Annotated in this window: 40 protein-coding genes; 22 read left to right on the forward strand and 18 right to left on the reverse strand. The window is 71.9% G+C overall.

From position 1 onward, the window contains the following. Positions 1-273 precede the first annotated feature (273 nt). Both FRCN3DRAFT_RS0205670 and FRCN3DRAFT_RS0205675 read right to left on the reverse strand, forming a co-directional pair. Positions 274-1,278: a metal ABC transporter substrate-binding protein gene (locus FRCN3DRAFT_RS0205670; protein WP_007516166.1), complete on the reverse strand. Its 1,005-nt coding sequence runs from the start codon at positions 1,276-1,278 to the stop codon at positions 274-276. 123 nt (positions 1,279-1,401) lie between these two features. Then, entirely contained in the window at positions 1,402-2,436 is a 1,035-nt protein-coding gene (locus tag FRCN3DRAFT_RS0205675) for a hypothetical protein (protein ID WP_007516167.1), read from the reverse strand. A 396-nt stretch (positions 2,437-2,832) separates the two neighbouring features. Here FRCN3DRAFT_RS0205675 and FRCN3DRAFT_RS0205680 point away from each other — a divergent pair, with 396 nt between their 5' ends. Beyond that, on the forward strand, positions 2,833-3,126 hold the full coding sequence (locus FRCN3DRAFT_RS0205680; RefSeq protein WP_007516168.1) for a type II toxin-antitoxin system VapB family antitoxin: 294 nt from the start codon (positions 2,833-2,835) through the stop codon (positions 3,124-3,126). A gap of 612 nt (positions 3,127-3,738) precedes the next feature. On the opposite strand, the gene FRCN3DRAFT_RS0205685 is transcribed toward FRCN3DRAFT_RS0205680, so the two are convergent. From FRCN3DRAFT_RS0205685 to FRCN3DRAFT_RS49200, 4 genes are all read right to left on the reverse strand, one after another. Beyond that, positions 3,739-4,098: a hypothetical protein gene (locus FRCN3DRAFT_RS0205685; protein ID WP_007516169.1), complete on the reverse strand. Its 360-nt coding sequence runs from the start codon at positions 4,096-4,098 to the stop codon at positions 3,739-3,741. Between the two features lie 80 nt (positions 4,099-4,178). Continuing rightward, positions 4,179-6,176: a hypothetical protein gene (locus tag FRCN3DRAFT_RS0205690; protein WP_232793931.1), complete on the reverse strand. Its 1,998-nt coding sequence runs from the start codon at positions 6,174-6,176 to the stop codon at positions 4,179-4,181. Between the two features lie 117 nt (positions 6,177-6,293). Next, a complete protein-coding gene (locus tag FRCN3DRAFT_RS0205695; protein WP_007516171.1) occupies positions 6,294-7,508 on the reverse strand; it encodes a pyridoxal phosphate-dependent aminotransferase in 1,215 nt (404 codons plus the stop codon). 242 nt (positions 7,509-7,750) lie between these two features. Beyond that, entirely contained in the window at positions 7,751-8,581 is an 831-nt protein-coding gene (locus tag FRCN3DRAFT_RS49200; RefSeq protein WP_007516172.1) for a hypothetical protein, read from the reverse strand. A gap of 518 nt (positions 8,582-9,099) precedes the next feature. Here FRCN3DRAFT_RS49200 and FRCN3DRAFT_RS0205705 point away from each other — a divergent pair. Next, positions 9,100-9,612 carry a Fur family transcriptional regulator gene (locus FRCN3DRAFT_RS0205705; protein ID WP_007516173.1) on the forward strand — a complete coding sequence of 171 codons (513 nt, stop codon included), beginning with the start codon at positions 9,100-9,102 and terminating at the stop codon, positions 9,610-9,612. A gap of 23 nt (positions 9,613-9,635) precedes the next feature. Here FRCN3DRAFT_RS0205705 and FRCN3DRAFT_RS42850 read toward each other — a convergent pair whose 3' ends face one another. Both FRCN3DRAFT_RS42850 and FRCN3DRAFT_RS0205715 read right to left on the reverse strand, forming a co-directional pair. Further along, positions 9,636-10,889, reverse strand: coding sequence for a CapA family protein (locus FRCN3DRAFT_RS42850; protein WP_007516174.1), 1,254 nt, complete (start codon positions 10,887-10,889; stop codon positions 9,636-9,638). Positions 10,890-11,328: 439 nt separating this feature from the next. Next, complete coding sequence (locus FRCN3DRAFT_RS0205715) at positions 11,329-12,351, reverse strand: LLM class F420-dependent oxidoreductase (RefSeq protein ID WP_007516175.1); 1,023 nt, start codon at positions 12,349-12,351, stop codon at positions 11,329-11,331. Between the two features lie 218 nt (positions 12,352-12,569). Here FRCN3DRAFT_RS0205715 and pdhA point away from each other — a divergent pair, with 218 nt between their 5' ends. The 4 genes from pdhA (at position 12,570) to FRCN3DRAFT_RS0205735 (ending at position 17,065) form a co-directional block, all read left to right on the forward strand. Then, complete coding sequence (gene pdhA / locus FRCN3DRAFT_RS42855) at positions 12,570-13,922, forward strand: pyruvate dehydrogenase (acetyl-transferring) E1 component subunit alpha (RefSeq protein WP_084174218.1); 1,353 nt, start codon at positions 12,570-12,572, stop codon at positions 13,920-13,922. Continuing rightward, a complete protein-coding gene (locus FRCN3DRAFT_RS0205725) occupies positions 13,910-14,941 on the forward strand; it encodes an alpha-ketoacid dehydrogenase subunit beta (protein WP_007516177.1) in 1,032 nt (343 codons plus the stop codon). Before pdhA ends, FRCN3DRAFT_RS0205725 begins: the two co-directional genes overlap by 13 nt. 52 nt (positions 14,942-14,993) lie before the next feature. Beyond that, on the forward strand, positions 14,994-16,577 hold the full coding sequence (locus FRCN3DRAFT_RS0205730) for a dihydrolipoamide acetyltransferase family protein (protein ID WP_007516178.1): 1,584 nt from the start codon (positions 14,994-14,996) through the stop codon (positions 16,575-16,577). Positions 16,578-16,816: 239 nt separating this feature from the next. Next, positions 16,817-17,065, forward strand: coding sequence for a hypothetical protein (locus FRCN3DRAFT_RS0205735; RefSeq protein ID WP_007516179.1), 249 nt, complete (start codon positions 16,817-16,819; stop codon positions 17,063-17,065). 147 nt (positions 17,066-17,212) lie between these two features. Here the strand turns inward: FRCN3DRAFT_RS0205735 and FRCN3DRAFT_RS0205740 are convergent, their stop codons facing one another. Together FRCN3DRAFT_RS0205740 and FRCN3DRAFT_RS0205745 are read right to left on the reverse strand one after the other, a co-directional pair. Beyond that, positions 17,213-17,509, reverse strand: a complete 297-nt coding sequence (locus FRCN3DRAFT_RS0205740; RefSeq protein WP_007516180.1) for a hypothetical protein — start codon at positions 17,507-17,509, stop codon at positions 17,213-17,215. 475 nt (positions 17,510-17,984) lie between these two features. Next, the gene (locus tag FRCN3DRAFT_RS0205745) at positions 17,985-19,856 is read right to left on the reverse strand and encodes an acyl-CoA dehydrogenase (protein WP_007516181.1); all 1,872 of its coding nucleotides are present in this window, start codon (positions 19,854-19,856) and stop codon (positions 17,985-17,987) included. 578 nt (positions 19,857-20,434) lie between these two features. On the opposite strand from FRCN3DRAFT_RS0205745, the gene FRCN3DRAFT_RS42860 reads away from it, so the two are divergent. The 4 genes from FRCN3DRAFT_RS42860 to FRCN3DRAFT_RS42865 all read left to right on the forward strand — a co-directional run bounded on the left by FRCN3DRAFT_RS42860 (position 20,435) and on the right by FRCN3DRAFT_RS42865 (position 26,545). Next, positions 20,435-21,043 (forward strand): hypothetical protein, encoded by a 609-nt coding sequence (locus FRCN3DRAFT_RS42860; protein WP_007516182.1) that lies wholly within the window; start codon positions 20,435-20,437, stop codon positions 21,041-21,043. Positions 21,044-21,351: 308 nt separating this feature from the next. Then, the gene (locus FRCN3DRAFT_RS0205755) at positions 21,352-22,287 is read left to right on the forward strand and encodes an ATP-binding cassette domain-containing protein (RefSeq protein WP_232793932.1); all 936 of its coding nucleotides are present in this window, start codon (positions 21,352-21,354) and stop codon (positions 22,285-22,287) included. Between the two features lie 152 nt (positions 22,288-22,439). Next, positions 22,440-23,126, forward strand: a complete 687-nt coding sequence (locus FRCN3DRAFT_RS0205760) for a hypothetical protein (RefSeq protein ID WP_035926496.1) — start codon at positions 22,440-22,442, stop codon at positions 23,124-23,126. A 191-nt stretch (positions 23,127-23,317) separates the two neighbouring features. Next, positions 23,318-26,545 carry an ATP-binding protein gene (locus FRCN3DRAFT_RS42865; protein WP_035924376.1) on the forward strand — a complete coding sequence of 1,076 codons (3,228 nt, stop codon included), beginning with the start codon at positions 23,318-23,320 and terminating at the stop codon, positions 26,543-26,545. 293 nt (positions 26,546-26,838) lie between these two features. Here FRCN3DRAFT_RS42865 and FRCN3DRAFT_RS0205770 read toward each other — a convergent pair whose 3' ends face one another. Both FRCN3DRAFT_RS0205770 and FRCN3DRAFT_RS0205775 read right to left on the reverse strand, forming a co-directional pair. After that, entirely contained in the window at positions 26,839-27,798 is a 960-nt protein-coding gene (locus tag FRCN3DRAFT_RS0205770) for a polysaccharide lyase (protein WP_232793933.1), read from the reverse strand. 23 nt (positions 27,799-27,821) lie between these two features. After that, positions 27,822-29,147, reverse strand: a complete 1,326-nt coding sequence (locus tag FRCN3DRAFT_RS0205775; RefSeq protein ID WP_027140295.1) for a UDP-glucose dehydrogenase family protein — start codon at positions 29,145-29,147, stop codon at positions 27,822-27,824. Between the two features lie 495 nt (positions 29,148-29,642). Between FRCN3DRAFT_RS0205775 and FRCN3DRAFT_RS0205785 the strand changes: the two genes are divergently transcribed. The 3 genes from FRCN3DRAFT_RS0205785 (at position 29,643) to FRCN3DRAFT_RS0205795 (ending at position 34,184) form a co-directional block, all read left to right on the forward strand. Beyond that, positions 29,643-30,899, forward strand: a complete 1,257-nt coding sequence (locus FRCN3DRAFT_RS0205785) for a glycosyltransferase family 2 protein (RefSeq protein WP_007516189.1) — start codon at positions 29,643-29,645, stop codon at positions 30,897-30,899. Between the two features lie 41 nt (positions 30,900-30,940). Beyond that, a complete protein-coding gene (locus FRCN3DRAFT_RS42870) occupies positions 30,941-32,956 on the forward strand; it encodes a right-handed parallel beta-helix repeat-containing protein (protein ID WP_232793935.1) in 2,016 nt (671 codons plus the stop codon). Positions 32,957-33,083: 127 nt separating this feature from the next. Then, the gene (locus FRCN3DRAFT_RS0205795; protein ID WP_035926502.1) at positions 33,084-34,184 is read left to right on the forward strand and encodes a right-handed parallel beta-helix repeat-containing protein; all 1,101 of its coding nucleotides are present in this window, start codon (positions 33,084-33,086) and stop codon (positions 34,182-34,184) included. Positions 34,185-34,305: 121 nt separating this feature from the next. Here FRCN3DRAFT_RS0205795 and FRCN3DRAFT_RS55930 read toward each other — a convergent pair whose 3' ends face one another. Continuing rightward, positions 34,306-35,826, reverse strand: a complete 1,521-nt coding sequence (locus FRCN3DRAFT_RS55930; protein ID WP_007516192.1) for a hypothetical protein — start codon at positions 35,824-35,826, stop codon at positions 34,306-34,308. 679 nt (positions 35,827-36,505) lie between these two features. Between FRCN3DRAFT_RS55930 and FRCN3DRAFT_RS0205805 the strand changes: the two genes are divergently transcribed. Further along, positions 36,506-36,931 carry a hypothetical protein gene (locus FRCN3DRAFT_RS0205805; protein ID WP_131803420.1) on the forward strand — a complete coding sequence of 142 codons (426 nt, stop codon included), beginning with the start codon at positions 36,506-36,508 and terminating at the stop codon, positions 36,929-36,931. Between the two features lie 58 nt (positions 36,932-36,989). Here the strand turns inward: FRCN3DRAFT_RS0205805 and FRCN3DRAFT_RS0205810 are convergent, their stop codons facing one another. Both FRCN3DRAFT_RS0205810 and pgi read right to left on the reverse strand, forming a co-directional pair. Next, on the reverse strand, positions 36,990-37,373 hold the full coding sequence (locus FRCN3DRAFT_RS0205810; RefSeq protein ID WP_007516194.1) for an STAS domain-containing protein: 384 nt from the start codon (positions 37,371-37,373) through the stop codon (positions 36,990-36,992). 137 nt (positions 37,374-37,510) lie between these two features. Continuing rightward, positions 37,511-39,214 carry a glucose-6-phosphate isomerase gene (gene pgi / locus FRCN3DRAFT_RS0205815; RefSeq protein WP_007516195.1) on the reverse strand — a complete coding sequence of 568 codons (1,704 nt, stop codon included), beginning with the start codon at positions 39,212-39,214 and terminating at the stop codon, positions 37,511-37,513. Between the two features lie 398 nt (positions 39,215-39,612). Between pgi and FRCN3DRAFT_RS0205820 the strand changes: the two genes are divergently transcribed. From FRCN3DRAFT_RS0205820 to FRCN3DRAFT_RS54850, 4 genes are all read left to right on the forward strand, one after another. Further along, on the forward strand, positions 39,613-42,165 hold the full coding sequence (locus tag FRCN3DRAFT_RS0205820; protein WP_106410146.1) for a protein kinase domain-containing protein: 2,553 nt from the start codon (positions 39,613-39,615) through the stop codon (positions 42,163-42,165). A 190-nt stretch (positions 42,166-42,355) separates the two neighbouring features. Further along, positions 42,356-44,857, forward strand: a complete 2,502-nt coding sequence (locus FRCN3DRAFT_RS0205825; protein WP_232793936.1) for a serine/threonine-protein kinase — start codon at positions 42,356-42,358, stop codon at positions 44,855-44,857. Between the two features lie 211 nt (positions 44,858-45,068). Beyond that, the gene (locus FRCN3DRAFT_RS0205830) at positions 45,069-46,679 is read left to right on the forward strand and encodes an FAD-binding oxidoreductase (protein WP_007516198.1); all 1,611 of its coding nucleotides are present in this window, start codon (positions 45,069-45,071) and stop codon (positions 46,677-46,679) included. A 343-nt stretch (positions 46,680-47,022) separates the two neighbouring features. Then, entirely contained in the window at positions 47,023-47,181 is a 159-nt protein-coding gene (locus FRCN3DRAFT_RS54850; RefSeq protein ID WP_007516199.1) for a hypothetical protein, read from the forward strand. Between the two features lie 14 nt (positions 47,182-47,195). Here FRCN3DRAFT_RS54850 and FRCN3DRAFT_RS0205840 read toward each other — a convergent pair whose 3' ends face one another. The 3 genes from FRCN3DRAFT_RS0205840 to FRCN3DRAFT_RS51070 form a co-directional block, all read right to left on the reverse strand. Beyond that, entirely contained in the window at positions 47,196-48,188 is a 993-nt protein-coding gene (locus FRCN3DRAFT_RS0205840) for a bifunctional lytic transglycosylase/C40 family peptidase (protein WP_007516200.1), read from the reverse strand. A 150-nt stretch (positions 48,189-48,338) separates the two neighbouring features. Then, a complete protein-coding gene (locus tag FRCN3DRAFT_RS0205845) occupies positions 48,339-48,983 on the reverse strand; it encodes a hypothetical protein (RefSeq protein WP_232793937.1) in 645 nt (214 codons plus the stop codon). A 251-nt stretch (positions 48,984-49,234) separates the two neighbouring features. Further along, positions 49,235-49,477: a helix-turn-helix domain-containing protein gene (locus FRCN3DRAFT_RS51070; protein ID WP_007516202.1), complete on the reverse strand. Its 243-nt coding sequence runs from the start codon at positions 49,475-49,477 to the stop codon at positions 49,235-49,237. Positions 49,478-50,822: 1,345 nt separating this feature from the next. Here FRCN3DRAFT_RS51070 and FRCN3DRAFT_RS0205860 point away from each other — a divergent pair. The 4 genes from FRCN3DRAFT_RS0205860 to FRCN3DRAFT_RS42880 all read left to right on the forward strand — a co-directional run. Beyond that, positions 50,823-51,854, forward strand: coding sequence for a MinD/ParA family ATP-binding protein (locus tag FRCN3DRAFT_RS0205860; RefSeq protein ID WP_007516203.1), 1,032 nt, complete (start codon positions 50,823-50,825; stop codon positions 51,852-51,854). A gap of 52 nt (positions 51,855-51,906) precedes the next feature. Then, on the forward strand, positions 51,907-52,329 hold the full coding sequence (locus FRCN3DRAFT_RS0205865; RefSeq protein ID WP_027140300.1) for a DUF6112 family protein: 423 nt from the start codon (positions 51,907-51,909) through the stop codon (positions 52,327-52,329). 69 nt (positions 52,330-52,398) lie between these two features. Then, the gene (locus FRCN3DRAFT_RS51075; RefSeq protein WP_106410147.1) at positions 52,399-53,187 is read left to right on the forward strand and encodes a DUF8175 domain-containg protein; all 789 of its coding nucleotides are present in this window, start codon (positions 52,399-52,401) and stop codon (positions 53,185-53,187) included. A 2-nt stretch (positions 53,188-53,189) separates the two neighbouring features. After that, positions 53,190-54,234: TrbL/VirB6 family protein (locus FRCN3DRAFT_RS42880; RefSeq protein WP_425343318.1), on the forward strand; the 1,045-nt coding region annotated here is incomplete at its 3' end.

A 54,234-nucleotide genomic window follows, 5' to 3' on the forward strand; every position in this document is an offset into this window, starting at 1 on the left:
CCACGACGGCCGGCTCAGCGACGGCCGGCCGCGCCCCGCGGTCGGCGAGCGCGGCCAGCCCGAACCGCGGCGTCACGAGCGACGGGCCCGACGGAGCTACCGAGGCGGGCCGGGCGTCGGAACTCATGGCGGCCACGGTATGCGGTGGGCAGCCGGCCGACAGTGGGCGGTCGGTCCGAAGGCCACGGTCGGTCCGCGTCGCGACCGACCGCGCGAGGTGGGCGAAGCCGCGCGCGGCCGCCGCGGCGGCCACCGGTCGTGGCGACGGCCGCCTCACCGCAGCGCTCCGACGATCACGTCGGTGTTGTGCTGCTCGGCCTTCAGGTAGGTCTCGCCGGCCGACCCGGCGGGGCCGAGCGAGTCGGCGTACAGCGAGTCCTCGCCAGCGACCACCGTGACACCGGCCTCATGCCCGATCGTCTCGGCGGTCTTCGGTGGCAGAGATGACTCCGAGAACACCGCCTTGACCCCGGTCGCCCGGATCTTCGCGACGATCTCCTGGATGGCTCGGCCGGAAAGCTCGGCCGAGGTGTCGAAGCTCGGGATGATCGAGCCGACGTAGGTGATTCCGTAGCGGGCCGCGTAGTAGCCGAACGCGTCGTGGTTGGTGACCAGCAGCCGACGGTCGGGTGGGACCGTCGCGAACGCGGCGGCCTGGCGGCGGTCGAGCCCGTCGAGCGCCGCCGAATAGGTGGCCAGATTCGCCTGGTAGGTCCCGGTGTGCGTCGGGTCGGCCCGCGCCAGGCCCCGCTCGACGCCGGTCACCATGATCTTGGCGTTGCGCGGGTCGTGCCAGATGTGCGGGTCGTGCTCGCCGCCCTCGTCACTGGTGCCGGTGCGCAGGGTGACGCCGTCGGCCATCACCACCCGGGTGCCCTCGAACCCGGCGGCCGAGACCGCGTCGTCCAGCCAGGACTCCAGGCCGACGCCGTTGGTGACCAGGACGTCGGCCGTGGCGATGGCATCCAGGTCGGCCGGCGACGGTTCGTAGTCGTGCGGGTCGACGTTCGGCTTGACCAGCTGGGTGACCTTGACGAGGTCGCCACCGATCGCCCGGCTGAAGTCGCCGGCCTGGGTGGTCGTGGCCACGACCCGCAGCTTCCCGCCCTGGGCGTCGCCGCCGGCGGTGCCGTCCCCGCCGGTCCCCGAGCCGCAGCCAGCGAGCAGCGTCGACGTGGCGAGCGCGAGCAGCGCACCAGCCGCCGCCAGGGCCCTGGGGCGGCGCTTCCGGGGCGCGGCGAACCGACGGACAGGCGTCCGGACCTCTGAAGGGCGCATGCCCGTAATGAAAACCGTTTCGGATACGGCTGTCAAACCGAGCCCGCGGACGCCGGGTACTCGGGCTGGTGCCCGGACGGCCAGAACCCGTCGGTAGGCGGACCCCGCTAGTCGGCGGACCCGCTAGTCGGCGGAAAGCAGGCGGCGAAGTTCCAGGCCCAGCGAGCGCGGCTCGGTCAGTGGCTGGCGGAAGGTCACCCGCAGCTCGTCCGCGCCCTCCGGGCCGACCTGCCACAGCGTCAGGCCGGTGCGATCGAGATCGCCGACCGCGACCGCGGCGACGGCGGCCAGGTCCATGGGGTCCGCGAGCCGCCTGGACCACGCCGGCCCGGCCTCGCCGCCTCCGCCGCCCCCGTTGGCGAGACCTCCCAGGCCGACGGCGCCGGCCGCACCCGCACCCGCGGCCGAACCGAGGCCTTCCGTCACCGCCGCCGTGCCGCCGAGCGCGCCGGCCGTCCGGGACGGACTGGCCACCGGCCGGGCGACCAGCTGGCCGTGCGCGGCGATCCGGCGCAGCTGGTCGGCGTGCGCGGTGTTCAGATGCTCCACGAGGTCGGGCGCATAGGCGGCGATCAGGTCCGGCTCGGCGAGCGCGTAGGCGGCCAGATCGATCCGCTGACCGTTCGCCGTCGATGGCCACCGCGGCTCGGCGCCCTGGCCGAGCGCCTTGCTCTCCGCGCCGCTCACGGCACCCCCGGCCGCCCAGTGGACGCGGTGCAGCCATCCCCGGCGCATTCCCGGCTCGGCCGCGCTGGGCAGGCACAGCAGGACCTCGTCGACCGACAGCGCCACCGCCGCGAGCTCGTTGTCGCCGCACGGCGGCACCTCGACCGTCAGGCCGGGCCCGGCGATCCGGCGGGCCACCTGCTCGGCGCTGCCCGGCACCGCCCGCAGCTGCCCGGCCAGCACGAGCCGCTCGCCCGTGGCACCCGGGATGTCGAGGCGGCAGCGGCGCGACGAGGCGGCAGCGGCGGCACGCGCGGGCGGGCTGTCTGCGCCGACCAGCAGAACCGGCTCGCCGCCGTCGTCGATCAGGCCGGTCCAGCCCCGCACCCGCGGTCCCAGCAGGGTCAGCAGCGCGTGCCGGGCGCCGGCCAGCACGGTGCGCGCGCGGACCGCGTCTCGGACCGTCGCCTCGTCCGGTTCCTCCGCTGGCATCGAGTTCCTCCTGTCATCAGGTAAGGCTTACTTAAGTAGCCGCCGCTCCTCCCGTCAAGCAAAGGCCTTTCCTCGGCGTGCGGACGGGAGTGCCGAGGCCCCAACCAGCCCAATCGGCGACACAGGGGGTGACTGGCGTCTCGGGAGGATCGCCGCCGCGACGGCGGGGCGCGTTGACAACTACCCGACGCCAACAAGGCCCGCGTGTCTCAATGTCCGAGCAACTACGGGCCGGACACTGGTAGTGCCCCGGGGCGCGGACGGAGGATTCTAGGCTGGACTGGCCGGCCGGCCCGGGGGCTGGCAAGCGGCCACGCGGCCCGGCGCCGTCCGGGTGGCGAGGTGTTGACAGTTGGTCCGTGGCGTGAAGGTTGACGGCACGGCGAGGAGGTTCAGGTGATCTTCAAGCTGGTCGGGGACAGTCGCCCGTACCCCGACCACGGGCTCGGCCAGCGCGACTGGGCGAAGATCCCGCCCCGCCAGGTCCGGCTCGACCAACTGGTGACCACGAAGCGAGTTCTCGCGCTGGATCTGCTGCTCGACGAGGACTCGACCTTCTACGGCGACCTGTTCCCACATGTCGTCGAGTGGGAGGGGGTCCTCTATCTCGAGGACGGGCTGCACCGCGCGGTACGAGCCGCGCTGCAGCAGCGCACGTCCATCCACGCCCGCGTCTACACCGCGCTGTGACATTGGTTCGCTCCGTGCGGGCGGCGCGCTCCGGCCCCGTACTCGCTTCGCTCCCACGGGACCTCCGCGCGCCGTCCTCCTCCGCTCACGGGTCCTCCGGCGACCTCCGCTGCTGCCCAACCCACATCGCTTCGCTCGTGGGCCGGGCCTCCGCGGGGGCGCGCCTCCGCGCCAGCGCGGTCACCTTGCGCTCAGACAGCGCGAGACCACAAAACCGGGCCCGGGGCCACTTCGCTGCGCTCGTGGAGCGGAATTCGCTCCCGACCGGCCGGTACGGCAGCGCTCTAGCCGTCACCAGTCCAGACACCCACGAGCGAAGCGAAGTGGCCCTACAGATGGGCCTGCTGCGGGTTGGTGACGTTCAGCGGCGGGTGACCGTGCGGGCGCGGAGGCGCGCCTCGCGGAGGCCCGGCCCCGGAGCGACGCGAACGGGGTCGGGCCGCAGCGAGGTCGCCGGAGCGCCCGTGAGCGGAGGAGGACGGCGCGCGGAGGTCCCGTGGGAGCGAAGCGAGTACGGGGCCGGAGCGCCGTGCCCGGACGGAGCGAACCAGCAACAACCTTCGGCCCCAACCCCGGTCCCGAAGCAGGCCTGCGCGTTCAGCGGCCAGGCGGCTACTTGCTGGGGAAGGTGTAGACGACGAAGCGGTCGTCGTCGACCTTGGCGAAGACGTAGCGCGGGCAGGCCTTCGCGGGACGGTAGGCGGCGACGGGGCGCAGCACCGGTGAACGCATGATCTGCTTCACTCGGCCGCCCGCGAGCCTGTTCATCTCGGCCGTGGAGACGTCCGGTGGATTCTCCCGTTGCTCGTAGTACGAGCCGCAGTACCTGATCTCCGGAGGCCGGGACGTCCAGGCCGGGGTGTGGAAGAACCACAGCAGGTAGAGCTCCCGAAAAATGATCACCATCAGCCCGATGATCAGCAAAGACCGGACGAAGTTCCCGGCTCGGGACGAGGCGAGGACGGGGCTCACAAGACCGGGAGCCTACGGGCATCGCTGCAGATTTTGGGGCATGCCCCCTCGGTGCGGCGAGGCGCGGGGGGCCTTCGCCGCTACGGGCAGCGCGTCAGGACGTGCAGGGTTCCCGTGTTCGGGAAGTCGAAGGCGCTCGACGGGCACCAGCCCTCGCCGCGCAGATCGGCGAGTTCCGCCCGCGTGCCCGAACGGTCGTAGACGAGGACGAACAGCAGGACGCGGCTCGGGGACGGGCCCTGGCGCGCCGCCAACGCCGCGCGTGCCCCGCCGGCGCCGACCTGGGTGAGGAAGACCGTCGAACCCTCAGGCAGGCGCGGGCCGACGCGGACCGGCGCGCCTGGCACGCCCAGCGCGCCCGGGGCCGCCGCCGGATCCGCGGGTCCCGTATGCCCGGCCGTGAGGATCTGGGGCGCGGGCAGGTAGGCCCCGTCGTCGCTGACGCCCATCGCGTACAGCCAGCCTGAGCGAGCCAGCCGGCCACCGACGACGACGACGTCACCCGGCTGGTAGAGCCGGCGGGTCAGCGTCGTCGCGTCGACCATCAGCGCCACCGGCCGGATCTCGGCGCGCTCCCGCCACAGCGGCGCCAGCGCGCTCGCGGACGCCACCGGCGTCACGGCGAGCACGGCCAGCGCGGCCGCCAGGAGCACCCGCCCGGCCAGGGCCGCCGCCCCACCGAGGCCGCCGCGGGCCGCGAGGCGGCGGCCGGCGGGGCGAGCGACGTGACCGGCCACGCGGTCGGCTCCCGTGGCGATGACGACGGCCAGCAACGGGACGAGGAACAGGTTCGTGCGGTTGGCGCCGAAGGGCCAGTAACGGCCGGCGCTGGCCGCCAGCGCCAGCACCAGCGCGCCCACCACGGCGGCGATCAGATGGCGCCCAGGGGTTCCTCGGCGGCGCGCGAGCGTGACGGCTCCGACGACGAACGCCACGCCGGCGGCGGGAGCGATGAGCCAGCCCGCGGCGAAGGTGGTGTCGGTCGCCGGGTGCACGAGGTTCGGGTCGTAGCGGTCGACGCCGGCCGGCGCGCCGCCGAGGATCCGGACCGCCTCGCCCGCGACGAACCGGACCGCCTCGAGCGGGCCACGGCCGGCGAGGAACTGGGTGTCCCAGAACTGGCTGGCCCGTTGGCTGGACTGGTGGCCGACGAACAGCGCGGTGTGCAGCCCGCAGATCGCCAGCGCCGGCGCCGCCGTCAGCGCGGCGGCCAGCCGGCGTCGCCACCCACGGCCGGCCGCCAGCACGTCGACGGCGGCCAGGGGGATGATCAGGAACGCGGCCGGCACCGAGAACAGTGAGACCAGCCCCGCCGCGGCACGCGCCGCGAAGGCCCGGCCTGGCCTGGGAGCGAACCCCTGGTCGTCCGGAGCGCCCCCGTGCCGGTCCCCGTCGATCCCGTTCCCGTTGGCCGGGTCGTCCGCGCGGGACTGTGCCGTCGGCCGCGGGTCTCCGGCCGTCCACAGCCCGACGATGGCCAGCGAGGCAAGCGCCTCGACCGAGTATGGCTTGAGCTGGGTACCAAGGTCGACGATCACCCCGGACAGTCCGACCGACGCCCCGGCGAGGCCGGCCGCGACCACGCCGGCGAACCGTCGGGTGAAGACGTAGACGGCCGCGGGGAGCAGAACCAGCGCGACCAGCTCGGGTACCCGCAGCACCCAGGCGTGCCAGCCGAACAGGTCACCGACGAACCGGATGAGCGCGGCCCAGCCGAGCGCCGACGGGGTGTTCGCGTGCGCGAGCTCCGGCCAGAAGGTCGACGCCGGCTCGGCGAGGAAGTGCGGCCGCCAGATCTCGTCGTACCAGAGCGGACGGTCCAGCAGGACGTGCAGCACGCCCAACGCGGCGACGACGGCCCCGGCGAGCGCCACCGCCACGGCGGCGTCCACCGCCCGCCGGCGCGGTCGGGCCCGCCGGGTGCCCGACCGCGTATCCGGCTCGACCCCGGCGGCGAGATCCGCCTCGACGCCGGCGGCGGGATCGGCGGACGTCGACCCTGATGGTCTGACTTCGGCGGAGTCGACGGCGACCACGCCGGGAAGGGACGCATCCGGGTCGCCAGCTCCGGCGTCCACAGTTGAAGGCGAGTTATCCACAGGTCTTGTCCACAGGACGCTCAAGGCTGTGGAAATCTCGCCCAGTCATGTGGACAGCGACGCCGCGAGCTCCTCGTGCTCTGCTCAGAGCCCTGCTCAGATCTGCTGGTAGGTCGACAGGAAGCGGTCGATACTGCCGATGGCGGTCGTGAGGTCGTCGACGCTTGGCAGGGTGACGATGCGGACGTGGTCGGGCTTCGGCCAGTTGAAGCCGCTGCCCTGGACCAGCAGGATGTTCTCCGCCCGCAGCAGGTCCAGAACCAACCGCTCGTCGTCGCGGATCGCGTACACCTCGGGGTCAAGCCGCGGGAACGCGTAGAGCGCGCCGCGCGGCGGCACGCAGGACACCCCGGGGATGTCGTTCAGCAGCTTCACCACGGTGTCCCGCTGCTCGCGCAGCCGGCCGCCGGGCAGTACCAGGCCGCCGGCGCCCTCGTCGTTCGCCAGGGCCGCCACGACCGCGTACTGGCCGGGCACGTTCGCGCACAGCCGCATGTTCGCGAGGATGTTCAGGCCCTCGATGTAGCTGGAGGCGTGCTCCCGAGGACCGGAGACGACCATCCAGCCGGCGCGGAACCCGGCGAGCAGGTAGGCCTTGGACAGGCCGTTGAACGTCACGCAGACCAGGTCGGGAGCGAGCGCGGCCGTCGAGACGTGCTCGGCGTCGTCGTAGAGGACCCGGTCGTAGATCTCGTCGGAGAACACCATCAGGTTGTGCTGGCGGGCCAGCTCCACCAGCGACTCGATCGTCGCGCGGTCGTAGACGGCGCCGGTCGGGTTGTTCGGGTTGATCAGCACGATGGCCCGGGTGCGCGGGGTGATCATGGCGGCGACGTGCTCCGGGTCGGGCATCCAGCCCGCGGACTCGTCGCACAGGTAGTGCACCGGTTTGCCGCCGCAGAGGCTCACCACCGCCGTCCACAGCGGGTAGTCCGGGGCGGGCAGGAGCACCTCGTCGCCGTTGTTGAGCAGCGCCTGCAACGACATCATGATCATTTCGGAGACGCCGTTGCCCAGGTACACGTCGTCCGGGCCGATGCCCACGAGGCCCTTGCGGCGGTGGTACTCGGCGATGGCGACACGTGCCGCCGGCAGTCCCTTGGAGTCGCTGTAACCCTGTGCGCTGGCGAGGTTCGCGGTCACGGACGCGAGAACCTCGGGCGGGGTCGAGAAGCCGAACGGGGCCGGGTTGCCGATGTTCAGCTTCAGGATCCGCTCGCCAGCGGCCTCCATCCGGGTCGCCTCGTCGAGGATGGGGCCTCGGACGTCGTAACAGACGCCGGCGAGTTTCTCGGATTGAGTGAACTCCATGCCATCCAGGGTAGGCGTCTCGTCCACGGGTTATTCACGCCCGGTGTCCGCGCCAGGCGCCCCCACCCCGGCGGAGTGGGGGACGGGATACCCGTACCCGCACGTTCCCGGCGGCGCGCCTCACCCAGGGTTCTCACCCTCGCCCCACCAGGTCGCCACTTTCCGTAATCGCTCGCCGCGTAGGGACGCTCTCAGGCCGGGTGCGTCCCGCCCGGCCTGACGAGTCTGACGGGTCTGACGGGTCAGTTGTTGACGCCGCCAACCGTGGGCAAGGTCGGCTTCGGCGCGGGGCTGGTCGCGCCCGTGGGCGGCGCCGACGTGGTGGGGCTCGCCGTGGTCGTGGGCGGCGGAGCCGGCGTCGTGGCGACGGGCGGGGCCGTGGTACTCGTCGCGGTCGCCCGCGGGGTCGTGCGGACCGCCGTCGGCCTGGCCGCGGGCGTGGTGGCGCGCACGCCCGGCGCCGCCGTGTCCGGCGGGGCGCCCGTCGTCGGCTCGGCCGGGGTCGCCGCCCCGGCGGTGGCCATCGGCAGCGAGAGCCGGGCGGCGAGCGCCGCCCACTGCTCGTCGCCGGTCGTGAGCCCCTTCCTGATCTCCCCCTGGAGCACGTCGATGGCGAGCTTGGTGCCGTCGAAGAGGTTCCCGCAGGCGGTGACGCCGTTGCCGTAGCCGTCGAGGCCGCCGTCGAAGAGGTTCTGCGCCAGGGTGTCCGGACCGGACGTGAGCGCCCTGCCCTCGGTGACGTCGTCGGCGAGCCTGGTGCAGGCCGGCCGGAGCGCGGCGCCATCCTGCGCGTCGAGGCGCGCGCGGATCTCCGCGACGTCGTCAGCGGTCCGCTGGCGGATGTCGTGCGTCCCGTCGTACCAGAGGGTGACGGCGCTACCACTTACCGTCGAGGCGGCGTACACGCTGTCGGGAGAGACGGTCGAGCCCGACGACCGCCTGTCGGTGCAGGTGGTCAGCACCCCGGCGACCGCGATGAGAGCGGCACCGGCGATGGCGAAGCGGACCCAGATCTGGCTCGGCTCCCCGTCGGCGCGCACGCCCGCCCGCGACCCCGTCCGGGGGCGATCCATCCGTTGCCCTCCTTGACCTCCGGACGCCACACGACGGTGTCGCCCCGCCACACCACGCCTCGTCGGCCGGCGTACCCACCCCCTCGACGTGGCCACGCGCCACGTCGTTGGGGCCGGGGTCCGCGCCTCGGTGGAGGAAGCTTTCGGATCGGACGATATCGCCAGTTAGGTCAACCTTTGGTAGGGGTGCACCAGTTGCCGCCTCCACCACCGGTGGAGGGCGCGCGGCCGTCAACCGTTGACCAGGTCAGAGCGACTCCCGGACGCGGCGACGAACGCCCGCCGGAGAGCCGGCCCGCCTGGGCAACCTCGAGCACGTCGCACGTCACGGTGCGCAACATGAAGATCCCTTTACCTCCCAACGGTTCCCACTGACGCGATCACGACACCGCACGCGACCATCGCGCCACGGTGCGCGGTCGAAATGAAAACCATTGTCAATATCGTTGAAGCGAGGAGAGACCGCCTGCCCCCGCGGTCCGTCCAGCCCGGTCCCCCGTAGCTCTGGAGATGAGAAAGTGGAGGGCGTGCCCACCGCGAACCGCGATCGCGCCAGCGACGAGCCGGACGGCCGCGTAGCCGTCCCGGCCGGACGCGGCCTGCCCGGCCGCGGCACGACGTCGCGGTCCACCCGCCAGGGCGACGCCGTCTCGGCGGCGCTCGCGGCGACCAACGCGTTCACCAGCGCGCAGGAGCTGCACGCCCAGCTGCGCGCCGACGGCCAGCCGGTCGGCCTCACGACCGTCTACCGGCACCTTCAGATGCTCGCCGACCGCGGCGAGGTCGACGTGCTGCGCCTGGACGACGGCGAGACGGTCTACCGCCGCTGCGCGACGGGGGCGCACCACCATCACCTGGTGTGCCGCGAGTGCGGGCACGCCGTCGAGGTCGAGGGCCCCGAAATCGAGCGCTGGACCGAGCAGGTGGCCGCCGCCGAGGGCTTCACCGACGTCGCGCACACCGTGGAGATCTACGGCCGCTGCGCCGACTGCCGGACCTCCCCCGCCGACTGCTCCTTTTCCACCGACTAAGCGGTCGAGCCCTTCCCGACCGGCTACCCGGTCGGGGTGGCCGCGGCCGCGGCCTCGCCGGTAGCCGCACCGCCGGTCGCCGCACCGCCGCCCTGCGGGGTGACGGGGATGGCACCCCAGGTCGGTGGGTTGGGGTTCAGCCCGGCACAGCCCTGCAGGCCGCCCTTGGCCGCGAGGATCGCCTGCGCGTCGGACCCGGTGGCCAGCCGGGGCAGGCCGTTGACGATGCGGGCCGGCACCCACTCGGCCTGGGTCACCGCCCGGCCCTGGACGGTCAGCCGCAGTACGCCGCTCTGCGTGGTGGCGCTCACGCCGGACGCGTAGAAGACGAAGTTGCCGAGCCCGTAGTCGACGAAGGCACCCGACGGATGCCAGCCGCCGCCCTCGAGCACGTGCGCGTGCGAGCCGACGACGATGTCGGCGCCCGCGTCCACCAGGGCGGGCACGATGCCGGTCTGGTCCTCACCCGCGCAGCTGCGCATCTCCACCCCCCAGTGCAGGAACACCACGACGGTGTCCGAGTCGGCGCGGGCCGCGCGTACCGCCGCCAGCAGCTTGGGAAGGTCCTTGGCGGAGGCGAGCCCAGGCTTGCCCGGCCCCGCGGTCCAGGCGGCGGCGAGCTCGTCGTCGAGCACTCTGGTCGCCCCGATCACGGCGATCCGCTGGCCCTTGATCTCGGTCCGGTAGGGCTGGAACGCCTCGACGTCGTCCTGCCCGATCCCCACCACGGGGAACTTCGCCGCCTGGGCTGCGCGCAGCGTGTCCTGAAGGCCGGTCGGGCCGTAGTCCATGCCGTGGTTGTTCGCCACGTTCACGACGTCGACGCCCGCGGCGCGCAGCGACGTGAACGCCTGTGGCGGCGCGCGGAAGGTAAACGCCTTCGAGGCCGGCTCGCCGCCGGTGGTGATCGCCGTCTCCAGGTTCAGCACGGTGAGGTCGGCGGCCGTCAGCGTCTGGATGATCGGGCCGAGAGAGGTGAGCCCGGCCGCCGACGAGCCGGCGAAGTGCACGTCGCCGGCGAACTCGAGGGTCACCGGCTCGCCCGTGGGCGCCCGCTGCGCCCCGCCCGGGGGCACGGACGGGGCGGCCGGCGCCGTCGTGGCGGGGGCGCCCGGCTGGTTGAGCACACCGGCCTGGACCGGGCCGTTCGACGAACCGTCGTCGCCACCGCCGAGGAGCCCGCAGCCCATCAGCGTCGCGCTCGCCGCGGCAAGCACCAGCGCGATGCGCGGCGCCCCGCGCCGGCGGCCGGTGGACCGGTACCCGGATACGGCCATCGAGCGCTTCTCCTTCGGTACCTCGACGGTCGGGATCCGCGCGGCCGGCGCTCCGGACGCCCGACCCCCGGACGCCCGCCCGCCGACCGCCGGACCGCCGGCCGCCGGCCGGCCACCGACCACGGCTGGGCTCGTCGCGCCCTCGCTCCAGCCCTCGCCTGGCCCGTCCAGCCTGCCTGGTCTCCGCCGTGCCGGCATCACCGTTCACCCCACCCCGTGCTGGCCCCCGCCAGGGACACGGTAGGCAGCACCAACGTGCCACATGCGACCGGGGCCACACTGTCGGCTCGCGCGGGCGCCCCGGTCACGCCGGGTCATCCGACCTGGGGTAAAATCTCTCGTTCTGTACCGAAGCGTGTCGTCAGCGAAGTCGGCTTCCGCCGACGCGGGTCAGCCCCGAAGTGGTCGCCCCTGACGTGGTCGCCCCTGACGTGGCTCGTCAGAGCGCGAGCAGCGCGGGGGCGAGCTCGCGCCACTGGCGGCGTGGCAGGCCGCGGCGGTCATAGTCGAGCACCTGCACGGCGACCTGGTCGGCGCCGGCATCGAGATGCTCGGCGACCCGGCGCGCGAGCACCTCGGGGCCGCCATGCGGCACGATCATGTCGACCAGCCGGTCGGAGCCGGCGTTCGCGAAGTCGTCGTCGCCATACCCGTAGCGGCGCAGGTTGTTGGTGTAGTTCGGCAGCCGCAGGTAGGAGCCGGTGTGCCGGCGGGCGAGCTCCCGGGCCCGCTCGGTGTCGGCGTCCAGCACGAAGGCCTGCTCGGGGATGAGTAGCTTGCCCGAGCCAAGCGCCTTGCGGGCGGCGGCGGTGTGTTCGGGCGGAACGAAGTAGGTGTGCGCCCCATCGGCGCGGTCGCGGGCGAGCTCCAGCATCTTGGGCCCAAGCGCCGCCAACACCCGGATCGGCGTGCCATCCGGCGGCACCGCCCGGTACTGCTCGGCGGCCATCCGGTCCATCTCGTCGAGATAGGCCGTCATCTGGCCGAGCGGTTTGCTGTACGGCGCGCCGCGGATCTGCATCAGCTCGGCGTGTGAGACGCCGAGGCCGAGCAGGAATCGGCCGGGGTACGCCTCGGCCAGGGCCAACTGGCCGGCGGCCATGGTCAGCGGGTTGCGGGCGAGGATCTGCGCGATGCCGGTAGCCACGGTGATCCGGCTGGTGGCGGCGAGCATCAGCCCGGCCGTCACCAGCACCTCGCGGCCCTTCACCTCGCCGGTCCAGATCGTCGGGTAGCCGAGCTCGTCGAGCTCGGCCACGGCCTCGCGGACGACCTCGGCCGGCGAGAAGTCGAACTGCCCGCTCCAGATGCCCACCCGACCGAGTGACCCGCCATCGAGCAACGGCCGCGACACCGGTACGACGGTGCCGGGGGCACCGGACGGCGGGGACGCGGACGTGGGCGAGGAGGCCTGCGACGATGCGCTCACGCCGGTCACCGTACCGAGCCGCCCGGTGCGCATCCCCCGGCGACCCGCTGATGCCCTCTTTGCCCGCCGAAGCCACGCCCTGGCCCGCCGAAGCCGCGCCGCCGCGCCCATCGGGCGACCGACCAGCGCGGTGCCAGGCCGCATCGGGAGCGGCAGGAGGCAAGCCGGCGCAGTGGTTACCACCTTTCGAATCGCTCTGATTACAGATTGCTGGCTTGCCGGCGCGCGCACGCGGTCTATCGTTGGCCAACGTGACGGAGCTGATGCAGCTGCTCACACCGAGCGGGCAAAGGGTGGCGGCGGCCGGGCCAGAGATCGGCGCGCGGGACATCGAGGCGCACGTCGCGGATGTGACCTCGGCGGACCTGTTGGACATGTATGCCGACATGGTCATCATCCGCCGCATAGACGAGGAGGCCACCGCCCTGCAGCGCCAGGGCGAGCTCGGGCTGTGGGCGCCGCTGCGGGGCCAGGAGGCGGCCCAGGTCGGCTCCGCCCGGGCACTCGCGCCGGACGACATGGCGTTCCCGTCCTACCGCGAGCACGGTGTCGCCTACTGCCGGGGCGTCGACCCGGTCGCGGTCCTCGGACTCTTCCGCGGCTCGACGCACGGCGGCTGGGACCCGAACGAGCACGGCTTCGCGCTCTACGCGATCGTCGTCGGCTCGCAGACGCTGCACGCGACCGGGTACGCCATGGGCGTCAGCCGCGACTCCGCGGAGGCCACCAAGGGCAAAGCCGTCCACTGCGCGACGATCACATATTTCGGCGACGGCGCCTCCAGCCAGGGCGACGTGAGCGAGGCGTTCGGCTGGGCGGCGGTCTTCGGCGCACCCGTCGTCTTCTTCTGCCAGAACAACCAGTACGCGATCTCCGAACCGACCAGCCGGCAGTCGCGCGTCCCGATCAGTCAGCGCGCCGCCGGCCACGGCTTCCCCGGGGTACGGGTCGACGGCAACGACGTGCTCGCGACGCTCGCGGTGACCAGGTGGGCACTGGCCCGCGCCCGCGCCGGCGAGGGCCCGACGCTCATCGAGGCTGTCACCTACCGGATGGGCGCGCACACCACCGCCGACGATCCGACCCGGTACCGGGGTGCCGACGAGGTCGCCCGGTGGGCCGAGCGCGACCCGCTGGCCAGAGTGCGCGCATATCTGACGGCCCAGAACGCCCTGGACGACACGGCCGCCGCCGCCATCGCCGCGCGGGCCGACCAGGTCGCCGCCGACCTGCGCCGCCGTTGTCTCGCGCTGCCGGACCCGGAGCCGCTGTCGATGTTCGACCACGTCACCGTCGTCGAAAGCGAGCATGTGGCGGCCGAACGCGCCGACCTCGCCGATTTCCTCGGCGTCGTCGACGCCCACCCGGCGTCCTCCTCGGCGTCACCGTCCGCGGCCTCGGCGAACCCGGCGGATCCGGGCCCGGCATACCCGGCCCCGGGGTCAGCGAGCTCGGGGCAACGGAGCTCGGGGCTCTCGAGCGCGGCGTCGCGGGCCTCGTCGACACCGAGCCCATCGTCGACACCGGAGGCGAGCCTGGCCGGCGTGCGCCCCGTCGCGCCGCCCCCACAGACCCCAGGACCGGAGGCAACGTGCCCACGCTGACCCTGGCCGGCGCGCTCAACAGCGGCCTGCGCGCGGCGATGGCGGCCGACTCGAAGGTCGTCATCATGGGCGAGGACGTCGGCCAGCTCGGCGGGGTCTTCCGGGTCACCGACGGACTTCGCGCCCAGTTCGGTGAGGAACGGGTAATCGACACGCCGCTCGCCGAGTCGGCGATCATCGGCACCGCGATCGGGATGGCGATGCGCGGCTTCCGCCCGGTCTGCGAGATCCAGTTCGACGGCTTCGTCTACCCGGCCTTCGACCAGATCGTGAGCAACCTCGCCAAGTTGCACTACCGGTCGGCGGGGCGGGTGCGGATGCCGGTGACGATCAGGATCCCGGTTGGTGGCGGCATCGGGGCGGTGGAGCACCACAGCGAGTCGCCCGAGGCGTACTTCTGCCACACCGCCGGGCTGAAGGTAGTCACCTGCTCGAATCCGGCCGATGCGCACGTCATGATTCAGCAGGCGGTCGCGGCGGATGATCCGATCGTCTTTCTGGAACCGAAGCGGCGCTATTGGGAGAAGGACGAGGTCGAGCCCATCGACCTCGCCAGCCTGAACGGCGACGCGGGCCGGGCCGGCAGCGGCACGATCCCGGGCAAGCCCGCGCCACTGTTCACGAGCCGGGTGATGCGGCCCGGGACGGACGTGACCCTCGTCGGCTACGGGCCGATGGTGCGCACCTGCCTGGACGCGGCGCTGGTCGCGGAGGCGGAGGACGGACGCTCGGTCGAGGTCATCGACCTGCGTTCGCTGTCACCGCTCGACCTGGAGCCGGTGGTCGCGTCCGTACGCCGGACCGGGCGGCTGGTCGTCGCGCACGAGGCACCGTCGAACGTGTCGCTCTCGGCCGAGGTGGCGGCCCGGGTGACCGAACAGGCCTTCTACTCCCTGGAGGCGCCGGTCCTGCGGGTCACCGGCTTCGACACTCCCTACCCGCCGTCACGACTGGAAGACAGCTATCTCCCCGACGTCGATCGCATTCTCGACGCCGTCGACCGCTCCTTCGACTACTGACGCGACTACTGACGCGACGCGGAAGGAATCCGCGGGGAGGAAGGGGGGAACGGTGGCGCGACGAGAGTTCCGGCTTCCTGACCTGGGCGAAGGGCTCGCGGAGGCCGAGATCGTCCACTGGCTGGTGGCGGCGGGTGACACGGTGACGGTCAACCAGCCGCTGGCCGAGGTGGAGACCGCGAAGGCGCTGGTCGAGCTGCCGAGCCCGTTCGCCGGCCGGCTGGTCGCGACGCACGGCGCCGAGGGCGAGACGATCCTGGTCGGCACGGTGCTGGTCACCATCGAGGATGACGAGCCGGCGGACGCGGACGGTGGCGGCCCGCCGGCGCACGCTCCGGCGGTGGGATCCATCGGTGAACGGGCCGGTGAGACGCCGGCGGAGGCCACGGGGCCGCCCGCGACGGGGTCGGAGGTGCGCGACGTGCCGGCCCGCCGCGGCGGGGAGCGCGAGCCGATGCTCGTCGGCTACGGCCCACGGGCCTCGATCGGAGCAGCTGGTCTCGGCCGCGCGCGTCGGCGTGGGCAGCGGGCCGCGGCTCCCTCGGTACCGGCGTCCCAGGCCGGCACCCCACCGGCCCCATCGGACCCATCGGCGACCGTGGAGCGGGGCCATCGGGCGTTGGCGAAGCCACCGGTGCGCAGGCTGGCCCGTGACCTGGGCGTCGATCTCGGCCGGCTTTCCGGCACCGGTCCCGGCGGCTCGATCAGCCGTGCCGACGTCGAGACCGCGGCCCGAGGCCTGGTGACCGGCGTGCCGGAGGGCACCGGACGGGAGAGCACGGGACGGCTGGCCGAGCCGGCCGCCTGGGAGCCGCCGGTCCCGTCGGCGCTGCCTCCGGCCGGCCGGCCGGAGGCAGCGGCCACTGGCGGCGCGGGGGGCGGGCAGGTCGGCCGGATACCGGCCGAGGCCTCGTTCGACGCGGCCAGCAGGACCTGGCGGGTCCCGGTCTCCGGCGTGCGGCGGGCGACCGCGCGCGCCATGGTCAGCAGCGCTTTCACCGCGCCGCACGTCACCGAGTTCCTGACCGCCGACCTGACCGAGACGATGGCCACGCGCGACCGGATCGCCGCGCTGCCGGAGTTCGCCGACGTGAAGGTCACCCCGTTGCTGTTCGCCGCGCGCGCCCTCCTCGTCGCGGTCCGGCGGCACCCCATGATCAACACAAGCTGGGTCGAGCACGAGCGGCGCGACCCGGAGATCGTCGTCTCGGAGGCGGTCAACCTCGGTATCGCGGTGGCGTCGCCGCGCGGGCTGCTGGTGCCGAACATTCCCGGCGCCGACCGGCTCGACCTGGCGGGGCTGGCCCACGCGCTGGCCGACCTGACCGCGCGGACCAGGGCCGGTCAGGCCAGACCGGCGGACCTGACCGGTGGCACGATCACCATCACCAACATCGGCGTGTTCGGCGTGGACACCGGCACGCCGGTGCTGAACCCCGGCGAGGCCGCGATCCTGGCCCTGGGCGCGGTTCGCCCGGCACCGTGGGTCCATGAGGGCGAGCTCGCGGTCCGCACCGTGGGGCAGCTGGCGCTTTCCTTCGACCACCGTCTGGTCGACGGCGAGCTGGGCTCCGCCGTGCTCGCCGACATCGCCGCGATGCTCACCGACCCAGCGCTCCTGCTCGCCTGGAGCTGATCCGGAGCTGGGGCGAGGCGCTGGGGCGAGGCGCTGGGGCGTCGAGTCTCATAGATCACTACCGGCGTCGCCACCCCGCCGTCGCGCAACGGATGGCTCCAGGATGGCCAAGAGTGGTAGATAGCAGCAAAGGCCGCAGATGGGGCGAACAACGGCCGCCGGGGCCAGCCTGGTACCGTGGCGCACGCGCCCAGCTATCGGCACGACTCCGGCTTCCCGGACACAAAGGGGTGAACCGCATGACGCGCGTGGAGGCTCTGCTGGCCGCGGACGAGTTCGTCGCCAAGGTGCTCACCTCTGCCTCGTCCGCGGGTACCACCGGCGGCCGCTTCACCGGGGCGCTCAACCTGGCCGAGCGGGTCGATCTCACCCTGCGTGTCGCCCGCTTCCTCCTCGAGGGCCAGCCCTCGTCGGAGACCGACGACATCCTCAAGCGCGACATGCGCAACGAGCTGGACCAGGCGTTCCCGCCTCTCCGTACATCCTGAAAAAAGGTCGGCCAGGGGCGAAGAAAGCGCACGCATCCCCGCCGCGCGCCTGCTGACAGGCGCACGGAGCTGCCGGTCCCCCAGGACCGTTCTCATTCCGGAGTGCGCCGGCCGGCGAGACCAGGCGCACCGCGATCCGGCGAAAAGTCAGTGACGGATGTCCGGGGCGATGTCGCGCGCGGGAGCGACGAGCGGGGCCGTCGGCTCGACGAGGACGATGCCGTCGTCGGGCGGAAGCGGCGGAGGCGTGCCCTGCTCGATGGACTCCTCGAAGACGTGCCGTCGCCACCGCTCGCGGTAGAGCGCCGTCACGAAGCCGATGACGCTCACCAGCATCACGATGACACCGACCGCCGTGAGGTCGATACCTGGTGTGTCGCCGCGGACGGCGAACGCCAAGACCGCGCCGAACCCGAAGAACCCGAGGCTTGCCATGATTCCCATGCCGGATCAGGTACCCCGGTAAGGCCTAGTCGGAAACAGTGTTTCTGGTTCGCTCCGTGCGGGCGGCGCGCTCCGGCCCCTTACTCGCTTCGCTCCCAAGGGACCTCCGCGCGCCGTCCTCCTCCGCTCACGGGCGCTACGGCGACCTCCGCTGCGGCCCAACCACTTCGCTTCGCTCGTGGCCGGGCCTCCGCGGAGGCGCGCCTCCGCGCCGCACGGTCACCTTGCGCTGGAACGTCACCAAATCAAGACCAGACCCGATCCAGAACCTTGCGGGGGCCACGTCGCTTCGCTCGTAGGCAGGCCTCCGCGGAGGCGCGCCTCCGCGCCGCACGGTCACCTTGCGCTGGAACGTCACCAAATCAAGACCAGACCCGATCCAGAACCAGAGCCTTGCGGGGCCGGGTTGCTCCGCTGTCGGAACTGAGCCGTACGGAGGCGGGCTTCGTGCGGCTCAGTTCGACGAGCTTGCCGGCTAGAAACTCTCCTCGGGGAGATCCATCAGGTCGAGGGTGGTGGACTCGAGCATCACGCGGCGAGCGTGCAGCTCGGGCAGGACATTGGCGGCGAACCACTTCGCCGCGGCAACCTTGCCCTGGTAGAACCGCACGTCCCTGGGTCCCGGGGAGTCGGCGAGCGCCGTCAGCGCTACCTCCGCGCCGCGCAGCAGCAGCCAGCCGATGATCAGATCGCCGAGGCTCATCAGCAGCCGGGTGGAGTTCAGGCCGACCTTGTAGACCTCGCGCTTGTCGTCGGCGGCCGTCGTCAGGAACCCGACCATCCCGCCGACCATCGACTGGACGTCCTCGAGCGCCGCGGCGAGCTGGTCACGCTCCCGGGCCAGTGCACCGTTGCCCGCGTCGCCCTTCGCGAACGTCTGGATGTCGATGAGCAGCGCGGTGAGCGCCTGGCCCTTGTCTCGAACGATCTTGCGGAAGAACAGGTCCTGCCCCTGGATGGACGTCGTGCCCTCATACAGGGTGTCGATCTTGGCATCCCGGATGTACTGCTCGATCGGGTAGTCCTGTAGGTAGCCGGACCCGCCGAGGACCTGCAGGGCGCTGGCCAGCAGCTCGTACGACCGCTCGGAGCCGACGCCCTTGACGATCGGCAGCAGCAGGTCGTTCATCCGCGCGGCCCGCTCGGCGTCCGGCCCGGCGGCGCCGGACAGGGCGTCGTGGATGCCCGGAACACCCGCCTCGGCCTCGGCCGCGGCCACCGTGTCCTGGAAGGACGCGGTGAAGAGGGTCAGGGCGCGCATGCCTTCGGCGTAGGCCTTCTGCGCCATCAGCATCCGTCGGACATCCGGATGGTTGATGATCGTCACCCGCGGCGCGGTCTTGTCGGAGGCCTGGGTGAGGTCGGCGCCCTGCACGCGGGTACGCGCGAACTCGAGCGCGTTGAGGTAGCCGGTGGACAGGGTGGCGATGGCCTTGGTGCCGACCATCATGCGGGCGTGCTCGATCACCTGGAACATCTGGGCGATGCCGTTGTGGACGTCGCCCACGAGCCAGCCGACGGCCGGCGCCCGCTCGCCGAAGCTCAGCTCGCAGGTCGCCGAGACCTTCAGGCCCATCTTGTGCTCGACGTTGGTGACGTACACGCCGTTGCGATCGCCGGGCGCACCGGTGTTCGGGTCGGGCATGAACTTCGGGACGATGAACATCGACAGGCCCTTGGTGCCGGGGCCGTGGCCCTCGGGCCGGGCCAGCACCATGTGGAAGATGTTCTCGGGGACGTCCCAGTCGCCGCTGGTGATGAACCGCTTGACGCCTTCGATGTGCCAGGTCCCGTCCGGCTGCGCGACGGCCCTGGCCCTGCCCGCGCCGACATCGGAGCCGGCGTCCGGCTCGGTGAGCACCATCGTGGCGCCCCACTGCCGCTCGATCGCCCAGCCGGCGAGCTTCTTCTGCCAGTCGGTGCCGAGCCGGTCGAGGATGCCGGCGAACGTCGGGCCGGCCATGTACATGAACACGGCCGGGTTCGAGCCGAGGATCAGCTCGGAGGCTGCCCAGGCGACCGTGGGCGGCGCGCCCAGCCCACCGAGGTGCGCGGGGACGAACAGCCGCCACCACTCGCCCTCCTGCAGGGAGGCGAAGGACTTCTTGAACGACTCGGGCAGCCGCACGGTGCCGGTGGCCGGGTCGAACTGGGGCGGGTTGCGGTCCGCGTCCGCGAACGACTCGCCCAGCGGGCCGGCCGCGAGCCGCTCCAGCTCGGCCAGTACCTCATGGGCGGTCTCGCGGTCCATCTCCGCGAACGGGCCGGTGCCAAGGGTCCGGTCGACTCCCAGCACCTCGAAGAGGTTGAACTCGATGTCCCGCAGGTTGCTCCGGTAGTGCCCCATGGCCGCCCCCATGTCCGCTGAGGCCGCCGGCCGCGACGAGGCTTCGCCGTCGTCGCGCGGCCTTTGGCCGGGTGTCTTGTGGAGCCGCCGGCCGCGAGGTTCATCTCGCCGCCGTCAGCCAATCTGCCGTCGCCGCGACCCGCCGGGCCGTGGTGAGCCTGGTTACCGACGAGTACGTGATACCCCATGCTACTCGCCGGTAACCAGGACGCAAATGCGACTCCACGGCGGCGACCGGACGCCCTGACCACCCGATCGGGCCGGCGCCCACACCCAAACCACGACAGATAGCCACCTAACGATCAATGGCATATCTAAGCTGGGGGATGGGTACCCGTCGGACACGACTGACAGAGCCGCCAGAAGGGCGGCGCAGCACTACGGAGCGCGATAGCTTGTTAGCGCCTCGTAATTAGGTGATCGACGGCTGCTCTCGGCGACCGGTGCACGCCCGCGGTCCGCCGGGTGGGAGGAGGTAGGCCGTGGCCGGGTGGACGCACGTTCGCCGGCGGAGCCGGCGACCTGGTCTCAGTCGTCGGTGGAGCCGGCGACCTGGTCTCGTTCGCCAGGCGATCGTGATGGGCGCACTACCGCTACTGGTCGCCACCGCCCTGGCCGGATGCGGGCAGGACAGGGACGAGACGCTCAGCTCGTCCGCCCCCGAGGGCGCTACGACGACCACCGCGGACCCGGGCGGGACGCCCACCACTCCCGAACCGAGCCCTCAGCCAGCGCCCACCACAGGCGGCGCGACCAGCGGTGGCGACACCGGGAGCTCCGGCGGCGCGGGCGGTACGGGCCAGGCGACCGGTGGCGGCGAGGCGACCGGCTCCGGCCAGGCGAGCGACGGTGCCGGTGCCACCCCCTCCGGGGAAAGCGGGGCACCCACCGCGCCGAACGTGTCCGCGTCGCCCGTCTTCGTCGGTGAGCCCTGCGCGCCGAGCCTGGACACCGCGCCCGCCATCGCGATCAACGGCCTCCTGCTCTACTGCGCCCCGCCGGCCACCGGCTCGAACGGCCTGGGCAGCTGGTCGGACGCCCCGCCCGAGCAACAGCAGCAAGGGCCGACACCCGGCGCCGAGTGCGACAGCTCGGACATGGGACAGGTCCAGCAGGGGCCCTCCGGCCGCCCTGTCGCCTGCCTGCGCGAGCCCAACGGCGAGTTCCGGTGGGCGGACATCTCCTGACCGTCCTGCCCGGTGCCGCTGGCTATCGTGGGAACCGTAACCCTGAAGCGGGCCTGTGGGCGCACGGCTTCGCCACCATCACGTGCCCTTAGGCCAGTAACACCTGAGAATGGCCTCCGGGCGCGCGGTTTCGCCACCATCGCGTGCCCTTAGGCCTGGGACACTTGACAATGGCCTCCGGGCGCGCGGCTTCGCGATCATCGCGCACCCTTTGGCCGGTAACACCGTCGTCGCGTCGCGGGAGGCCCGCCGTCAGCCTGATCGTCTCTGTCGAGAACCTGACGAAACGGTACCGGCGAGTGCACGCGGTGACCGACGTCAGCTTCTCGGTGCGGCGCGGCTCGGTCACCGGCTTCCTGGGGCCGAACGGATCCGGCAAGACCACCACCCTGCGTGCCCTGCTCGGGCTGGTCGCCCCGACGAGCGGCCGCGCGCTGATCGACGGCCTCCGCTACCGGGAGCTCGCCGACCCGGCGCGCCGGGTCGGCGCCGTGCTGGAGCCAGCCACCTACCCGGCCCGGGCCGCGGTGGATCACCTGCGCGCGCTCGCGATGCCTCTTCGGGTCGGCAGGCGTCGGGTGACGGAGGTGCTCGGCCTCGTCGGCCTCGAGGACGCGGCCGAGCGCGCCACCGGCTCCTTCTCGTTGGGCATGCGCCAGCGGCTCGCGCTCGCGGGGGCGCTGCTCGGCGACCCGGAGCTCCTGGTGCTCGACGAGCCGGCCAACGGCCTCGACCCGGAGGGCATCCGCTGGCTGCGCGACTTCCTGCGCTCCTGGGCCGCCGAAGGCCGCACGGCGCTGCTGTCGAGCCATGTGCTGGCCGAGGTCGCCCAGACCGTCGACCACGTCGTCATCATCGACCGCGGCCGGGTCGCGTTGGATGCCCCGATGCCCGAGATCGGCCAGGGCTCGGTCACCGTCAGAACCCGACACGCCGACCTGCTCGCCGACCTGCTCGCCGCCGAAGCCGAAGCTCACGCCGACGCCGACGCCACAGCCGACGAGTCGAGAGGGGCGGAGGGCTCGGGCGGCCCGGTCCGACGGGCGGGGCCGGACGAGCTGCGGCTGCCGCCTGGCTGGGCCGAGCGGGTCGGGCAGGTGGCGGCCGAGCACCAGATTCCCCTCCTCGAGCTGCGCACCACCGGGCCCGACCTGGAGGGTGTCTTCTTCGCTCTGACCAGTGACGACGCGAACAACCAGGAACCGGGGCCCTACCCCGGGCGACGCCAGGTGGCTGGCCGATGACCGCCATGCTTCCCCCTGGTCGCGGCACGACCGACAGTCAGCGCCCAGCGCACGGCGGCGCCGCTGTAGCCCGAAAGTCCGCGACAGCTCGGAAGTCCGCCCTTACGCGGACGCATGCCAGGACCAAGCGGCCGGCCGGATTGGGCGTCTTGGTGCGCACCGAACTCTTCAAGATCACCGCGAGTCGCGGCCAACGCAACGCCATTGCGCTGTTTCTGCTCCTCCAGATCCCGATGCTCGTGTTCTGGGGTGCTCAGGCCTCGCCCGCCAGTACCTGGGACGGCCTGCGCGCCCGGTCGGGCCTGCTGCTCGGCTACCTGCTGATGGCGCTCGGGGCCCAGATCGCGGCGAGCGAGTTCCGCTGGCGCACCGCCACCCTCACCTGGCTCGTCACACCGGCCCGTCATCGGGTGCTCGGCGCGCAGCTGTTGACCGTCGTGGCGCTCGGCGCGGCCCTGTCCACGCTGACGTTCACCGCCTGGGTGTCGGTCGGCGTCGCCCGTCACGACGCCAGGACCATGCGTCTGGACCGGCCGGGTGAGCTCGCGGGCACCTTCGCCGTCGTCGTCCTCGCCGTCTGCGCCGCCGCCGTCGTCGGCGTGGCGGTCGGGTCACTGACCCGAGGCCCGAGCGCGGCGCTGCTTGGCCTGGTCGGCGTGGGCCTGCTCGAGCTGGTCGGCGACACCAGCCGGTTCCGCGGGCCAGTCAGCAGTCCGCTCGGCGTGCTGGCCTGGCCGACCTCGGAGCTGGACGCGGTGTCTCTGTGGGCCTCGCTCGGCTGGGCCGCCGCCGCGACGGCCGCCGCGCTCGTCGCGCTGCGCCGGGACCTGCCCGGATGAGCGAAAATGATCTTTCTCCGCCTGCCTGGCGGCCGTTGCCCTCGGGATCGCGAGCGGGCAGACCGGTAGCTCCCGGCGACGGGCCGTGGAGCACCCCCCAGGAGGAACCGGTGTGGGACGAGTCACGACGCGAGCGACCGATGCCGAGATCCCCTGCCGTCAGGCCACCCGATCGGCCTACCATCCGGCACATGGTGGCGTGCCCGACATGCTTGGAGGAGAACCCGGACCGCGCCCGGTTCTGCTCCGGCTGCGGGAACCCCCTGCCCACCGCGCGCAGCGGGACCCGCAAGACGGTGACGATCATGTTCGTCGACATCACCGGCTCGACCCACATCGGCGAGAACATCGACTCCGAGCCGCTGCAGCAGATGATGTGGCGGTTCTTCACGAACGTCCGCGAGGTCATCTACTCCCACGGTGGCACCGTCGAGAAGTTCATCGGCGATGCCGTGTTCGCCGTCTTCGGCATCCCGGTGCTGCACGAGGATGACGCGTTGCGGGCGGTGCGGGCCGCGCTCGACATCCGGGCCAGGATCCGTGAGCTCAACGCCGACCTGCGCCGTGACTGGGGCCTCGGGCTGAGGATCAGGATCGGCATCAACACCGGCGAGGTCACCGTCGCCGGCAGCGGCGTCACCGGCGACCCGGTCAACGTCGCCTCCCGGCTGGAGGAGGCGGCCGCCCCGGACGAGATCCTGATCGGCGACAACACCCACCGGCTGATCCGGCCCAGCGTCACCGTCGACCCCGTCGGCCCGCTCGTCGTCCAGGGCAAGCGCGACCCGCTGCGGGCGCACCGGCTGGTCGCGCTGGTCGACCCGACGGCCGGGCCCGGCAGCCGAACGCCGTCGCTGAGCCTCGCGGCGCCGGTCATCGGCCGCAACCGGGAGCGCCGACGCATCCAGGACGCCTTCGAGGCCGTCGTCGAGGAACGCATCTGTCATCTGTTCACGGTGCTCGGCCCGGCCGGCATCGGAAAGTCACGGATGGTGAAGGAGTTCTGCGACGGCGTCTCGAACCGGGCGACCGTGCTGTGGGGGCGCTGCCTCTCCTACGGCGAGGGCATCGCCTACTGGCCGTTGATGGAGATGGTCCGGCAGGCCACCGGGGTGTCGGCCGACTCGCCGGCGTCGGAGGGCCGGCGCCGGCTGCGCGAGCTGCTCGACGAGCTGGGGGTGGCCGGGGCGACCGAGGTGGTCGCCGCGCTCGCCCCGCTGGTCGGCCTCGGCGGCGCCGAGGTGAGCACCCAGGAGAGCTTCTGGGCGGTCCGCACGTTCTTCCAGGCGCTCGCCGAACGCCGCCCGCTGGTCCTCTGCTTCGACGACGTGCACTGGGCCGAGCCGACGCTGCTCGACCTGGTCGAGCACATCACCGACTGGTCGCGCGACGCCCCGATCCTGCTGCTGAGCCTGACCAGGCCCGAGCTGCTCGAGGAGCGCAGGCAGTGGGGCGGCGGCAAGCTCAACGCCACGTCGATGCTGCTGCAGCCACTCACCGAGGCGCGCTGCCAGCGGCTGATCCGCAGCCTGATGGGTTCGGACGACCTCGCCCCGGAGCTGGTCGACCGGATCACCTCGTCGGCGGCGGGCAACCCGCTGTTCGTCGAGCAGATGGTCGCCGCACTGGTCGACGACGGCCTGCTGCGCCGGGAGGGCAGCCGCTGGACGGCCACCAGCAGCCTGCGCAACGTCAAGGTCCCGCCGACGATCTCGGCGCTGCTCGCCGCCCGGCTCGACCGGCTCGACGCCGCCGAGCGCCGGGTGCTGGAGCGGGCGGCGGTGGTCGGCAACCGGTTCTACCTGGACGCCGTCGTCGACCTGTCCGAGCCCGACGAGCGGCCCCACGTCGCGGCGCACTGCCTGGCGCTGGTCCGCAAGGAGCTGGTCCACCCGGACCGTTCGGACCTGCCCGGCGTCGAGAGGTTCCGGTTCCTGCACGTGCTGCTGCGCGACTGCGCCTACCAGGCGACGTCCAAGCGGCAGCGAGCCGACCTGCACGAGCGGTTCGCCCGCTGGCTGCAGGCCAGGATGCTGGGCGGGCCGGGCGAGCACGACGAGCTGGTCGGCTACCACCTGGAGCAGGCCTACCGCTACCGGGTCGAGCTCGGCCAGCGGGACGAGGCGATCGGCGAGCTCGGCCGGCAGGCCGCGACCTGCCTGATCGAGGCGGCCGACCGGGTCCGCCAGGGCGACGAGATGGGCGCCGCCCAGCTGCTCAAGCGGGCGATCGTGCTGCTGCCTGAGCTGGACCCGCTGCGCCTGCGGGCCGAGATCGACCTGGGCTGGGCACTGTACTCGTTCGGCCGGCTCTCGGATGCCGACCGGATCCTGCGCCAGGTCACCGAGCGGGCGCGGCGCGCCGGCGAGGACGGGCTGCGGGCGCACGCCCGGCTCGCCCACCTCCGGGTGCTGTTCTCCACCGAGCCGGACGGGCTGGTCGCCACCACTCTGGAGGAGGCCGGCGAGGCGCTGGCGGACTTCGTCCGCGAGGGCGACGAGGTCGGCGCGGCGCTGGCCTGCCGCAGCCAGGCCGCCGCCTACACCGCGGCCGGCCAGTACGCCGCGGCCGAGAAGGCGATGGAGATGGCGGTCGGGCACGCCGAGGACTCGGGCGTGCCGCGGGCGGCCCAGTCGCTACGCCGCGAGCTGACCGGCCTGCTGAGCTGGACGCCGCGGCCGGTCGGAGAGTCGATCGCGATCGCGACGGCCGCGCTCGCGGAGGCGGGGGACGACCGCGGCCAGCGGCGGGCGTTGCTCGCCCAGCTCGCGGTGCTCACCGCCATGGCCGGCGATCTGGAGGCCGCGAGGGCTCATCTCAAGGACGCCGAGGAGATCGTCTGGGATCTGCGCGGCCCACGCTTCGACCCGTTGCACAGCGGGTTCGTCGTGGCCAGAGTGGCGCTGCTCGCCGACGACCTCACCACCGCCGAACGGGAGCTGCGCCGCAGCTGCCGGCGCCTGTCCCAGATGGGTGAGCGGGCCTACCTCGCGACCAGGGCCGCGGCGCTAGCCGAGACCATGCTGGCGCTTGGCCGGCTCGACGAGGCCGGCAAGTACGTGACCCGCTGCCGGGACGCGGCCGCCACCGACCAGCTGCCCGCCCAGGCCGGCTGGTGCGGCGTCCACGCGCGGCTGCTGGCCATCCGCGGCCGCGACGCGGAGGCGCTGCGGTTCGCCGACACCGCCGTGGACCTCGCCGGCAAGACCGACGACTTCGACTGCCAGGCCACCGCGCTGCTCGCCCGCGCCGAGGTGCTGCACCGCGCCGACCGCAAGGACGACGCGGCCGTGAGCCTGGCGGACGCGCTCGAGCGCTACCACCGCAAGGGCAACATCACCGCCGCCGCGCTGGCGGGCCGCGCCTTCGACAGCCTCGAGGGCCCCGCCACCGTCGTCATGCTGACCCCACCGCACTGAGTAGCTGGTTCGCTCCGTCCGGGCACCGCGCTCCGGCCCCTCACTCGCTTCGCTCCCGAGGGACCTCCGCGCGGTGTCCTCCTCCGCTCACGTGCCCTCCGGCGACCTCCGCTGCGGCCCAACCACTTCGCTTCGCTCGTGGCCGGGCCTCCGCGGAGGTGCGCCTCCGGGCCAGCTCAGTTACGGAACGTTTCAACGTTGCGAACCGGACTGGCCTTTTGCGGGAGGACGACTTCGTGGTCATGCGTGGCTGGGGCTCTTGGCGTCGCCTGGTTCGCGAGCGTGGGCGGTGGCTAACCGTCCTCGGGCTTCGGGAGGGGGTTGAGCCGCTTCACGTCATAGGCGAAGCCGGCCAGGTCGATCGTCTGTGGCGAGGCCGGTTTGAAGGTCGCGCCGCCGTCGCCGAAGGTGGCCGTCACCAGGAAACCGCCGACCCTCAGGTCGTTGGAGATCCTGGGGTTGAACTTCTGGTCCTTGAACACGAGCTGGCCGTCGATCCAGATGAGCATCAGCCCGTCGGCGAAACCCTCGAAATTCAACTTCAGACCCTGCTCGACGCAGACCCACCGCCCTCGTGGCCAGTGCCAGGTGTCCTTGCCCACGGTGTTGGTCGGATGATCGGAGCGGGCCGTGTTCGCATATACGAGGCCGGAGTCACCATCTCTCCACGCGAAACGCGTGGCAAAGCCGCTGCGCATCGTCTCCGTTCGTACCCGGTTCTTCACGATCGTCCCGAAGAAACCCGGCAGACGGCCACCCTTCCCGAAGTCGAAGTTCCGCGGAAATCTCACGTAATAACGCAGGTAGAGCTCGTACGGCGAGCGCAAGGTGTGGTCGACGAACATCTGGACGCCGCCGTAGGTGGCCCCGTCCTGGTAGGCCCGCGTCTCCTCGGGGTTCGTGACGTCGACCGGGATCGACACCCGCAGAAAAGAAGGGAACCGCTTGTCGTCGGACGGCAGCACCTCGGCCAGGTCGAGTCCGAAGCTGGACCGGGTCGTCGGGACCAGCTTCTCGCCGAAGAACTGCCTGGCGACACCCGGGTTGGCGAGGGTGCGGCGAGCACCCGCCGGCGCGGTCGTGGCCGCGGCCGGCGTCAACGTGTCCGGCGGCAACGTCTCGCTCGCCGGATCGACCTGCCCTGTGCCCGAATCGCAGGCGGCAAGCCCACCGCTGAGGCCGGCCGCCGCCAGCCCCAGCGCGCAGGCGGCCGACGAGCGCATCAACGCCCGCCGGCTCATTCCCCCGTTCAACCGTGTTTCCTGTTCGCCGATCCTCACAAGGTCGGCCGACCAAGTGCGTGAAAGGTCCAGCCGGCCTGCCGCCAACGCACCGGGTCGAGGGTGTTACGCCCGTCGATGACGACCGGATTACGAGCGACGGACGCGAGCACAGCGGGGTCGATCTCGCGGAACTCCGCCCACTCGGTCAGGTGCAGCACCACATCGGCGTCCAGCGCCGCATCGAGCGCGTTCAGCTCGTACCGCAGTTCAGGGTGACGGCGTCGGGCGTTCGGGATCGCCGCCGGGTCGCAGACGGTGACCACCGCGCCCGCGTCATACAGCGCCTTGGCGACGTCGAGCGCCGGCGAGTCCCGGATGTCGTCGCTGTTCGGCTTGAAGGCGGCGCCGAAGACAGCCACCCGCTTCCCGGTCACCTCGCCACCGATCACCTCGGTCGCCAGTTCCACGACGCGTGCCCGCCGTCGGAGGTTGATCGCGTCGACCTCGCCGAGGAACGCGACCGAGCGCCCGATGTTCAGCTCCTGCGCCCGCGCTTGGAAGGCACGAATGTCCTTGGGCAGGCAGCCCCCGCCGAAGCCCACACCGGACCCGAGGAATCGGCCGCCGATCCGGGTGTCGTAGGAAAGCGCCTTCGCCAGGACCGTCACATCGCCGTCGGTCGCCTCGCAGACCTCGGCCATCGCGTTGATGAACGAGATCTTCATGGCGAGGAAGGAGTTCGCCGCGACCTTCACCAGCTCGGCGGTGGCGAAATCCGCGACGATCAGGGGAGTGCCGGCGTCGAGCGGCCGGGCATAGATCTCGCGCAGGACGGCCTCCGCCCGGCCGCCGTCATCCGTCGGCACACCGAAGACGAGACGATCGGGGCGCAGGGTGTCCTCGATCGCGAAGCCCTCGCGGAGGAACTCCGGATTCCAGCCGAGGCCCGCCTGGGGCGCCTCGGCCGCCAGCCGGGCGGCGAGCCGGGCGGCCGTCCCCGCGGGCACGGTCGACTTGCCGATCACCAGCGCTCCCGGCCGGAGTCCGGCCGCCAGCAGACCGTCCATCGCGCTGTCGAGGTAGCGCATGTCGGCCGCCGACGAGCCCGCGCGCTGCGGGGTACCCACGCACAGGAAGTGCGCGTCCGCGTCGGCGACGTCCTCGAAGGACGAGCTGAAGGTAAGCCGACCTGACTCGAGATTCTTGCGAAGCAGCTCCTCGAGCCCGGGCTCGAAGAACGGCACGACACCCGAAGCGAGGCTCGCCACCTTGGCCTCGTCGACGTCCAGGCCGACGACCGTGAAGCCGAGCTCACTCATGCACACCGCGTGCGTGGCACCCAGGTAGCCGGTACCCACCACGCTGATCTTCCTCACCAGCGGACCAGAGGCCGCCGGACCATCTCCTCGCGAAACCGCGGTGTCAGAAAGCACGCTCGCACTCCCCCCATATACGTAAGGCGACCGGCCGCCATGAGCAGTCACGTGATGACGCTCAGCATCCGGTCCAACTAGCCATGCGGCCCGGACGGCATGTTGCCAAATGCCGCCGGCCAGCTAGACACCGGCCAGCCCAGGCGACGATTGCGGATACGGGGGCTTGCGGGGATTTAATCGCAGAGACCACTGTGGGACCACAGATTCACAACGGACGGAAAGATATAACGTTCCGTGATCAGAGCAGTCGCCAGGGATATGAAGATCCGCCATCTGACGATCAGCGCGAGCGCGGCGACCATCGGTGCCGACAGGACCACTGCTAGCCTACTGGCGTCCACCGGAGAAATCGATCATTGACTTGCCGGGGACGGAATTCAGGGCCGCTAAGGCGCGTAGCTGCCCGACCACGGGTCGCATCTGGGGGGTCCCGCGACAATGCAATGGCTCAGTACGGCGGTTGATTTCATAACCAGCCACCGAAGTCTCGTACCGATCGGCATCGCCGGCGTCATCTCGTGGGTGGTCTGGCTCACACGACGACTGTTCTCCATGCGTTACCGACCTGTACGGAACAACTTCAGGACGACGACATCTGTCGTCGTTCCGTCCTTCCGCGAGGACCCAGAGGTCCTCGAGCGCTGCCTGAAGACCTGGCTCGCCCAGAACCCGACCGAGATCATCATCGTCCCCGACGTCGAGGACACGGCGCTGATCGAGTTGCTCGACCGCCGCGCGGACCCGAAGGTCCGAGTGATCCCCTTCGTGCATGAGGGCAAGCGCTCCGCGCTCGGCGTCGGGATCTCAGCGGCGACGTCCGAGGTCATCGTGCTGTGCGACTCGGACACGGCGTGGGAGCCCGGCCTGCTGGCGGCCGTGCAGATGCCGTTCGTCGATCCAGAGGTCGGGGGGGTCGGTACCCGGCAGAACGTCTATGAGCCACGCAGCAGCGTGTGGCGGCGGGTCGCCAACTGGCTCGTGGACATCCGATACCTCGACTACGTCCCGGCCCAGGGCCGGGTAGGCGCGGTGGCCTGCCTGTCGGGGCGGACCGCGGCTTACCGCCGCGCGGCCGTCCAGCCCGTCCTGTACAACCTCGAGCACGAGTTCTTCCTCGGGCGCCGTTGCATCGCCGGCGACGACGGTCGGCTCACGTGGCTGGTGCTGGCCTCCGGATACAAGACGGTGCACCAGGAGACAGCCCGGGCCATGTCGATGTTCCCGGACAGCCTTCGGGCGTTCATCAAACAGCGGGTCCGATGGAGTCGTAATTCCTATCGCACCTATCTCACCGCGATCTACAAGGGCTGGTTGTGGCGCCAGCCACTCATCACCCAGGTCGGGGTGCTCCAAATCGTGCTGACACCGGTGACCATGGGTGTCGCGATGACCTACTTCGTGCTGTGGATGTTCCGGCCCGAGGCGAACGCACCCATCATCGCGATCTGCTGGCTCCTCCTCGGCCGAATGATCCGCGGTTTCTCGCATCTCAGGGAGAACCCGCGGGACATATTCATCCTCCCACTTACCGTGTTGATGATCATCGTCGTCGCGCTACCGATCAAGGCGTGGGCCTTCGTGTCCATGAACAAGCAGGGCTGGCTGACCAGACGCGCCGACATGATCGGTGGTGAGGGGCAGACGGACGCCTCCACCAGGACCGTCGCGCCCGGTACGGCCACGGTGGGTGCCTGATGACCGTGCCCCGGCGAAGCCAACCGGCCCATCGCCCGCGGGTGCTGATCGCGAGTCTGCTCGCCGGCGCCGCGGTCACCGCCATCGTCCTGGCCGCTCTGCCCGCGCAGGCCTCCTCCGTACAGCCTCTCCCTCCCATCTCGTCGGCCGACGCGAAGAAACAAGCCACGCTCGTGGATGCCGAGGACATCCGGCTACGGACGATGTTCGAACGTTTCGGTGTGCTCACCCAGCCGGTCCTGGTCGAGACGGCGGGCAGCCTGCCGACCGTGCTGCTCCCGGCGCGGTCGGAGCCCTACACGGCCGCCGATGTGATCGACGCCGGCGGCGGCCGGCGCGAGGTCGATGGAGCGGTGCTGTTCACGGCGAACGTGCTCGTCGGGCCGCAGGCGCGCCTGGTGATCAACTCACAGGCCACCGAACTCCGGCTGGCCAGCGGGCCAACCGGTTTCGCGACCGTCGCCGCCTGGCGCGGCGCGCTGGAGTTCGTCGGCGCGTCGCCGGACCACAAGCTGCCCATCGTCGGTTGGGACGTGCAGAACCTCCGGCCGGACACCACCACGGTCGACGGTCGGTCCTACATCCGGACGATGGGCGGTGAGCTCATCGTCCGCAATGTCGACGCGAGCAACCTGGGCTTCTGGACGGGACGCACCGGCGGCATCGCCTGGACCGGGAGCAAGGGCGAGCCCAGCAGCGGCGGCGCCGCGGACTCCATATTCCGAAACAACATCTACGGTGCCTACATCTCCGGCAGCGAGGGCATCCAGATGATCGGTGTCCGGCTCGAGGACAACGAACGCTCTGGGCTCGGCGTCCACCGGGACGCGACCGGAACACTGATCTCGGGCGTCACGGCGGCACGCAACCACGGCGACGGCATGACCATTGACCGCGCTTCCGGATCGCGGGTCATGCGCAGCACGGTCACCGACAACAGCGGTGACGGCATCACGGTCGACGGCCGTGGCCTCGGGGTGGTGGCGACCGCGACCGGCGTCCAGGTCAACCAGATCAAGGACACCCTGATCGACAGCAACACCGTCAGTGGCAACGGGCGGTACGGGATCCGGGTCGTCGGGGGTGAGAACGCCGTCGTCCGGGCCAACAAGGTCACCGGAAGCCAGGTCGGCATCATCGTCAAGAGCGGCGCCAACGGCACCCAGATCACGGACAACAAGGTGAACGACGCCAGCGAGACGGGGATCCAGGTCGGCCCGGACGCACGGCGCACCGCAATGGTCAACAACACGATGACCGACAGCCAGCGAGGCATCGTCGTCCAGGACGCCACGACGAACATCCTCAGCCGCAACCGGGTAACCGGTGCCACGGACTACGCGATCCTGATCCGTGGCCAGGCCACGGACACAAAGATCCAGAACAACACGCTCGCCGGCCGGGGATGGCGGGCGATCGACATCCGCAAGGCGCTCGGCATCAACACCCGCGAGGTGCACGACAACAGCACCGGAGGGTGGGTGTCGCTGAAGCCCCACCACTGGTACACGCTCATTGAGCAGCACCCGGCGCTCCTCGTCTGGGGAATAGTCGTGCTGCTGCCGATCTTCGGCTGGTGGAGCCGTCGGCGGGCGAGGAAGCGGCCGGCCGCGCATCCCTACCCGGAGTCGGAGCTGCTGCTCAAGCGGTTGACCGGTGGGACCATGCGGCCGCCGGGCCAGCAGGACCTGATCATGGGTCCGCGCGGCCGGCCCGCCGTCGGCGGTCGCGCATCCGACCCCGTGCGGACCGTGCCCCGGTCACGGCAAGCCCGCGAGTACGACGTCCCGGTCGAACAGCGCCCGGTCCGCGGACCGTCGCCCTATCCCCCCGTCGACGCCGAGGCGACGCTGACGGTGATGCGTGTGCAGCGCAGGGGATCGTCCGGCGCCGGCGGTGACACCCGCTCGGAGCAGGCGCCCGCCGCCGTGGACCTGGGCCTGGAGGACGAGTCGACGACGAACTACTTCGTTCCTCGCACGCCAACGCCAACGCCACCGGCGGACCGCGATCAGGCCCCGGGGCACCGACGGCCACCTCGCCGATCCGGACGATGACACCACTTGCCGGCAGGCGGAATCGGCGTGACTGATCAAGACGGGGTGACTATCGGTGAACGCCATGTCGATGCCGCGAGACCGCGCGTCGGCTCGGGTTCGCGGCGGCGGAGCCGTCCGCGTGGCGATGTTGGTCATCGCCGCCACGCTGGCCGCCGCGTCCTGCGGCGGCAGCGGCGACCGGCCCACCGAGCTCGCGTCGGTGCCAGCGGCCTCACCGAACCCGAGCGCGTCGCAGGGCCCGGGTGACGGGAAGGGGCACCCGAGTGGCGGCCCGGTGGGAGCGGGCGGTGCCGCCCCGAGCGCTCCGGCCGGCGGGAAGGTCACCTGCCCAGGTGGGGGCGGCACCACCGTGCACAACGCGGACGAGCTGACGGCGGCACTGGAGTCGGCCCACCCCGGCACCATCATCCGGATGGCCGCCGGCCGTTACGTCGGCGACTTCAGCATCACGGTCTCGGGAACCGAGGCGAGCCCGGTCTGGCTGTGTGGCTCGCCGGACGCCGTCATCGACGGCGAGGACGACGCCAAGTACCTCCTGTACCTGAACAAGGTGTCCTGGGTCCGGGTGGTCGGGTTCAGCCTCAGCGGCGGGCGCAAGGGCGTGGTGGCCGATTCCGTTCATCACTCGATCATCGCGTCGCTCCACGTCAGCAAGATCGGCGACGAGGCCATCCACCTGCGCACCGCCAGCACCGACAACCTGGTGATCGGGAATGTCGTCCGGGACACCGGCAACCGCTCGGAGAAGTTCGGCGAGGGCATCTACGTCGGCAGCGCCACCAGCAACTGGTGCACGTATACGAACTGCGAGCCCGACCGCAGCAACCGCAACTCGGTGATCGGGAACGACATCGCCGGCACCACCTCCGAGAACATCGACATCAAGGAGGGCACCGAGGGCGGGGTCGTCAGCGGCAACCGGCTCAGCGGCTCCGGGATGATCGCGGCCGACTCGTGGATCGACGTCAAGGGCAACGGCTGGCTGGTGGAGAACAACACGGGCTCGGCGGACGGCGGTTCCATCGAGGACGGCATCCAGACCCACGTGGTCGCAAAGGGCTGGGGCCGCGAGAACACCATCCGCGCCAACCGGCTGACGGTGGACGGCGAGGGCTTCGGCGTCTACATCCACGACGGCAAGGCGACCCTGAACATCGTCGGCTGTGACAACAAGGTGACCGGCGCGGCGAAGGGTTTCTCGAACATCACCTGCGCCTCGGGCTGACCGCCGCCGCGCGGACCCAACCTTCCCCACCGATTTGCTGGTCGGCACTCGATGCCCATCCGTACGTTCGGCGCCTCCACCACCGGTAGCAAATCGGCGGGGACCCCGCGGAAGGGTCGGGCTAGAAGTTTCGGTGCTGCTCCTGGAGCCAGTAGAGCTCCTGAGCCCAAACACGCAGGCGCTCGATGCCGGCCAGCTCGCGGGCCAGCGCGCGGGCGACGGCGGGGCGGCGCAGCACGTCCAGCTCGCTGTCACGGAAGGGCCAGCCGGGGCCGTCGTCCTCGCTGGCCCGCCGAAACGCCGCCCGCGCCAGGGCGATCTCGGCCAGGGCGTAGTCGACCTGCTCGCGCACCACCGCATACCGGGCGCTGAGATCCTCCTGGCTGGCCCAGCCTCCCCCGTCGACGGGCGGGGCGGGCACTCGGCGGGTGTCGGTGTGTTCGGCCTCCAGGCCACTCGACAACCCGTCACGGGCCCCGGGAACTCCGGGGACGGACTGGCGCAGGGCGACGGGACCGGTCACGGTCCCCGAGGACGCGCTCTGGACGTCGCCCTCAGCCGTGTTCATCGCCTCGGCCGCCGCGGCGGCGGTCGCGGCCAGCTCCGCCAGCAGGGCCGGCAACGCCGCGGTCGACGGCGCGGTAGACGGCGCCGTCCCGGCCAACGGGGGACTCGCGGCCGGCGGCGTCGGCGGCACGGTCTCGGGCCCGAAGGGCGACAGCGGTCGCTGGACCGGGACGGCGTCCATGACCGCCGGGCCGACCGGCGCGACCGGGTTGACCGGCGCGGCTGGACCCTGGACGACGACCGGGTCGACCGGGTCGACCGGGTCGACCGTCACGAACCGGTCAGCGGGCGCCGCGGGCGCGGGCGGGCGCACGCCCTGGCCCGGCACGACGTCGTCCACGAGCACGTCCCACCCGGCCGGCGACGCCGCCGACGGGTACGACGGGTACGACGGCGCCGGTGGCGCGGGCGGAGGCTGCGGGTACGGCGACGGGGATGGTTCCGGATACGGCGGAAGGGGCGCGTCGAAGTCGATCGCGCCCTCGTCCAGGGCGGTTAGGCCCACCCCGGTGTTTCCGGCCGGCACCGGCACGGACGCCGGCACCACACCGGCCGGCATCGACACCGAGGGCAGCGCCGCGTAGGGGGCCGGCGGGACGGCCATCGACTCGTCCACCGTCACCACGTGGGTGGTCACCGCGTCGAGCGAGGTGACCTCGGGCTGCCACCTGCCCGGCCGGGAGACGGTCGGAAAGGGCCCGTCCAGGTATGGCTCCGCTGTCGGCGACGCGTACCCATACGCGGGCAGGTGCGGCGGCGAGATTGGGGGGCCGACGACCGGTTCCTGGTACTCGGACGGCGACGGCCTCGGCGACGGGTGCGGATCTGGCTGGGGCGGGGGCGCCGACGGCGGCGGCGGAATCGGCCGGCCGAACTCGTCGACCGCGAGCCGCCAGTCGGTCACCGGCCCCGAGCGCCCGGGGGCGGGAGTGCTGCGCTGGCCGGCCGGCGCGGCGGCGTCGACCACCCATGGCGACGGCGGTTCGGCGGCCGGGTAGCTGTCCGAGCCATGCGCACGCTCGTAACGGTCCTCGTACGGACCGTGGCCTTCGTACGAGCCAAACGACGCAGACATGGTAAGGGCAGAGTACGGCGGTCCCGGTGCCGGACGCTCCGCGCCCGCACCCGGGCGCCGCCTGTCGGGCGCCGAGCGCCCTCCCTTCGTGGTTCCGGGTCCCGGCATATGGAGGTGGTCGATCCGGGTCCGAATCAGTGAGGTGGCTGGGTTGGCGCTGCGCTGAGGCGCCGTCACTGGCTGTGGCTGGCTTGTGCCCGCTGCTCACCAGCACCACGTCACGCCCTGGGTAGGGGCCGAGGAGGCGGCTGGGGTCGAACGGGCGATGTGGGGCAGGTCTGGCGAGCCGGTGCATTCTTCGTCAGGTCGGCGGGTCGGCGCGGGTGGGGCGGGCTCGGAGGTTCCGGGCAGCGGCGGCGGCCGGGCTGCCGAGTCGTCCGAGCGGTGAGAACGTGCAGGGGCGGGCGCCTTCTCCGACCGCCGCTTCCTCGGCCGGCTGGGCAGGTCGGGGCGGAGCAGGCGATACCGGTTTGACACCGGCATTTGGGACCACCTCGGTTTTACGGCTACCTCACGCGGTATGCGCGGAGAGGCTAACTCGTCATGGGTGAGGGTGGTACTGCAGAGTGACAAAGTGGCAACGGTGGGTAGCTGATAAATGGGCTACCTCGTCGCGGTCCGCGCCCACCGCGGCAAGGACCACGCGTTCTTTTGGTACCAGGCCTTTCAGGGGGTTCAGGTGGAGGTAACCGCGCCGTCGGCCGTTCTCGTGGTTGGGTTCCCGCTGCTGCTGATGCTCGTCATGCTGCTGATGAACGCTGTCGAACGACGGCTGACCGGCTCGGAGCGGTCCGCCCTGCGCCTGGTACCCACCGGCGGCACCGAGGAGACGGCCACCGGCGACGACGGAGCACTCGCGGCGACAACTGCCGCGCCGATCCCGCCATCCGGACCAACCACACCAACCACACCAACCGCGCCGGCGACCGACAGCACCGAACGGCCCGTCGCGGCCGAGCACCGCCGCACCCTTCGCCTCCTGCCGGTCGACCTCCTGACAGCCGATCTGGTGCCCGCCGACGCGACGCTGGCCTTCACCCACTCGGCGGTCCGCGCGGCCGAGGCCGGCGTCCTGTCCGGGGGGGCCGAGGCGGGTTACCACTGACCCCACTTCTTCCCTTGGACGTCCGACCTTGGACGTCCGCGGACTCCCACGGACCGAACTAGCGCGAGTCGGCGGAGAGGCGCGAGTCGGCGGAGAGGGCCGGCTGCGCCGGGACGACGCGGAGGCGGCCGGTCAGTCCGGTCGCCGCGACCAGTTCCAGGAACGCGGGCGTCGGCGCGCGAACCTCCAGCGTGGCGTGGACGCGCCGCAGTAGCAGATCCGCACGCAACAGCGCGGCGAGCGCCGGAATGTCCACCTGGCGCAGGCCACCGACGTCGACAGTCACCGTGCAGCCGCCGCGGCCGAGCAGATCGCCGACCTGGTCGCGCAGGCAGCGCCGGCCAGGCCCGTCCAGCTCGCCGACGAGCTCGATGAGCACGTCCTCGCCGCCCCGCGCATCGCGGTGCACCGTCATCCGCAAAGCCCCGGCGTCGACCTGCATCTCACCCCCGATCCCATGGCCGCCGGCTCCCCCGCGGCGAGATGGTTACGGAGAGTAACATGAGGCCGGCCGCCGGGCCCTCAGCGCAAAGGCTCGCGGCCAAGGGCCAAGGACCCGGAAGTGCCTGGCGCCCCGCGTCAGCCGGCCACGACGGACACTGGGAAGCCGGCGCGGAAGCGGCGGATCAGGGTGTTCGTCGAGGCATCGTGCGCGAGCTCCGGCTCACCGGAGGCGGCGAGCTCCGGAATGATCCGGCCGGCGAGCACCTTGCCCAGCTCGACGCCCCACTGGTCGAAGCTGTTGATCCCCCAGATCGCGCCCTGGGTGAAGACCTTGTGCTCGTACAGCGCGATGAGCTGTCCGAGGGTGAACGGGGTCAGCTCCCCCGCGAGCAGGGTGTTCGTCGGCCGGTCACCGGTGAAGACCTTGTGGGGCACGAGCTCGGGCGCCACCCCCTCGGCGGCGACCTCGGCGGCGGACTTCCCGAACGCCAGCGCCTCGGTCTGGGCGAAGAAGTTGGCCATCAGCAGCAGGTGCTGGTCAGCTGCTCCCGTCCCGCCGACCTGGGTGTGCGGCGGTGCGACGAACCCGATGAAGTCGGCGGGGATGACCGTCGTCCCCTGGTGCAGCAGCTGGTAGTAGGCATGCTGGCCGTTCGTGCCCGGGGTCCCCCAGACGACCGGCCCGGTGTCCATGGTGACCGGCCGGCCGGCTCGGTCGACCGACTTGCCGTTGCTCTCCATGTCCAACTGCTGCAGGTACGCCGGGAAACGGCTCAGGTACTGGCTGTACGGCAGCACCGCGTGCGTCTGCAGGCCGAAGAAGTCTCGGTACCACAGGCCGATCAGCCCCATCAGGACCGGAAGGTTGCGACCGGGCGGCGTGGTGCGGAAATGTACGTCCATCGCGTGGAACCCGGCGAGCAGCTGGCGGAAGTTCTCGGGCCCGATCGCGACCGCCAGGGAAAGGCCGATCGCCGAGTCCATCGAGTACCGGCCACCCACCCAGTCCCAGAACTCGAACATGTTCGCCGTGTCGATGCCGAACTCGGCGACCTTCTGGGCGTTCGTCGACACCGCGACGAAGTGGTGGGGGACGGCGTCCTCGCCGAGGGCGGCGACCAGCCAGGCCCGGGCCGTCCGCGCGTTGGCGATGGTCTCCAGGGTGGTGAAGGTCTTGGACGAGACGATGAACAGCGTCTCGGCCGGGTCCAGGTCGTGCGTCGCCTCCCAGATGTCGGAGCCGTCCACGTTGGACACGAACCGGCTCGTCAGGGAGCGGTCGGCGAACGTCCGCAGCGCCTCGGTGGCCATCGCCGGGCCGAGGTCGGAGCCGCCGATGCCGATGTTGACGACGTTGCGGATGTGCCGGCCGGTGGCACCCGTCCACGCCCCGGAACGGATCCGGTCGGCGAAGGCGTACATCCGCTCGAGCACCGCGTGCACGCCGGGGACGACGTCGACGCCGTCCACCTCGATCGTCTCGCCTTCGGGGGCACGCAACGCGGCGTGCAGCACGGCGCGACGCTCGGTCGTGTTGATCTTCTCGCCGGCGAACATCGCCTCGACCCGGGCGGGCAGCCCGGCCCGCTCGGCCAGCGCCACCAGCAGCCGGACCGTCTCGGCGGTCAGGAGGTTCTTCGAGAAGTCCAGATACAGGCCGTCGGCCTCCGCCGACAACGTGTCAGCCCTGCCCGGGTCGGCGGCGAACAGCGCGCGCAGGCCGGCACCAGCCAGCTCGGCGTGATGCGCCCGCAATGCCGCCCATTCCGGCGTCTGCGTGATGACGACCGGCTCGCCATCCAGGTGAGAGGGCTCGGAGCTCGGCAGTGAACTCGGCATCGCGCGACCACCCTTCGGTTCCAGACCTGCTCGCTGAGATCTGCTACCGCCAGTCTCCACGCCTCCTCTCCCACCGATTGGCCAGGTGGGGGCTTGATGCCTGTCGGGCGCGTCCGACCTCAAGCAACTAGGCGGCCAGTCCGGACCTCCCAGAGCCGATCGGCGGCCGACGGGCCGCCGCCGGTGTCGGTGAGAAGATGGGTGCACACCGTGTCAGACATCCGACGCCCACCAACTGACCCCCGCCAGGGGCGATCTCGGGGGTACCAGGCCGTAGTATCGCCGGGTACACGACGAAGGGTGTGTTTGCGGCCCGGGCGCGGCCTTCGTGATTTGTACGTCCGCGTGAAGTGGCCGGCGGCGAACGGGACCAGACCTTGCTAATCGATCGTTCTCTGGTGGAGGCGGCGCTTCCCGGCTACCAGGTCGAAGGTGACCTCGGTAAGGGCGGGTACGGCCTCGTGCTTGCCGGCCAGCACCGGCTCATCGGCCGCAAGGTCGCCATCAAGATCCTCCTCGACACCTCCGACGACCCCGAGCTGCGTGCCCGCTTCCTCGCTGAGGCGCGCGTGCTCGCCGAGCTCGACCATCCACACATCGTGCGCGTGCATGACTACGTCGAGCACGAGGGCACGTGCCTGCTGGTGATGGAGCTTCTCTCCGGCGGAACGCTCAAGCAGCGCATCCAGGCCGGGAAGGTCAGCCAGGAGACCATCTGCGCGGTCGGCATCGCGGGCGCTGCCGCGCTCGCCAACGCCCATGCCGCTGGCGTCCTGCACCGGGACATCAAGCCGGACAACATCATGTTCGACGGCGGCGGCCTGCTGAAGGTGACCGACTTCGGCATCGCCAAGATCTTCGACGGCGCCGAGACGACGGCGAGCGCGATCCTCGGCACGCCCCGTTACATGGCACCCGAGCAGATCCTCGGCAGCCGGCTGTTCCCCTCAACCGATCTCTACGCGTTGGCCGGCGTGCTCTACGAGATGTTCGCCGAACGACCGCTTTTCGGGAAGCCGATGGGCGTGCAGCCGCTCACCCATCACCACCTGAACGTGGCACCGGATCCGCTGACCAACGTGGCGATGCCGGTCTCCGCGGTCATCATGCGCACCCTCGCCAAGGACCCGGCGGCCCGCTACGGCGACGCCACCGAGTTCGCCCTGGAGCTGGCACGGGCCAGCGTTCGGGCCTTCGGCCCGAACTGGCTCACCAGGTCCGACGTCAAGATCCGTGTCGACGACGAGGTCCGCGAGGCCGCGCAGGGCACGTCCTCGACCCCGAACCCGCCCTTCCCCGCGCCGCCCGTCGGGCCGCCGCTTCGCCCCGGCATCCCGGCGACGCCGCCCGTGGGACCACGTCCCGGTGGTGGCTACGGCGCCCCGGGGCAGCAGCCGTACGGACCACGCCCCAACCTGCCCGGCGGCCCGGCCTACCCGCCAGGACCCGGGCAGCCGGTCCCCGGCCGGCCCCTGCTCGGCCAGCCGATGCCCCCTCCGGCGCGGCCGTTCCAGCAGCAGCCGACGGGCGGCTCCGGGAACTGGGCGGGGCCACCCACCCCGTCCCCGCGCCCGGTGACCCCCGCGCCCCCGTCGAACACCCCGGGGCCGACGCCCCGGGTCACCTCGCCGACCAACTCCGGCTACCGCCCGCCGCCCGCCACCCCCTGGCCGACGACGAGTCAGCCGCTCCAGCCGCCGCGGCCGGCGCAGCCACTTCCCCAGCAGCCGCGGCCCCAGCCACCGCTGCCAGCGCACCGGGCACGCCAGAACGACAAGAAGGGGCTGTTCGGCCTCTCGGCGCGAGCGACCTGGATCGTCGCGACGCTGCTGTTCGTGCTCATCGCGGGCCTCACGACCGCGATCGTGCTGGCGGCGTCCAGCGGCGGGGGCGGCGAGGACGACGGGTCGCCCGCGGTGTTCCTCGACCGGTCCCACCGGCTGCCCGCGACGGCCGTCGGCTACTCGGGCCAGGCGCTGCGGATCCCGAACCTCGCCCCGTATGACCTGAGCATCGGCGACGACGGCTCGCTGTACGTGTCCAACCTGGACACGCACATCGTGCACAAGATCGCCAAGGATGGGGTCGTCACCCCGATCGCCGGGAACGCGCAGGACGGCTTCTCGGGTGACGGCGGCCCGGCCACGGCGGCGCAGCTGTACGGTCCCGGCCGGGTCGCCTGGGACAAGGCCGGCAACCTCTATATCCCGGACACGCAGAACTACCGCGTCCGCAAGATCGACCCGAGCGGCAAGATCACGACGGTGGTCGGCATCGGCACGGCCGGCTACTCCGGCGACGGCGGCCCGGCCACCCAGGCGCAGATCAACGGCGTCGAGGGCATCGCGGTCACGGCCGACGGCACCCTTTACCTGGCCGACTACGACAACCAGCGGATCCGCAAGGTCACCCCGGACGGGATCATCACCACGATCGCGGGCACCGGCGAGAAGGGCTACTCCGGAACGCCGACCACGGCGACCCAGGCCAAGCTCGACGGCCCGAACAGCATCAGCCTGGCCGACGACGGCACGATCTACTTCGCGAACCTGGGCAGCGACACCGTCCAGAAGATCGACAAGGCCGGCATGCTGACCACCTTCGCCGGCAACGGCAAGACCGGGCGCACCGGCGACGGCGGCCCGGCCACGAGTGCCACGCTGTCGATCCCCGACGTGTTCCTCGGCCACGACGGCACCGTCTACATCTGCGCCTACGGCAGCGAGACGATCCGCAAGGTCACCTCGGACGGGATCATCACCACGATCGCCGGCACCGGCGCCGAGGGCTACACCGGGGACGGCGGCCCGGCCAACGCGGCCCAGCTCTCGGACCCGACCTCGGTGGTCGTCGACGCGGGCGGAGCCATCTACGTCGCCGACAACGGCAACAAGGTGATCCGCCGGATCGACCCGAACGGAACCATCACCACCATCGCCCAACAGAGCTGACCAGCCGCGGCCCGGGGCGCGCGGGGAGATCCCCTCCCGCACGCGCCCGATGGCCGCGGCCGGACCCGCCGTCGCCCCGAACCCCGGTGCCGGTCGACCCGCCACTGCCAGGAGCCTCCGCGGTCCCGGCCACCCGTCGCCCGACCACAGACGCCTGGACATGGGAGCAGCCCCGACGATGCCGACGCCCATGCCTGACCTGATCGCCACCGCGCTGCCCGGCTACGAGATCGGGGCCGAGCTGGGCCGAGGCGGCTTCGGCGCGGTGCTGGCCGCGCGCCACCGGCTGATGGGGCGCGCCGTCGCGATCAAGGTGCTGCTCGACCCCGAGGCTGCCGGCGCCGGCTCCGGCAGCGGCGGCGGGCCAGCCGGCGGCCCGTCCGGGCCCGGTGGCGGCGTGTTCGGCTCGGGTGGGGACGAGTCGTCCGACCTGCGCACCCGGTTCCTCTCCGAGGCCCGGGTGCTCGCCGGCCTGGACCACACGCACATCGTCCGGGTCTACGACTACGTGGAGCACTCGGGACTCTGCCTGCTCGTCATGGAACAGCTCACCGGCGGCAGCCTGCGCCAGCGCATGGCCGCCGGCGGGCTCGACCCGCGGGCGGGCTGCGCGGTCGGCCTCGCGGCGGCGACGGCGCTGGCGGCGGCGCACCAGATCGGCGTGCTGCACCGGGACATCAAGCCCGACAACCTGCTCTTCGACGCGTCCGGCGTGCCGAAGGTGACGGACTTCGGCATCGCCAAGATCGTCGAGACGACCGCGGTGACGACGACCGGCCTGGTCGGCACTCCGCGCTACATGGCCCCCGAGCAGATCGAGGGCAGCAGGCTCGGCCCGGGCACCGACATCTACGCCCTCGGCATCGTGCTCTACGAGCTGCTCGCCGGCCGGCCGATCTTCCCGCGCGGGCTCACGGTGCCCGCGCTGCTGCACCATCACCTGTCCGTCCCGCCCCAGCCGCTGCCGGAGGTCCCGGCGCCGCTGGCCGCGGTGGTGCTCGCCGCGCTGGCCAAGCACCCGGCCGAGCGGCCGGCGAGCGCGCACGAGCTGGCCCTGCATCTGGCCGCCGCCGCGACCGCCGTGTTCGGCCCCGGGTGGCTCACCACGACCGGGGTGCCGGTCCGGCTGCCTGACGACGTGCTCACCGCCGCCGGCCACCGCCTCGGCGACACGCTGCCGGCCCCCTTCACCCCCTCCGGCGCCTGGACGACGCCCGCGCACCACCTGGCCCAGCCGACCATCATCACGCCGCCTGGCTCGACCCCGCTGGGCACGCCGCCGCCCACCCCGACGACGCCGGCGCAGCCTGGCCAGCCACTGCCCGCTGGTCAGGCCGGGCCGGCCGGGTGGCAGCCCTACGCGGCGAACGGCACCCCGCCACCCGGCTTCGGCGGTCCGGCGGGCTTCCCGCCGCATCCAGAACCGGCCTCCCCCTCGCTGGCGCCCACTCGTCGTCGTCGGCGCGCCCGCCCCAGCGCGCGCCGCCGGACGGCATTCATCGCCATGGGGGTGGGCGTCGTCTGCGTCGCGGCGCTCGTCGTGGGCCTGGTCCTGGCCACCCGCGGCGGCCCCGGCGGCGCGAAGGCCGGATACGCCGGCGAGCAGCGCGTTCTGACCGGTGGCGGCTACCTCGGGGCAATCGGCCTGGCCGAGAACGGCTCTGTCTTCGTCGCCGCCTCCGGCGCGTCCGACGGCACCGCGGCGGTGTACCAGCTCGACCCGGACGGCAACCTGCGCAAGATCGCTGGCGTCGGCCCGGCGGCGCCGCGGCCGTCGGGTACGCCCGCGACGGAGACGAGCAGCCCGTCCCCCACGCCCAGCCCCGCCCCGATTCCCGCCAGCGGGATCTCCGCGCTGTCGCTCGTCCTGCAGGATCCGCGGGCGGTGGCGGTCGCGCCGGACGGCGTCGTCTACATCGCCGACTACGGCGCCAGCCAGGTCTACCGGGTCACGCCCGGCGGCCAGGCGTTCGTGTTCGCCGGCGTCAGCGCCGACGAGGACGGTTTCACGGTGGACTCGGGCCTGGCGACCAAGGCCGCGCTCTACGGGCCCACGGCGCTGGCGATCGGCCCGGACGGCTCGGTCTACCTCGCCGAGGGAAACCGGATTCGGAAGGTCACCAAGGATGGTCTGATCTCGACGGTCGCCGGCGCGGCCAGCCGCTCCGGCGCCGGCAACCGCGAGGGCGACGGCGGACCGGCGACGAAGGCGACGTTGCCCTCGCCGAACGGGCTCGTCGTCGCCGACGACGGAACGATCTACGTCTCCGACGACAGCCTGGAGACCGTCCGAAAGATCACCCCGGCGGGCGTCATCAGCACGGTCGCCGGCATCGCCGGCACGAGCGGCGACACGGGCGACGGCGGCCCGGCGGCGAAGGCGCTGCTCTACGACCCGAGCGGCCTCGCCCTCGGCGGCGACGGCTCGCTCTACATCGCCGACCAGTCCAACGGCAGGATCCGCAGAGTTGGTGTGGACGGCGTCATCACGACGTACGCGGGCGTGGGCTCGTCCGGTTCCGGCGGCCTGGACGGAACACTGGCGACCCAGGCCGACCTGGGCAGCGTGGGCTCGATCATCGTCGACCCGTCCGGCGCGGTCTATGCCTCGCTGTACTACGAGTCCACCCTCGTCCGGATCGACTCGACGGACCACATCGTCCGGGCACTCGTGGTCCCGCCCGCGACGTAGCACCCGGCACACCGCCCGCCAGGCACGGTCGGCTGACCACCGTGCATGAGCTGGAGACCCGCCAGGCCACGGGTCGGACATTCGTCGCGCATGGCCCGCCGCTCGTCACGCGCGATCGACCTCCTGTCACTCGTGGGCCTCAAGCCATTGCGCGCCGTCAAGCCGGGCGAACGACCTGTGGCCTGGGGGTATGCACAGTTAAGGTCCGGACATGGAGGCCGTACCGGACAGGCGCGCCGTGCTGCGCGCGGGGCTCACGGTGCTCGGGGGCGCGGCCGTCGGCGGCGGAGGCCTGCTTGCCGGCTGCTCGTCGGACGGCTCGCCCACGCCGACGCCCAGCCCGAGCGCGACGGCGAGCCCGCCAGGGCCGTCGCCGTCTCTCGATCCGGCGCAGAGCTGGGACACGCTGGCGGCGAAGCTGACCGGTGAGCTGGTGCGACCCGGCGACGGCGAGTACGACGCCGCGCGGGCCCTGTTCGACCCGGCCTTCGACACCGTCCGCCCGCAGGGCATCGCCTACGCGGCGAACCAGGACGACGTCGCCAGCGCGGTCCGGTTCGCTAGGGCTACCGGGGTGGGCCTGGCTGCCCGCTGCGGGGGGCACAGCTACGGCGGCTACTCGACGAGCGAGGGACTGGTCGTCGACGTCACCCGGCTGAACCAGGTGAGCGTCGACGACCACGGCATCGCGACGGTCGGCGCCGGCACTCGGCTGATCAAGGTCTATACCGGTCTGGCGGGCGTCGGGCGGGCGATCCCCGGCGGATCATGCCCGACGGTCGGCATCTCCGGGCTCGCCCTTGGCGGCGGGGTCGGGGTACTCAGCCGGCTGTATGGCCTGACCTGCGACAACATGACGGGCGCCGACGTCGTACTCGCCTCCGGCGAGACCGCGCGGGTCGACGAGGACCACGACGCCGACCTGTTCTGGGCATTGCGCGGGGCCGGAGGCGGCAACCTCGGAATCGTCACCGCGTTCCGGTTCGCCACCCACCCCGCCCGCTCGCTGACCCTGTTCTCGCTGCGCTGGCCGTGGGGGGCGGCGCAGGAGGTACTCGCCGCGTGGCAGGACTGGGTCACCGGGAAGCTCGGCGCGATGCCGGACGAACTGTGGTCGACGCTGGTCGCGGGCTCGGCGCCCGGCGGATCCGCGCCGACGATGCGGATCAGCGGGGTGTTCGCGGGCGCGCGGGCGGGACTGGCCGGGCCGCTCGCCGATCTGCGGGCGGCGGTGCGCTCGGCCGCGCCCACGGGCACATCGATCACCGAACACGATTTCCTGGCCGCGATGCGCGTCGAGGGCGGCTGTTCGGCGAGCGGCGGCGAATGCGGCAGCACCGCCGGGATCAGGGCCGGTGCGCGCCGGCCCGGCCAGCGGGCGGCATCGTCGATCCTGCGCGACCCGCTCGCCGCCGCGGGGAACGAGGTGCTCGTCCGGATGATCGAGGAACGCCAACACGACCCGCTGGCCACCGCCAGCGGCGGGATCATCCTGGACGCCTGGGGCGGCGCGATCGGGCGAGTCGGCCCGGCGGAGACGGCCTTCGTCCACCGGGACGCGATCGCCAGCATCCAGTACTTCGGCGGCTACCCGGCCGGCGCCTCGGCCGAAGTGCTCGACGCGAACAGCCGCTGGCTGCGCGACACCGTCGCCGCGGCCGCTCCCCACGTCTCCGGTCAGGCCTACCAGAACTACATCGACCCCGAACTCACCGACTGGGCACAGGCCTACTACGGCGCGAACCTCCCCCGCCTGCGCACCGTCAAGACCCACTACGACCCTGACAACCTCTTCCGCTTCGCCCAAAGCATTCCTGTTTGAGCCAATGTCACAGAGGCACCTCGAGCAGGGAGTCGACGTCAACCGGCTCGAGGTGCCGAGGCCAGTAGAACGCGGAACGACTCCAGATCGCTACTGTCAGCTTCCTGTCCGTTCCTAGTCAGCCCTTGTCCGGATTACAGACAGGTCGCCAGGACACACACATTCTGTGGTCTGCCGTGTTCCCAGTGCGGCGGGTCGGCTTGCGATAAACACTCTCCGTGAGTAGAAAATCGAATCTGGTGATGCGGTAAGCGCGCCGGCGAGACGGTGGCCGCCGCGTCGCCAGTCCTCGACACCGCACGATCGCTCGCCGATCGGCGCCCGGATCACAGTGAGGTCTGGCGTGAAGAAGCTTCTGTATCCATGGGGATTCTGGATCTTCGTGGCCTTCTACATAGCCACGGCCCCCAGCGACGCCGCCAGCTTCGTCCACACCGCTTTCGGCTGGCTCGGGCAACTCGGCGACGGAATGTCGAACTTCGTCAGCGACGTCGCCGTCTAGCGGCGAGCGCGCGATCAGGCCCCGGCAGCCAAGGGGCGGGTGACCGCGACGACGTCCGTCCAGCTGGAGATGTCCGAGACGACCACGCCCCAGCGGGCACCCTTGGCCGCGATCATCTGGCCGTTGCCGACGTACATCCCAACGTGCCCGGGCGCGGCCACCGTGCCGTCCGAGCCGGGGATGAACAGCAGGTCACCCGGCTGCAGGTCCACGCCGGAGACGACCGGTCCGGCGGCGAGCTGATCGGTGGTCACCCGCGGCAGCTCGATGCCGACCGTCCGGTAGGCGGCTCGCACCAGCGACGAGCAGTCCCAGGCGCCCGGCCCCTCCGCTCCCCACACGTAGGGCTTGCCCACCTGGGACCTCATGAAATCGAGTACCGGTGCCACGGCGCCCGCCGGCACCGCGGCGCCAGGCACGAGCGCGTCACCGTACTCGCGTGCCTTCGCCAGGATCGTCCGCACGTAGTTGCGCGTCTCCGGGAACGGCGGGATGCCGGAGAAGGCGAGCACCGCGCCGGGCCCGGCGTTGTAGGCCGCGAGCATCTTCTCCTGCCCGGGCCCCGGGATCCGGGCCACCGACGCCGCGACGGCACAGTCGTAGCGGGCCGCGGCGGGAATCGCGTCCGCCGGGTTCCACACGTCTCCGCCGCCGCCGTGCGTCGCCCAGGTGCCCGGCATGAACTGGGCGATGCCCATCGCGCCCACCGGCGACGTCGCGCTCGGATTGAAGCCGGACTCCTGGAAGAGCTGCGCCGCCAGCAGCGCCGGGGTGACCTCGGCGCACCCGGCGTCGTTCGCCGCCGAGATAATCAGCCCGAGGTACTCCTCCGGTATCCCCTTGGAGTTGGTAATCGTTCGGGGGCCATTGTCCTGGTCGCTGAAAAAGGGACCGGTTATGAGCAGGACGACAAGGCAGATGAACAGCATGATCCCGCCGATCGAGACCATGCCGCCGACGCCGAGCCAGAGCAGCCACGCGCGCGGGCCGCGCGGTCCCCGAGCCATCCCCGCCTACCCTTCGCCCTTCGCGGAGTACCTGGTTGGCGGTGTGCCGACCGCCCGGTGCCTGGTGGCCGCCTCCCGGCGCCCGCTCGACGTCCGGGCGCCACCCCGCGACGCGCGATCACCCATCATGATCGCACATTTCCCAGTCTGTCAGCGCCCGGGCGCGTCGCCCGCGTTGTCGGACAGGTCGGCGCCCGCGATCCGCCACCGGCCGGCGGTGTCGCGCAGCAGCGTCACCGTCGGAGTGGAGACGGTTTCGACGGGTGCCGAGTTGTCGGTCACGAAGACACTGCGCGCGTTCAGCAGGTAGACCACCCGGCCGGTCGCGGCGGTGTCGGCGAGTGGGGTGGCCGCGAGCACGGTGACCGTCGAGCGGGCACCATGCGCCCGCTGTTCCTCCCAGGCCTGGCCGTCCACAGCGGGAGAACCCGTGCCACCGGCCCCGCCCGAGCCGGCGCCGGCGCTGGTCAGTTGGGCGAGGAAGTCGGAGGTGAAGCAGCCGTCGGCCTGGGCGCGCTCGACCCCGGCGGCCAGGTCCGCGTCGGAGCGCGCGTCGAACGACTGCCAGCGGGCGAAGCAGTAGGTGGCGACGGCGGCCGGGTCGGCCAGGTCGGGCGGCGTGCCCGTGCCGGGCTCGCCCGCCGAGGCGGTCGCCAGCGGTGGCCCGGGTGCCTGGCTCGCGCCGGGCGGTGGCCCGGTCGTGCCCGGCGGTGTCGCCGACGAGACGGCCCGATCCGTCCGGTCGCGCAGCGCGGAACAGCCGGCAACCGAGACCGCGGCCAGTACCACCACCACGGCGGCGGCCAGGATGGCCCCAAGCCCGGATGACGCCGCCGTCCCGACGGTGGCGCGCGGCGAACGGGCAACGGCCGCGGCGGGCTGGGCCGCCGGGGCAGTACCGGCCCGAGAGGGGGCCGGGGCCGGCGCCGGGCCGCGGCCGGCGCGCATCACATCCCGCACATCCCGCACATCCCGCGCCCGTCGCACCGCCGCGCCGGATTCGGCCTCGCCCTCCGGACGAGGCCCCTCCCCGGGCGTCCGTACGCTCACTCCCGCCCGTCCAACCAGTCCCGAACCCGTCCGCGGCGGATCCGCCACTGGTGTCCCACCTTTCGGGCGGGGATGGCCCGTTCGGACAGCAGCCGCAGCACCGTGCTCTCCGAAAGCCGCAGCCAGACAACCAGCTCGTCCACCGTCAGCACGTCGTCGTCGTCAACGCGTTGCGGGTGCCGGGGCGGGACGGCGCCCGTGCCCGCCGGGTCGCGCGCCGTCGGCACGCCCTCCTGCATAGCGGCTGCCCCTTTCGAACGGGTCAGGCCACAGGACACGCGACGAAGGCGAAGCCTCGCGCGCCCAACGACCATTCAGGTGTCACAGGCCAAAGCGAGCGCGACGGTGGCGAAGCCACGCACGCCGGCAGGCGGCCGAAGACGCCGGCATCCCAGTTGCCGGTTTCGTCAGCGCCTCGGGCGGCGGGTGCCATGACGAGCACGATCGCGCCTCCTTCGGCCGCGGCATCAGAGAGGAGGGCCGCCGGCCTGGTCGCCGACCGTGACGAATCCGCGCACCGAATGCCCGGACAGGCCCGGGCTCGGATACCGGCTACGGACGGTACACCACCCTAGGTAACCATGGTTAGGCTCTGTCGGAGCTTGTCATACTTCAGCGTCTCGGGTTACCTCGATTGGACGGTAATCCGAACTAAGTAACGGTAAGTAATCTCAACCGGGGCCAACGAGCCTGAACCAGCCAGGAGGGCGACGGCACGTGAGCAATGTGCCACCGACACCGTACGGCGAGGAAGGCGACGCGCGACCGGTATCCCTCATCGGCGCACAGTTCTCCGCGACCACCCCACCGTCCGGCGAGGACAGCGGTGATCTACGTCACGGGGACGCCGACGACCCGGGCACGTCACCCTCGTCGCGGTCCGGCAGGCGCCGCCACCGGCGCGGGCGCGCGGGTGCTCCCCCGTCCACGACCGCCCCGCACGGCGACGAGGCGTTCCACCTCGATGGCCGCCCGACGGATCCCCCGCCTGCGAGCGAGGCCCGGCGAGAGCCGGCGAGGCGACCGGAGCCCGCCCTCGCGGACGTGACGACCCAGCCGGTCGCACCGCCGACCGCGCCTCCGCCCACGGTCACCCCGGCGGGCGGCGGGGCGAGCCGGCCGCCGCGGCCCGAGCCAGCCGAGGATGGCCCCCCCAGGCAGCCGTCTCCGGCGCGGACGGGCTGGCTGCCGGCGACTCCATTCGCGGCCGCGCCACGCGGTCCGGAACCGGCGCAACCAGATCCAGGCGACCGGGCGGTGCCGCCCAGGCAGCGGCCCACGGTCGCACCACCACCGCCCTCGATGCCGCCGGGCGCCGAAGCGACCTCGTTCTCGCCGCCGATACCACCAGTACCACCACCGTCGCCGGTTGCCGGTGGTCGACCGGCGGCCCGGCCGCCGACGGCCAGGCCGCGGCCGTCCGCGGCTCCGACGGCGAGCGAGGCGACGACGGTTCCGAAAGAGGCGTGGGCGAGCGCCGGCCGGGCCGAGGCGCGGACGGCCGGTCCAGCGGGCACCAGGTTGCCCGCTGTCATCGCCGGGTCGGCCGCCGCCCGCCGGCCCTCGGCGGGACCGCCACCCGCCGTGCCCGCCGACGAGGACTGGAGCTGGGACGCGGACCACGACGATGACGACCTGGCTCCGTGGGACGAGATCCCGCTGCGCGAGTCGCTCGCCGACCGGGCCGCGGCCGACCTGCCCGGGTCGTGGCGGATCGGGGTCACCTCCGCGTTCCCCTACTCCGGTACCACCACGCTGGTCGGCATCCTCGGCCTGGTGCTCACCGGGGCGCGGGGCGAGTCCGTTCTCGCCGTCGACCTGCGCCCACGGACCTGGGCGGACGAGGACCCGGACGAGCCACGCGGCGACCCGTTGTGCCCCCGGGTGGGGGCGCCCGGCGACGTCACCGTGGCGGACATCGCCCGCCGCCGCGGCGGCGCGGCCGGCGCGCTCCGCGAGCTGATCGGGGGCCCGGCCCGGCCCGGCACCCCGGAACTCGATGTCGTGCCGCTCAGCCGCGGCGAGGGGACCGGCGGCGGTTCCGGCGCGATGGTCCCCGCGGACGACACCGTCACCCCCGGGATGCTGCGAACCGCTCTCAGCCACCTAACCCGCGCCTACCCGCTGGTACTGGTGGATGCGCCCATCGACGCTCCGCTGTCCCCGACGGCGCTGCGGGCAAGCGACCTGGTCGTCGTCGTGAGCCTCGCCGCGCCGGCGGACCTCGACCGGACCGCGGCGGCGCTGCGCGACCCCGCGGCGCCCCTGCTCCCCGTCGACGCGCAGGGGCGGAGGCCGCCGGTGATCGCCGCCGTGGTCTCGCCACGGCGGGGCCGCTGGTCGCCGCGCACCAGAGCGGCCGCCGGCCGGCTGACCAGACACGTCGACGCCCTGGTCCGGATCCCCTATGAGAGCCGGCTCGACCCGAGCCGGCGCGCGCCGGTGCGCATTCCCCGGCTACGCGCCAGCACCCGGCGGTCTTACCTCTATCTCGGGGTCGCCGTGGTCGAACGGCTAGTCAGGCTCGCGGCCGAGGAATCAACCAAGACGGGCGCAACGACCAACGACACAACTCGGGGGAGCACTCCGGAAACGCTGCGGACGCCCGTCGTATGATTCGCCAGACCTGCGGTCCGTTGGGGCGCAGTGCCCGCAGGAAGGACCCATGATGATCGCCGATGTCGCATCCGCGCGGGCGACAGTGTTGCTCGCGGCGGTTGAAGTCACACCGGACCCGACGAAGGCGCCCGGCCTCAACGCCCTGAAAGACCTGGTCAACGGCCTCGCGGCTTACGCGGCCATCGCGGCGGTCGCCTCGATTCTCCTGGGCGGCATCGCCTGGGCGCTCGGCGACCGGATGGGGCTCGACCGGGCCTCGTCCGTGGGCAAGAGCGGGGTGCTCGCCGGCTGCGGGCTGGCATTCCTCGTCGGCATCGCCGCGGTGCTGGTCAACTTCTTCCTCGCGACCGGCAGCTCGGCGTCCGCCGGACCACTCGAGACCGGCGGGACCGGTAGCCCACGCCCTCCGGCGGTGGTCCAGCTGGTGGACAGCGCCGCCGTGGTCCATGACGAACCTTCCGCAAACACCTGAGATGTTCTCCAGGTACGGGCGGGCCGGTATTGGGATGATGGCCCTGCCGACGGGGAGGGGGAGTGCGCGTTGGCCGACATCATGGAGTGGGCAACCCGACGACTGGTCCTGGTGATCATCGCGGCGGTGGTCGTCACGACCGCCGTCATGCTTCCCATCGGGTTGGTCCTCGGCCGGCACTCGACGTCAGCCGACGACCGCCAGCCCTTGGGAGCCAGCACCCCTCCCGCTTCCCCGCCACCCGCCACAGCCACTGTGACCGTGGTGCCATCGCCAGCCTCTGACGGCGTGGACCATACCGCCGAACCGGCCGGCGCTCTGCCAGGCGCGCCGAGCCGAGTGAACGAGTTCGGAATTCCGGTCGGCTACCCCCATACCGAGGCCGGCGCCATCAGCGCCTGCGGCAACTACGTCTCCGCGTACAGCGACGTCCGCAATCGTGAGCCTTCACGCATCCAACTAGTGTTGAACTCAATTGCAACAGGCGACGCCGGCAACCAAGTGAGCGATCGTATAATCAAGTCAGACCAAAAAAATGCAACAAGTGTGGGCGCAAATTCAATCACGGACCCTAATTTGAACTTCAACCTTCGAGTAGTCGGATTTATCGCCAAGACGTCTTCACATGATTCTGCAACAATATCCATCTGGTCAGTCGGCGGATTTGGAATCTACGACAACACCAACCAGGTGGCCGCACCACAAGAAATTTGGGGCTCCGACGACTGCACCGTACGCTGGGACAACGAGGACTGGAAGCTCTCAGCAGCGGTCGACGGGTCTAGGGGTCCAACAATCACTCAAAGGCCGGGCGAAAATTTCCGACGGTTTTCTTACATCGGGGGTCCTTCGACATGACCATGAGCCCGTCGCAGTCACAAACCCTCGCCATTAGCTTCGACCCGTTCGGCCCTTTTAAGGACGCTGTCTCCGGGACGGCGGATAGTTTTCTTGACTCCATTGGCACGGCGTTCTGCAACATGGCGGCGGATCTGTCGTCGTCGGTGTTCAGCTTCGCGTCGCAGAAGACGGCCGTTGACCTGCGGGCCGACTACGTGGTTGAGAACTACAACATCGTCTTCGGGGTCGCGGTCCTGATCGTGACCGGCCTGTTCCTGTGTTCGTGCGTCGTGGGCGCCGTCCGTGGTGACCCGCACGTCTTCGCGCGGGCGATCGCCTCCACTGGCACGGCAATTCTTGGCTCGTTCGTCGCGCTGACCCTCCTGCAGATGGTGCTCACCGCGTCCGACGGCGTCGCCGACGCGTTCGGCGACGGACAGCCGCTGGGCGCGAGTCTCGTCGGTCAGCTGCGAGCGTTGCCGGAACAGGGCAACTTCGCGCTCGACATGGTGCTCTCGTTGCTGGTCGCGCTGTTCTCATTCGCGCTCTTCGTGGTGCTTTACATCCGGAAAGTCGTGATCATCGTCGTGGCGGTGTTCATCCCGATCTACCTCGCCGGGCAGCCCGCGATGTCGACCAGCGCCTGGATGAAGCGCGCCACCGAGATCCTCGTCGCACTCGTGTTCGCCAAGCCGGTGATCTACGTGATCTTCACCCTTGGTGCCGGCATGGCCAGTGACAGCACCGGTTCAGCGGCCGATCAGACGTTGACCATTCTCAGCGGCGTCGTCGTGATGATCGCCGCAGTGTTCTCGCCGTTCCTGCTCCTACAGCTGTTCGCGTTCGCCGATGTTCAGCTGATGCGCGCGGTCGGCAGTGCCGGCCGACGCGGCGCGGCGTCCTTCGGCCAGGGCGCGGGCGCGCTGCTTGGTTCCACGTCTCGGGACACATTCCGCGGCATTGGAGCCCGGCTGCAGACCCGCAACCGCGGCATGCTCGGCGGTGCTGGCGCGGCGTTGCCGGCCGGCGTCGGCGGCGGAGCCACCGCCGGCGGCCTGGGTCGGC

This window comes from Pseudofrankia saprophytica, assembly GCF_000235425.2.
Classification (GTDB): Bacteria; Actinomycetota; Actinomycetes; order Frankiales; family Frankiaceae; genus Pseudofrankia; species Pseudofrankia saprophytica.

Bases quoted from the DNA above. Each gene is read 5' to 3' on its own strand.
- FRCN3DRAFT_RS0205670 (WP_007516166.1), bottom strand. From the start codon at position 1,278: ATGCGCCCTTCAGAGGTCCGGACGCCTGTCCGTCGGTTCGCCGCGCCC.
- FRCN3DRAFT_RS0205675 (WP_007516167.1), bottom strand. From the start codon at position 2,436: ATGCCAGCGGAGGAACCGGACGAGGCGACGGTCCGAGACGCGGTCCGC.
- FRCN3DRAFT_RS0205695 (WP_007516171.1), bottom strand. From the start codon at position 7,508: ATGGAGTTCACTCAATCCGAGAAACTCGCCGGCGTCTGTTACGACGTC.
- FRCN3DRAFT_RS49200 (WP_007516172.1), bottom strand. From the start codon at position 8,581: ATGGATCGCCCCCGGACGGGGTCGCGGGCGGGCGTGCGCGCCGACGGG.
- FRCN3DRAFT_RS42850 (WP_007516174.1), bottom strand. From the start codon at position 10,889: ATGGCCGTATCCGGGTACCGGTCCACCGGCCGCCGGCGCGGGGCGCCG.
- FRCN3DRAFT_RS0205715 (WP_007516175.1), bottom strand. From the start codon at position 12,351: ATGCGCACCGGGCGGCTCGGTACGGTGACCGGCGTGAGCGCATCGTCG.
- FRCN3DRAFT_RS0205735 (WP_007516179.1), top strand. From the start codon at position 16,817: ATGACGCGCGTGGAGGCTCTGCTGGCCGCGGACGAGTTCGTCGCCAAG.
- FRCN3DRAFT_RS0205740 (WP_007516180.1), bottom strand. From the start codon at position 17,509: ATGGGAATCATGGCAAGCCTCGGGTTCTTCGGGTTCGGCGCGGTCTTG.
- FRCN3DRAFT_RS0205745 (WP_007516181.1), bottom strand. From the start codon at position 19,856: ATGGGGCACTACCGGAGCAACCTGCGGGACATCGAGTTCAACCTCTTC.
- FRCN3DRAFT_RS42860 (WP_007516182.1), top strand. From the start codon at position 20,435: ATGGGCGCACTACCGCTACTGGTCGCCACCGCCCTGGCCGGATGCGGG.
- FRCN3DRAFT_RS42865 (WP_035924376.1), top strand. From the start codon at position 23,318: ATGGTGGCGTGCCCGACATGCTTGGAGGAGAACCCGGACCGCGCCCGG.
- FRCN3DRAFT_RS0205785 (WP_007516189.1), top strand. From the start codon at position 29,643: ATGCAATGGCTCAGTACGGCGGTTGATTTCATAACCAGCCACCGAAGT.
- FRCN3DRAFT_RS0205795 (WP_035926502.1), top strand. From the start codon at position 33,084: ATGTTGGTCATCGCCGCCACGCTGGCCGCCGCGTCCTGCGGCGGCAGC.
- FRCN3DRAFT_RS55930 (WP_007516192.1), bottom strand. From the start codon at position 35,826: ATGTCTGCGTCGTTTGGCTCGTACGAAGGCCACGGTCCGTACGAGGAC.
- FRCN3DRAFT_RS0205810 (WP_007516194.1), bottom strand. From the start codon at position 37,373: ATGCAGGTCGACGCCGGGGCTTTGCGGATGACGGTGCACCGCGATGCG.
- pgi (WP_007516195.1), bottom strand. From the start codon at position 39,214: ATGCCGAGTTCACTGCCGAGCTCCGAGCCCTCTCACCTGGATGGCGAG.
- FRCN3DRAFT_RS0205825 (WP_232793936.1), top strand. From the start codon at position 42,356: ATGCCTGACCTGATCGCCACCGCGCTGCCCGGCTACGAGATCGGGGCC.
- FRCN3DRAFT_RS0205830 (WP_007516198.1), top strand. From the start codon at position 45,069: ATGGAGGCCGTACCGGACAGGCGCGCCGTGCTGCGCGCGGGGCTCACG.
- FRCN3DRAFT_RS0205840 (WP_007516200.1), bottom strand. From the start codon at position 48,188: ATGGCTCGGGGACCGCGCGGCCCGCGCGCGTGGCTGCTCTGGCTCGGC.
- FRCN3DRAFT_RS51070 (WP_007516202.1), bottom strand. From the start codon at position 49,477: ATGCAGGAGGGCGTGCCGACGGCGCGCGACCCGGCGGGCACGGGCGCC.
- FRCN3DRAFT_RS0205865 (WP_027140300.1), top strand. From the start codon at position 51,907: ATGATCGCCGATGTCGCATCCGCGCGGGCGACAGTGTTGCTCGCGGCG.